The sequence below is a fragment of the Streptomyces ferrugineus genome, from assembly GCF_015160855.1.
Taxonomy (GTDB): domain Bacteria; phylum Actinomycetota; class Actinomycetes; order Streptomycetales; family Streptomycetaceae; genus Streptomyces; species Streptomyces ferrugineus.
On the sequence record NZ_CP063373.1, the window covers coordinates 9,221,881 to 9,277,344 of the forward strand.

At 70.8% G+C, this 55,464-nt stretch carries 54 protein-coding genes, 3 tRNA genes, 1 pseudogene and 1 riboswitch (2 of these 59 cut by a window edge); of the genes and pseudogenes, 22 read left to right on the top strand and 36 right to left on the bottom strand.

From position 1 onward, the window contains the following. From IM697_RS40880 to IM697_RS40920, 9 genes are all read right to left on the bottom strand, one after another. Positions 1 to 529, bottom strand: the 5' portion of a protein-coding gene (locus IM697_RS40880; RefSeq protein WP_194042036.1) for a UDP-N-acetylmuramate dehydrogenase. The gene continues 527 nt to the left of window position 1, outside the view; the window shows 529 of its 1,056 coding nt (coding positions 1-529); its start codon is at positions 527 to 529; its stop codon lies beyond the left edge, outside the window. A gap of 86 nt (positions 530 to 615) precedes the next feature. Beyond that, positions 616 to 996, bottom strand: coding sequence for a DUF3291 domain-containing protein (locus IM697_RS40885; RefSeq protein ID WP_194042038.1), 381 nt, complete (start codon positions 994 to 996; stop codon positions 616 to 618). 130 nt (positions 997 to 1,126) lie between these two features. Further along, positions 1,127 to 2,587, bottom strand: a complete 1,461-nt coding sequence (locus IM697_RS40890) for an MFS transporter (protein ID WP_194042040.1) — start codon at positions 2,585 to 2,587, stop codon at positions 1,127 to 1,129. A gap of 105 nt (positions 2,588 to 2,692) precedes the next feature. Continuing rightward, positions 2,693 to 3,256 carry a TetR/AcrR family transcriptional regulator gene (locus tag IM697_RS40895; RefSeq protein WP_194042042.1) on the bottom strand — a complete coding sequence of 188 codons (564 nt, stop codon included), beginning with the start codon at positions 3,254 to 3,256 and terminating at the stop codon, positions 2,693 to 2,695. A 116-nt stretch (positions 3,257 to 3,372) separates the two neighbouring features. After that, complete coding sequence (locus IM697_RS40900; protein WP_194042044.1) at positions 3,373 to 3,801, bottom strand: MaoC family dehydratase; 429 nt, start codon at positions 3,799 to 3,801, stop codon at positions 3,373 to 3,375. A 5-nt stretch (positions 3,802 to 3,806) separates the two neighbouring features. Next, positions 3,807 to 4,268, bottom strand: a complete 462-nt coding sequence (locus IM697_RS40905; RefSeq protein ID WP_194042046.1) for a MaoC family dehydratase N-terminal domain-containing protein — start codon at positions 4,266 to 4,268, stop codon at positions 3,807 to 3,809. 149 nt (positions 4,269 to 4,417) lie between these two features. Further along, positions 4,418 to 4,582 (bottom strand): 50S ribosomal protein L33, encoded by a 165-nt coding sequence (gene rpmG, locus IM697_RS40910; RefSeq protein WP_003948671.1) that lies wholly within the window; start codon positions 4,580 to 4,582, stop codon positions 4,418 to 4,420. Between the two features lie 89 nt (positions 4,583 to 4,671). Continuing rightward, positions 4,672 to 4,744, bottom strand: a tRNA-Met gene (locus IM697_RS40915). Between the two features lie 46 nt (positions 4,745 to 4,790). Then, positions 4,791 to 4,863, bottom strand: a tRNA-Thr gene (locus tag IM697_RS40920). 231 nt (positions 4,864 to 5,094) lie between these two features. Between IM697_RS40920 and IM697_RS40925 the strand changes: the two genes are divergently transcribed. The 3 genes from IM697_RS40925 (at position 5,095) to IM697_RS40935 (ending at position 7,609) form a co-directional block, all read left to right on the top strand. Next, positions 5,095 to 6,360: an amidohydrolase family protein gene (locus tag IM697_RS40925; protein ID WP_194042048.1), complete on the top strand. Its 1,266-nt coding sequence runs from the start codon at positions 5,095 to 5,097 to the stop codon at positions 6,358 to 6,360. A 209-nt stretch (positions 6,361 to 6,569) separates the two neighbouring features. Beyond that, entirely contained in the window at positions 6,570 to 7,226 is a 657-nt protein-coding gene (locus tag IM697_RS40930; protein WP_194042050.1) for an SDR family oxidoreductase, read from the top strand. Positions 7,227 to 7,228: 2 nt separating this feature from the next. Next, a complete protein-coding gene (locus tag IM697_RS40935) occupies positions 7,229 to 7,609 on the top strand; it encodes a nuclear transport factor 2 family protein (protein WP_194042052.1) in 381 nt (126 codons plus the stop codon). 19 nt (positions 7,610 to 7,628) lie between these two features. On the opposite strand, the gene IM697_RS40940 is transcribed toward IM697_RS40935, so the two are convergent. After that, a complete protein-coding gene (locus IM697_RS40940; RefSeq protein ID WP_194042054.1) occupies positions 7,629 to 7,841 on the bottom strand; it encodes a hypothetical protein in 213 nt (70 codons plus the stop codon). 85 nt (positions 7,842 to 7,926) lie between these two features. Next, positions 7,927 to 8,008, bottom strand: a tRNA-Tyr gene (locus IM697_RS40945). 226 nt (positions 8,009 to 8,234) lie between these two features. On the opposite strand from IM697_RS40945, the gene IM697_RS40950 reads away from it, so the two are divergent. Continuing rightward, positions 8,235 to 8,723 carry a YajQ family cyclic di-GMP-binding protein gene (locus tag IM697_RS40950; protein WP_194042056.1) on the top strand — a complete coding sequence of 163 codons (489 nt, stop codon included), beginning with the start codon at positions 8,235 to 8,237 and terminating at the stop codon, positions 8,721 to 8,723. A 136-nt stretch (positions 8,724 to 8,859) separates the two neighbouring features. Here IM697_RS40950 and IM697_RS40955 read toward each other — a convergent pair whose 3' ends face one another. After that, positions 8,860 to 9,126, bottom strand: coding sequence for a GlsB/YeaQ/YmgE family stress response membrane protein (locus IM697_RS40955; protein WP_194042058.1), 267 nt, complete (start codon positions 9,124 to 9,126; stop codon positions 8,860 to 8,862). Between the two features lie 136 nt (positions 9,127 to 9,262). Between IM697_RS40955 and IM697_RS40960 the strand changes: the two genes are divergently transcribed. After that, a complete protein-coding gene (locus IM697_RS40960) occupies positions 9,263 to 10,522 on the top strand; it encodes an APC family permease (protein ID WP_194042060.1) in 1,260 nt (419 codons plus the stop codon). Between the two features lie 267 nt (positions 10,523 to 10,789). Here the strand turns inward: IM697_RS40960 and IM697_RS40965 are convergent, their stop codons facing one another. The 13 genes from IM697_RS40965 to IM697_RS41025 form a co-directional block, all read right to left on the bottom strand. Continuing rightward, a complete protein-coding gene (locus IM697_RS40965; protein ID WP_194042062.1) occupies positions 10,790 to 11,356 on the bottom strand; it encodes an SMI1/KNR4 family protein in 567 nt (188 codons plus the stop codon). A 96-nt stretch (positions 11,357 to 11,452) separates the two neighbouring features. Continuing rightward, a complete protein-coding gene (locus IM697_RS40970) occupies positions 11,453 to 11,848 on the bottom strand; it encodes a YccF domain-containing protein (RefSeq protein ID WP_194042064.1) in 396 nt (131 codons plus the stop codon). Beyond that, complete coding sequence (gene htpX, locus IM697_RS40975; protein WP_194042066.1) at positions 11,845 to 12,708, bottom strand: zinc metalloprotease HtpX; 864 nt, start codon at positions 12,706 to 12,708, stop codon at positions 11,845 to 11,847. Before htpX ends, IM697_RS40970 begins: the two co-directional genes overlap by 4 nt. Positions 12,709 to 12,932: 224 nt before the next feature. After that, positions 12,933 to 14,456, bottom strand: a complete 1,524-nt coding sequence (locus IM697_RS40980) for an NADH-quinone oxidoreductase subunit N (RefSeq protein WP_194042068.1) — start codon at positions 14,454 to 14,456, stop codon at positions 12,933 to 12,935. Further along, entirely contained in the window at positions 14,453 to 16,027 is a 1,575-nt protein-coding gene (locus tag IM697_RS40985; RefSeq protein ID WP_194042070.1) for a complex I subunit 4 family protein, read from the bottom strand. The genes IM697_RS40980 and IM697_RS40985 overlap by 4 nt, the downstream gene beginning before the upstream one ends. Positions 16,028 to 16,033: 6 nt before the next feature. Further along, on the bottom strand, positions 16,034 to 18,028 hold the full coding sequence (locus IM697_RS40990; RefSeq protein WP_194042072.1) for an NADH-quinone oxidoreductase subunit 5 family protein: 1,995 nt from the start codon (positions 18,026 to 18,028) through the stop codon (positions 16,034 to 16,036). Beyond that, positions 18,025 to 18,414 (bottom strand): NADH-quinone oxidoreductase subunit NuoK, encoded by a 390-nt coding sequence (gene nuoK / locus IM697_RS40995; protein ID WP_194042074.1) that lies wholly within the window; start codon positions 18,412 to 18,414, stop codon positions 18,025 to 18,027. The genes IM697_RS40990 and nuoK overlap by 4 nt, the downstream gene beginning before the upstream one ends. Further along, positions 18,414 to 19,088, bottom strand: a complete 675-nt coding sequence (locus tag IM697_RS41000; protein ID WP_194042076.1) for an NADH-quinone oxidoreductase subunit J family protein — start codon at positions 19,086 to 19,088, stop codon at positions 18,414 to 18,416. The genes nuoK and IM697_RS41000 overlap by 1 nt, the downstream gene beginning before the upstream one ends. Then, positions 19,085 to 19,633: a NuoI/complex I 23 kDa subunit family protein gene (locus tag IM697_RS41005; RefSeq protein WP_194042078.1), complete on the bottom strand. Its 549-nt coding sequence runs from the start codon at positions 19,631 to 19,633 to the stop codon at positions 19,085 to 19,087. Before IM697_RS41005 ends, IM697_RS41000 begins: the two co-directional genes overlap by 4 nt. Positions 19,634 to 19,635: 2 nt before the next feature. Further along, complete coding sequence (locus tag IM697_RS41010) at positions 19,636 to 20,604, bottom strand: complex I subunit 1/NuoH family protein (protein ID WP_194042080.1); 969 nt, start codon at positions 20,602 to 20,604, stop codon at positions 19,636 to 19,638. Then, positions 20,601 to 22,637, bottom strand: coding sequence for an NADH-quinone oxidoreductase subunit C (locus IM697_RS41015; protein ID WP_194042082.1), 2,037 nt, complete (start codon positions 22,635 to 22,637; stop codon positions 20,601 to 20,603). Before IM697_RS41015 ends, IM697_RS41010 begins: the two co-directional genes overlap by 4 nt. Next, positions 22,634 to 23,281, bottom strand: coding sequence for an NADH-quinone oxidoreductase subunit B (locus IM697_RS41020; protein ID WP_194042084.1), 648 nt, complete (start codon positions 23,279 to 23,281; stop codon positions 22,634 to 22,636). Before IM697_RS41020 ends, IM697_RS41015 begins: the two co-directional genes overlap by 4 nt. Continuing rightward, positions 23,272 to 23,694 (bottom strand): NADH-quinone oxidoreductase subunit A, encoded by a 423-nt coding sequence (locus tag IM697_RS41025; protein WP_194042086.1) that lies wholly within the window; start codon positions 23,692 to 23,694, stop codon positions 23,272 to 23,274. Before IM697_RS41025 ends, IM697_RS41020 begins: the two co-directional genes overlap by 10 nt. A gap of 291 nt (positions 23,695 to 23,985) precedes the next feature. Between IM697_RS41025 and IM697_RS41030 the strand changes: the two genes are divergently transcribed. The 5 genes from IM697_RS41030 to IM697_RS41050 all read left to right on the top strand — a co-directional run bounded on the left by IM697_RS41030 (position 23,986) and on the right by IM697_RS41050 (position 31,195). Then, positions 23,986 to 25,215 (top strand): sensor histidine kinase, encoded by a 1,230-nt coding sequence (locus IM697_RS41030; protein WP_194042088.1) that lies wholly within the window; start codon positions 23,986 to 23,988, stop codon positions 25,213 to 25,215. A 174-nt stretch (positions 25,216 to 25,389) separates the two neighbouring features. Next, positions 25,390 to 26,754 (top strand): sensor histidine kinase, encoded by a 1,365-nt coding sequence (locus tag IM697_RS41035; protein ID WP_194042090.1) that lies wholly within the window; start codon positions 25,390 to 25,392, stop codon positions 26,752 to 26,754. Positions 26,755 to 27,221: 467 nt separating this feature from the next. Next, positions 27,222 to 27,920 (top strand): response regulator transcription factor, encoded by a 699-nt coding sequence (locus IM697_RS41040; protein ID WP_322734540.1) that lies wholly within the window; start codon positions 27,222 to 27,224, stop codon positions 27,918 to 27,920. Between the two features lie 274 nt (positions 27,921 to 28,194). Next, positions 28,195 to 30,123: a 2-oxoacid:acceptor oxidoreductase subunit alpha gene (locus tag IM697_RS41045; protein ID WP_194042093.1), complete on the top strand. Its 1,929-nt coding sequence runs from the start codon at positions 28,195 to 28,197 to the stop codon at positions 30,121 to 30,123. Continuing rightward, complete coding sequence (locus tag IM697_RS41050; protein WP_194042095.1) at positions 30,116 to 31,195, top strand: 2-oxoacid:ferredoxin oxidoreductase subunit beta; 1,080 nt, start codon at positions 30,116 to 30,118, stop codon at positions 31,193 to 31,195. Before IM697_RS41045 ends, IM697_RS41050 begins: the two co-directional genes overlap by 8 nt. 198 nt (positions 31,196 to 31,393) lie before the next feature. On the opposite strand, the gene IM697_RS41055 is transcribed toward IM697_RS41050, so the two are convergent. Together IM697_RS41055 and IM697_RS41060 are read right to left on the bottom strand one after the other, a co-directional pair. Continuing rightward, positions 31,394 to 31,906: a DUF6082 family protein gene (locus IM697_RS41055; RefSeq protein ID WP_194042097.1), complete on the bottom strand. Its 513-nt coding sequence runs from the start codon at positions 31,904 to 31,906 to the stop codon at positions 31,394 to 31,396. A gap of 81 nt (positions 31,907 to 31,987) precedes the next feature. After that, complete coding sequence (locus IM697_RS41060; protein ID WP_194042099.1) at positions 31,988 to 32,392, bottom strand: winged helix-turn-helix transcriptional regulator; 405 nt, start codon at positions 32,390 to 32,392, stop codon at positions 31,988 to 31,990. Positions 32,393 to 32,480: 88 nt separating this feature from the next. On the opposite strand from IM697_RS41060, the gene IM697_RS41065 reads away from it, so the two are divergent. The 4 genes from IM697_RS41065 (at position 32,481) to IM697_RS41080 (ending at position 36,222) form a co-directional block, all read left to right on the top strand. Next, entirely contained in the window at positions 32,481 to 33,335 is an 855-nt protein-coding gene (locus tag IM697_RS41065; protein ID WP_194042101.1) for an SDR family oxidoreductase, read from the top strand. A gap of 197 nt (positions 33,336 to 33,532) precedes the next feature. Then, positions 33,533 to 34,486, top strand: coding sequence for an EamA family transporter RarD (gene rarD, locus IM697_RS41070; RefSeq protein WP_194042103.1), 954 nt, complete (start codon positions 33,533 to 33,535; stop codon positions 34,484 to 34,486). A gap of 132 nt (positions 34,487 to 34,618) precedes the next feature. Next, the gene (locus tag IM697_RS41075; protein ID WP_194042105.1) at positions 34,619 to 35,095 is read left to right on the top strand and encodes a VOC family protein; all 477 of its coding nucleotides are present in this window, start codon (positions 34,619 to 34,621) and stop codon (positions 35,093 to 35,095) included. A gap of 176 nt (positions 35,096 to 35,271) precedes the next feature. Beyond that, complete coding sequence (locus IM697_RS41080; RefSeq protein WP_194042107.1) at positions 35,272 to 36,222, top strand: M28 family metallopeptidase; 951 nt, start codon at positions 35,272 to 35,274, stop codon at positions 36,220 to 36,222. 35 nt (positions 36,223 to 36,257) lie between these two features. Here IM697_RS41080 and IM697_RS41085 read toward each other — a convergent pair whose 3' ends face one another. Beyond that, positions 36,258 to 37,787 carry a tetratricopeptide repeat protein gene (locus tag IM697_RS41085; protein ID WP_194042109.1) on the bottom strand — a complete coding sequence of 510 codons (1,530 nt, stop codon included), beginning with the start codon at positions 37,785 to 37,787 and terminating at the stop codon, positions 36,258 to 36,260. A 270-nt stretch (positions 37,788 to 38,057) separates the two neighbouring features. Between IM697_RS41085 and IM697_RS41090 the strand changes: the two genes are divergently transcribed. The 3 genes from IM697_RS41090 (at position 38,058) to IM697_RS41100 (ending at position 40,619) form a co-directional block, all read left to right on the top strand. Continuing rightward, positions 38,058 to 38,579: a DUF6668 family protein gene (locus IM697_RS41090; protein ID WP_194042111.1), complete on the top strand. Its 522-nt coding sequence runs from the start codon at positions 38,058 to 38,060 to the stop codon at positions 38,577 to 38,579. Positions 38,580 to 38,648: 69 nt separating this feature from the next. Next, a complete protein-coding gene (locus tag IM697_RS41095) occupies positions 38,649 to 39,977 on the top strand; it encodes an amidase (RefSeq protein ID WP_194042113.1) in 1,329 nt (442 codons plus the stop codon). Between the two features lie 57 nt (positions 39,978 to 40,034). Beyond that, positions 40,035 to 40,619, top strand: coding sequence for a flavodoxin family protein (locus IM697_RS41100; RefSeq protein ID WP_194042115.1), 585 nt, complete (start codon positions 40,035 to 40,037; stop codon positions 40,617 to 40,619). Here IM697_RS41100 and IM697_RS41105 read toward each other — a convergent pair. The 5 genes from IM697_RS41105 to IM697_RS41125 form a co-directional block, all read right to left on the bottom strand. Next, positions 40,616 to 41,536, bottom strand: a complete 921-nt coding sequence (locus tag IM697_RS41105; protein WP_194042117.1) for an ABC transporter permease — start codon at positions 41,534 to 41,536, stop codon at positions 40,616 to 40,618. The genes IM697_RS41100 and IM697_RS41105 overlap by 4 nt on opposite strands. Then, entirely contained in the window at positions 41,523 to 42,593 is a 1,071-nt protein-coding gene (locus IM697_RS41110; protein ID WP_194042119.1) for an ABC transporter ATP-binding protein, read from the bottom strand. Before IM697_RS41110 ends, IM697_RS41105 begins: the two co-directional genes overlap by 14 nt. A gap of 52 nt (positions 42,594 to 42,645) precedes the next feature. Further along, the gene (locus IM697_RS41115) at positions 42,646 to 43,911 is read right to left on the bottom strand and encodes a LolA family protein (RefSeq protein ID WP_194042121.1); all 1,266 of its coding nucleotides are present in this window, start codon (positions 43,909 to 43,911) and stop codon (positions 42,646 to 42,648) included. Positions 43,912 to 44,194: 283 nt separating this feature from the next. After that, positions 44,195 to 45,241 carry a CHRD domain-containing protein gene (locus IM697_RS41120; RefSeq protein WP_228044372.1) on the bottom strand — a complete coding sequence of 349 codons (1,047 nt, stop codon included), beginning with the start codon at positions 45,239 to 45,241 and terminating at the stop codon, positions 44,195 to 44,197. Positions 45,242 to 45,401: 160 nt separating this feature from the next. Continuing rightward, positions 45,402 to 46,412 carry a polyprenyl synthetase family protein gene (locus tag IM697_RS41125; RefSeq protein WP_194042125.1) on the bottom strand — a complete coding sequence of 337 codons (1,011 nt, stop codon included), beginning with the start codon at positions 46,410 to 46,412 and terminating at the stop codon, positions 45,402 to 45,404. Between the two features lie 285 nt (positions 46,413 to 46,697). Between IM697_RS41125 and IM697_RS46060 the strand changes: the two are divergent. The 3 genes and pseudogenes from IM697_RS46060 to IM697_RS41135 all read left to right on the top strand — a co-directional run. Next, positions 46,698 to 47,138 (top strand): annotated as a pseudogene (locus tag IM697_RS46060) (POT-type proton-dependent oligopeptide transporter); the annotation flags it as partial. A 41-nt stretch (positions 47,139 to 47,179) separates the two neighbouring features. Further along, complete coding sequence (locus tag IM697_RS45275) at positions 47,180 to 47,326, top strand: hypothetical protein (protein ID WP_228045179.1); 147 nt, start codon at positions 47,180 to 47,182, stop codon at positions 47,324 to 47,326. Positions 47,327 to 48,003: 677 nt separating this feature from the next. Then, positions 48,004 to 48,188: riboswitch (cyclic di-AMP (ydaO/yuaA leader) on the top strand. Positions 48,189 to 48,193: 5 nt separating this feature from the next. Further along, complete coding sequence (locus IM697_RS41135; protein WP_194042127.1) at positions 48,194 to 48,910, top strand: transglycosylase SLT domain-containing protein; 717 nt, start codon at positions 48,194 to 48,196, stop codon at positions 48,908 to 48,910. Between the two features lie 32 nt (positions 48,911 to 48,942). Here IM697_RS41135 and IM697_RS41140 read toward each other — a convergent pair whose 3' ends face one another. Next, positions 48,943 to 49,773, bottom strand: a complete 831-nt coding sequence (locus tag IM697_RS41140; protein WP_194042129.1) for an HAD family hydrolase — start codon at positions 49,771 to 49,773, stop codon at positions 48,943 to 48,945. A gap of 325 nt (positions 49,774 to 50,098) precedes the next feature. On the opposite strand from IM697_RS41140, the gene fahA reads away from it, so the two are divergent. Together fahA and IM697_RS41150 are read left to right on the top strand one after the other, a co-directional pair. Continuing rightward, the gene (fahA, locus tag IM697_RS41145; RefSeq protein WP_194042131.1) at positions 50,099 to 51,319 is read left to right on the top strand and encodes a fumarylacetoacetase; all 1,221 of its coding nucleotides are present in this window, start codon (positions 50,099 to 50,101) and stop codon (positions 51,317 to 51,319) included. A gap of 252 nt (positions 51,320 to 51,571) precedes the next feature. Then, complete coding sequence (locus IM697_RS41150) at positions 51,572 to 52,510, top strand: M56 family metallopeptidase (RefSeq protein ID WP_194042134.1); 939 nt, start codon at positions 51,572 to 51,574, stop codon at positions 52,508 to 52,510. A 63-nt stretch (positions 52,511 to 52,573) separates the two neighbouring features. On the opposite strand, the gene recQ is transcribed toward IM697_RS41150, so the two are convergent. Further along, a complete protein-coding gene (recQ, locus tag IM697_RS41155) occupies positions 52,574 to 54,568 on the bottom strand; it encodes a DNA helicase RecQ (RefSeq protein ID WP_194042135.1) in 1,995 nt (664 codons plus the stop codon). 156 nt (positions 54,569 to 54,724) lie between these two features. Beyond that, positions 54,725 to 55,464: the end of an NADH-quinone oxidoreductase subunit NuoN gene (gene nuoN / locus IM697_RS41160; RefSeq protein ID WP_194042137.1), read on the bottom strand. The gene runs 910 nt beyond the window's last position; 740 of the gene's 1,650 nt are visible here — the last part of the coding sequence; its start codon lies beyond the right edge, outside the window — the gene reads right to left on this strand; its stop codon occupies positions 54,725 to 54,727.

A 55,464-nucleotide genomic window follows, 5' to 3' on the forward strand; every position in this document is an offset into this window, starting at 1 on the left:
GGACGCGCAGGACGACATAACGCTCGGGGTCGGCCTTGAAGCGGCTGTGGCGGTAGGAGAAGGCGCAGTCGGAGTTCGCGACGACGACGGTCTCGCCGGCCCGGCGGTCGTAGGCGATCACCTCGGTGATCGTCGAGGAGACCTCCTGGCCGTAGGCGCCCACGTTCTGAATCGGTGTGGCGCCCGCGGAGCCGGGGATTCCGGCGAGGCACTCGATCCCGGCGAGCCCGGCCTCGACGGTGCGGGCGACGGCGTCGGTCCACACCTCGCCGGCGGCCAGTTCGAGCGTGGTGCCGTCCAGCTCGAAGCCCTTGGTGGCGATGACGAGTGCGGTGCCCGCGAAGCCCTTGTCGCCGATGACCAGGTTCGACCCGCCGCCGATGAGCAGCAGCGGGGTCCCGTCGGCATCGGCCTGGCGCACGACGTCGATCACCTCGGCGTCGGTGGTGGCCGTGACCAGGCGGGTGGCGGGGCCGCCCAGCCGGAAGGTGGTGAAGGGGGCGAGGGGGGCGTCGTGGAGTTCCTGCACGCGCCCAAGACTACGAGACGGCACCGACAGCCCCGGCACCCGTGCGGGGCGCCGGGGCCGCGACGCGCACCACGCGCGCGTGCCGTTCAGGTCAGCCGTCGGAACACCTCCGCCCAGTCGAGCGGGAGCTCGTCGCTGGAGACCTGCCAGGTGGCGAACTTCGCGTCGCGCATCTGGGCGGACAGACCCCGCGAGGCCGGGGCGTGGGTGCCGGAGCGGGCGAAGTCCTTCAGCGCCGCGGGTGACTCCCAGGCGGACAGCGTCCAGAAGGTCCGCTTGAACGGCTGCGCCTTCAGAGAGGCCCCATACGCCCCGGGCGCCCGGCTCACCTGCCGCCACACGCCCGGCGTACGGGCGAGGAAGCGGAGCGCTCCCCAAAGGGTGCGGGTCTCGAAGCGGGAGGCGAAGACGTGCACCTCGGTGTGGCGTGGTGCCGGGTTCGGGACGGTCCAGGGAAGTGTGGGCACGGCTGCTCCTCATGGTCCGGGGTGGGTGGTGCGGTGGGGGGAGGGTGAATCGGTTCGGCAGGCTCGGTCGGGGGCTGCGGGCTCGATCGGGCCCGGCCGGAGCGGATCAGGCCCGGTCAGCCCGCCGCGCTCAGCGCGACGCCGCCTCCAGCACACGCTCCGCCGCCGGCTCGGCCGGGCTCACCGCCGCGCCGCCACGCCGCCGACTCGGGACGACCAAGGCCGCGACACCGGCGACGGCCACCACTGCGGCGCCGGTGACCAGGGCGGGCCGCAGGCCGTCGACGAAGGTCTGGCCCGTCTCGTAGCCACCCTGGGCGGCGAAGATCGACCCCATGATCGCGATGCCGAGCGCGCCACCGACCTCGCGCAGGGCGTTGTTGGAGCCCGACGCGATGCCGTGCTCCGAGCTGCGGACGCTGGACATGACCAGGTGGGAGGCCGGGGCGAAGAACAGGGCCATGCCGACGCCGCTGATGATCAGGCCGGGCAACTGCGCGGCGTAGGAGACGTCGACGGTGACCACGGACGCCATGTAGGCGAGCCCTGCGGCCTGGAGGAACAGGCCGGTGGCGACGACCGGGCGGCCGCCGATGCGGTCGGAGAGGATGCCGGCGATCGGCGCGACGAGCATCGGCATGCCGGTCCACGGCAGCATGCGCAGCCCCGCCTCGGTCGGCGAGTAGCCGAGCACTCCCTGCATGTACTGGCTGAGCAGGAAGATCGACCCGAACATGCCGAGGTACATCAGCATGCTCGCGGCGTTGATCCCGGAGAAGGCCCGGGAGCGGAACAGCCGCATCGGCAGCATCGGGTTCTTGGCGCGGGTGCTGTAGAGGACGAACCCGACGAGCAGCGCGCCTCCCGCGAACAGGCCGGTCAGGACCAGGCGCCCGGTCCAGCCGTCGGCCGGGCCGCGCACCAGGCCGTACACGACCCCGAAGAGGCCGCCGCTGGCCAGCAGCGTGCCGGGGATGTCGAGCGGGGCACCGGTGCCGTAGGACTCGGCGAGACGCAGACGGGCGAGCGGCAGCAGGGCGAGGCCCAGCGGAACGTTCAACCAGAAGATCCACTGCCAGGAGATGTGCTCGGTGAGGCTGCCCCCGACGAGTGGCCCGGACGCGACGGCGAGCCCGTTGACGGCACCCCAGATGCCGTACGCCATCCCGCGCCTGTCCGCGGGCACGGCCGCCGTCAGCAAGGTCAGCGTCAGCGGCATCATGATCGCCGCGCCGGCGCCTTGGACCGCGCGGGCGGCGATCAGGGAGTCGATGCCGGGTGCGAGGGCCGCGGCGGCGGACGCGCCGGTGAAGATCGTGATGCCGACGAGGAAGAGCCGACGACGACCGAAGCGGTCACCGAGCGCCGCGCCGAGCATCAACAGGACGGCGAAGGTGAGTGTGTACGCACTCACCGTCCACTCCAGGTCGTGCAGCGCTCCGCCCAGGTCCTCGCGGATCGAGGGCAGTGCGGTGGTGACGACGAGGTTGTCGAGCGCGGCCATGAAGCCGGCGACGCTGGTGACGACGAGGGCCCATACGGCCCCGCCCGGACGCCCCGCCCGCACGGTGTGATCGGTCTGGTGTGACATCGCTCCCCCTGGGGTGATGCGTTCCGCTCTACGGCTTGCTGGATAGTTATTGATCACTAACTTTCACGGTCATGAAAAGGCAGGGTGAACCTCGCCACCCGACCCCTACGACCCCTCCTCGACCCGCCCCTGCGGGTCCATGCCCGCCCAGACCCGGTGCTCGGGCGGAAAACCCATGGCCACCAGGCAGTTGATGAGCATTCCGTACGCCATGAAGGTCGTCGTCTCCTCGACGTCCGCACCCAGCGGCAGATGGACGGTGTCCCACAGCCGGGTCCAGCCAGCGCGCACGACCTCGCCGAACTCGTGGTCGCCCTCCTGCTCGGCGGCCGCCACGGCGAGGTACATCTGCATCTGCATCATCAGCTGCTCGGGCTGCTCCGAGACGACCTTTCGGTAGGCGTCACCCATGGCATGCAGGGCCTCTTCGCCCTCCAGCCCATGGGATGCCTCCTCGAACATCCGTATGGTGTCCGCCACGCAGCGTTCGGCCGCCGCGAGGAAGATCGCCTTCTTGCCCGGGAAGAGCCGGAAGAGATACGGCTGCGAGACGCCGACCCGCTTGGCGATCGCCTCGGTGGACGTGCCGTAGTAGCCGCCGCGCGCGAACTCGGTCGTCGCCGCGCGGATGACGCTCTCGCGCCTCTCCTCTGCGCTCATCCTGGCCATGAAAGCAAGTTAGTACTCAATCACTAACTAGGCAAGAGGTGCGGTTGGAGAATGTGTCATCGGCCGGGATGTGTAAGAGGCGCCCCACCATTGAGGGCGCCTCTTACACATGCCGCTCACGAGAGCTGTACGACCGCCCGCGACATGCCGAGCACCTTGCGGCCCTCACTGACCACGGTCAGGTCCACCCGGACCTTGTTGTCGTCGAGCTTGGCCGCGACCTTGCCGCTGACCTCGATCGTGGTGCCCTGGTCGTCGTTCGGCACGACGACGGGCTTGGTGAAGCGGACGCCGTACTCGACGACCGCCGCCGGGTCGCCGGTCCAGTCGGTGACCACACGGATCGCCTCGGCCATGGTGAACATGCCGTGCGCGATGACGTCCGGCAGCCCGACCTCCTTGGCGAACTTCTCGTTCCAGTGGATCGGATTGAAGTCCCCGGAGGCACCCGCGTACTGGACGAGCGTGGCACGGGTCACGGGGAAGCCCTGGGCGGGCAGTTCGGTGCCGACCTCGACATCGCCGTATGCGATCTTCGCCGTCATCGTCTTCAGGCCTTCCCTTCCGCGTCCGCCCCACGAGCCACGAGCTTCGTCCAGGCGGTCACGACGTGCTCCCCCGCCTCGTCGTGGACCTCGCCGCGGATGTCCAGGATCTCGTTGCCCGCCATCGACTTGATCGCCTCGATGGTCGAGGTGACGGTCAGCCGGTCGCCTGCACGCACCGGGCGGGTGTAGGCGAACTTCTGGTCACCGTGCACGACTCGGCTGTAGTCCAAGCCGAGCTGCGGGTCCTCGATGACCTGTCCGGCGGCCTTGAAAGTGATGGAGAAGACAAAAGTCGGCGGGGCGATCACATCGGAGTGGCCGAGCGCCTTGGCGGCCTCCTGGTCCGTGTACGCCGGGTTGGTGTCCCCCACGGCCTGCGCGAACTCGCGGATCTTCTCCCGGCCCACCTCATAGGGCTCGGTGGGCGGGTAGCTCCGCCCCACGAAGGACTGGTCGAGCGCCATGGCTCGGTACCTCCTGCTGTCTGCTGCGGTTGACCTGCTGGCTCGCCTGGCTGATGCGTCTGGGGTCGGCCGGAACCGACCGGTAACCCGGCCCGAAACGACGCGAGGCCGCCCCCACTGTCGGGGGCGGCCTCGCGTACGAGCCTGATTTATCGCGTCTCGCGGTGCGCGGTGTGCGCGTTGCAACGCGGGCAGTGCTTCTTCATCTCAAGACGGTCCGGGTTGTTACGCCGGTTCTTCTTGGTGATGTAGTTCCGCTCCTTGCACTCCACGCAGGCCAGCGTGATCTTCGGGCGGACGTCGGTGGCAGCCACGTGAGTGCTCCTTGACGAACGGATGGAATGAATTAACGCAAGAAAGAGTAGCCGATCGAAGGACCGACCCCGCAATCGGCTACTGTCAGTAGCGGTGACCGGACTTGAACCGGTGACACAGCGATTATGAGCCGCTTGCTCTACCGACTGAGCTACACCGCTGTGATGTGATCCGTTCCCACCTTGCGGCGGGAACCTCTCACACCAGAGCCCCAAAACGGAATCGAACCGTTGACCTTCTCCTTACCATGGAGACGCTCTGCCGACTGAGCTATTGGGGCGAGCGATGAAGACATTACACGCTCAGCCGCCGTTCACCCAAATCCGTTTCGCGGCCCCTGTCGGCGGCCGTTCGGCCACCCGGCACCCGCCACCTCGCAGGCCATGGCGGTACCGCGGGCACTGCTCGCGCGCGTGGACCACACCGGTACGACTATTGCGCTCCTGCGCGCCAGGGCCCCATCGCCGCCCTAGGCTCGACTCACTCTGCGTGATCTTGCCTCTGGAGCGCGATGCCCGACAGCCACCCCCAGCCGCCCCACTCGTCGTCTTCCTCCGGCTCGTCCGGACCGGCCGACCCGGGTGCTCTGCTGCTGTGCGGGGCACGGCTCACCGACGGCCGGACCGTGGACGTACGACTGGACGGCGGGCGTATCGAGGCGGTCGGCACCGCCGGCAGCCTGACGGCGGCCGGCACGCGCGCGTGCGGCACCCGCGTGGACCTCGGCGGCTATCTGCTGCTGCCGGCCCCTGCCGAACCGCATGCCCACGGCGACACCGCCCTCTCCGCCGACGAGGGCGGACCGGTCTCCTACGACCCCCATGACGTCCAGCGCCGGGCCACCGAGGCCGCTCTGCTGCAGCTCGGGCACGGTGCGACCGTGCTGCGGGCCCACGTGCGCGTGGGCGAGATCCAGGAGCTGAACGCGCTGGCCGCCGTACTCCAGGCACGGCGTTCGCTGCGCGGGCTCACCGAGTTGACGACCGTGGCGATGCCCCGGCTGCTGACCGGCGTGGCCGGGGCCGACGGGCTCGCGATGCTGCGGGACGCGCTGAAGATGGGCGCGTCGGTGGTCGGGGGCTGTCCCGACCTGGACCCGGATCCGACGGGTTATGTGGAGGCGGTCCTGGAGGTCGCCTCCGAGCACGGCTGCCCCGTCGACCTGCACACCGACGCCACCGACCCGGCGCGTCTGTCCCGCCTCGCCGCGATGGCCGGCGGACTGCGCCCCGGCGTGACCCTCGGCCCGTGCGGCGGCCTCGGGCGCCTGCCCGCCCAGGCGGCCTCCCGCACCGCGGACCAGCTCGCCGCGGCCGGGGTGACGGTGGTGTGCCTGCCGCAGGGCGGCTGCGGGGGCGTGGAACGGCGGGCCACGGCGCCCGTACGACTGCTCCGCTCCGCGGGCGTACGCGTCGCCGCCGGGAGCGGCGCCCTGCGGGACGTGTCGAACCCGGTCGGCCGCGGGGACCCGCTGGAGGCCGCCTACCTGCTGTCTTCCCGCCACGGGCTGCGCCCCGAGGACGCGTACGACTGCGTGAGCGGGTCGGCGCGTGCGGCGCTGGGGCTGCCCGAGGTGCGGGTGGAGGCGGGCTTCCCGGCCGAGTTGCTGGCGGTGCGCGGGGACCGGCTGTCGGGGGCGCTGTCACTGGCGTACAGCCGCATTGTGGTGCACCGGGGGCGTGTGGTGGCGCGGACGAGCGCGGTGCGGGAGTACTGCAACTCGGCTGTGGCTGCGGAGTTGGGGTTGCCTCGGCAAGGGCGGGGGGAGCTGTCCTGAGGTGGTGTGTGGGTCTGGGTGTGGGTGGCGCTGGAGCCGCGGCACGGCCGAGTGATCGGCTCTGTGTGCGGTCGGCGCGGATATGGGGTGACGCAGGCGCTGGCGGCTCGCGCGCCCGGCGCTCGCGCCTGAGGTGCACGCCCCCAGAGGTGTGAGGCGTGGCTGAAGTCGTGCGGCGGATGCGGCCGTCCGGGCGTACGGTCGGAAACATGCGCATTGTCATCGCTGGTGGTCATGGTCAGATCGCGCTGCGGCTGGAGCGGCTGCTCGCCGCGCGCGGGGACGAAGTCGCGGGGATCATCCGCAAGGCAGAACAGGCCGACGACCTGCGGGAGGCCGGTGCCGAACCGATCCTGCTGGACCTGGAGTCGGCCCCGGTCGAGGAGGTCGCGGCCCAACTCCAGGGCGCGGACGCGGCGGTCTTCGCGGCCGGCGCGGGCCCGGGCAGCGGGTCGGCCCGCAAGGACACGGTGGACAAGGACGCGGCGGTCCTCTTCGCGGACGCCTCGGTCCGGGCGGGCGTACGGCGCTTCCTGGTCGTGTCGTCGATGGGCGCGAACCCGCGGCACGAGGGCGACGAGATCTTCGACGTCTACCTGCGCGCCAAGGGCGCGGCCGACGAGTACGTCCGCGGTCTGGACGCCCTGGACTGGACGATCCTGCGCCCCGGCATGCTCACGAACGACGCGGGAACCGGACAGGTGCGCCTGGAGGCCCACACCGGCCGCGGCCCGATCCCACGCGACGACGTCGCCGCCGTACTGGCGGAGTTGCTCGACACGCCCGCGACGACCGGACTGACCCTGGAAGTGATCAGCGGCTCCGCCCCGGTGTCGGTGGCGGTGAAGTCGGTGGCGGGGAACTGAGGATGAGGCCGGAGGGGGTTCCCGCCGCGCAGGTGGCGCTGTTGCGGCGCATGTACGAGGTGTTCTCGACAGACGAGCGGGAGCCCTTCATGCAACGGTGCCTCGCCCCCGACGTGGACTGGCCGAACGTCCTGGACGCAGTCCGCCTGCACGGCCGCGAGGCGGTACGCGCCTACTGGGCACGGCAGTTCGCCGCCGGGCATCCCCTCGTACGGCTGGAGGGGCTGCGCCCGGACAGTGACGGCGAGGCCGTGGTGGCGACCGTACGGCCGGGGATGCGCGACGCGTCGGGTGAGCAGTGGGCGCGGGAGACGGTCGAGCATGTGTACCGGTTCGACGCGGACGGGCTGGTGGCGCGGATGGATGTGCGAGCGGGCGGCTAGGGCGCGCTCGGGCGCCTGCTCAGAACAGCGGCAGCTGACCAGGGAACTCGGGCACGACGTACCCGTCCAACGCGGGCTGTGCGGCCCCGAGTTCCGCGTGTCGCCGTGATCCGGGACACGACACGAGTTCCCCGCTCTGCCGCGCGCCCGGCGGGTCGTGCCGTGCGAACCGACCGGCGACGACGGCGATCTCCCGCCGGCACTCGGGGCATCTTCTGCGACGCGTGCTCATGGAGCCAGTGTGCCCCGCACACCACCCTGGAACGCGAAAACCCCTCCGCTCTACGTTTCCGTAGGTCGGAGGGGTTTCCCCAGTGTGGCGGCGCCAGGATTCGAACCTGGGAAGGCTGAGCCGGCAGATTTACAGTCTGCTCCCTTTGGCCGCTCGGGCACACCGCCGGGGTTCGCTGCCGTTCGAACCGCTTTTCGGCGGCCCTCCCCGGCAACGACGTAAACAATACCCGATGCACAGGGGTGCTTCGCCACCCGATTGATCGCCGCCCGGGGGACCACGGGTGGCTAGGCTTGTCCGGATGCGGTCCGGGGCCTGCCCCGGGCTCGGCGGACACCCCCACGCCCGCTGATACGCACCCCACACGCACCCCGATACAAGGAGCCACAGGACATGGCCGACTCCAGTTTCGACATCGTCTCGAAGGTCGAGCGGCAGGAGGTCGACAACGCCCTCAACCAGGCCGCCAAGGAGATCTCGCAGCGCTACGACTTCAAGGGCGTGGGTGCCTCGATCTCGTGGTCCGGGGAGAAGATCCTCATGGAGGCGAACTCCGAGGACCGGGTCAACGCTGTCCTCGACGTCTTCCAGTCCAAGCTGATCAAGCGCGGGATCTCCCTGAAGGCCCTGGACGCGGGCGAGCCCCAGCTCTCGGGCAAGGAGTACAAGATCTTCGCGTCGATCCAGGAGGGCATCACCCAGGAGAACGCCAAGAAGGTGGCGAAGATCATTCGTGACGAGGGCCCGAAGGGCGTGAAGGCCCAGGTCCAGGGCGACGAGCTGCGGGTCAGCTCCAAGAGCCGGGACGACCTCCAGGCCGTGATCACCCTGCTGAAGGGCAAGGACTTCGACTTCGCGCTGCAGTTCGTGAACTACCGGTGAGCCGCTGATCGCCGGCCCACGGTCCGGCTGATTCACGAGGAAGGGTGGGCACCCCCGGTGTGAGTGCCCACCCTTCTCGCCTGCTGGCTGCGGTCAGGAAGTGCGCTTCGGCTGTCGGTCCTCGCCCGGAGGTCGCTCAGTTGCGGGAATGACCGAACAGGAGGCGGTAGGCGATCAGGAGCACGAGGGAGCCGCCGATCGCCGAGGCCCATGTCGCGCCGTCGTAGAAGTCCTTGGTGATCGGGTGGTCCAGCCAGCGGGCCGAGATCCAGCCACCGATGAACGCGCCCGCGACGCCGATGAGCGTCGTGCCGATGAAGCCGCCCGGGTCGCGGCCCGGCAGCAGGAACTTGGCGATGGCCCCGGCCAACAGCCCCAGAATGATCCAGCTGATGATCGTCATGCCCTGAACCTGCCCCTCCGCGCTGTGCCTGCACTGTTTCGGCACTGTGATTTCGGGCGCGCTTGTTCGTGCTCTGTTGATGAACAGGACGTCCCGGTGGCACCCCCCGGTTGCAGCGATCAGTAGGGTTCCGGCCATGACACCGCCCAGCTCTGCCTCTCCCGAGCTGCGACGCACCCTGGGGGTCGGGGACGCCGTGGTGATCGGGCTCGGTTCGATGGTCGGGGCCGGCATCTTCGCCGCGCTCGGGCCCGCGGCGCGCGCGGCCGGGTCGGGACTGCTGCTGGGGCTGGCGGTCGCGGCCGTGGTCGCCTACTGCAACGCCACGTCGTCGGCACGCCTGGCCGCCCTGTATCCGGCCTCGGGCGGCACGTATGTCTACGGGCGGGAGCGGCTCGGGCCGTTCTGGGGTTATCTCGCGGGCTGGTCGTTCGTGGTCGGTAAGACGGCCTCCTGTGCGGCGATGGCGCTCACTGTGGGCGCGTATGTCTGGCCCGGGCAGGCGCATGCGGTGGCGGTCGCGGCCGTGGTCGCGCTGACCGCGGTGAACTACGGCGGTGTCCAGAAGTCCGCCTGGCTGACTCGGGCGATCGTGGCGGTGGTCCTCGCTGTCCTCGCCGCTGTGGTCGTCGTGTGCCTCGGGTCCGGGGAGTCCGATGCCGGGCGCCTGGACATCGGGACCTCGGCGGGCGTGGGCGGCGTGCTTCAGGCGGCCGGCCTGCTGTTCTTCGCGTTCGCCGGGTACGCGCGGATCGCGACCCTCGGTGAGGAGGTCCGGGACCCCACTCGCACCATCCCCCGGGCGATTCCCCTGGCGCTGGGCATCGCGCTGGTGGTGTACGCGTGCGTGGCGGTGGCTGTCCTTTCTGTTCTGGGGTCGGATGGTCTCGGGCAGGCGGGCGCACCCCTGGCCGACGCGGTACAGGCGGCCGGCGTACCGGCGCTGGAGCCGGTGGTACGGGTGGGTGCCGCCGTCGCCGCGCTCGGCTCGCTGCTCGCCCTGATCCTGGGCGTCTCACGGACGACGCTGGCCATGGCCCGCGACCGGCATCTTCCCGGCGCTCTGGCGGCCGTGCATCCACGTTTCCAGGTGCCTCACCGGGCCGAACTCGCGGTGGGCGCGGTCGTCGCGGTCCTCGCCGCCACGGTGGACGTCCGAGGCGCGATCGGGTTCTCCTCCTTCGGTGTGCTGGCGTACTACGCCGTGGCCAACGCATCGGCCTGGACCCTCGACTCGACACCGGCTTCGCGCGTCGTACCGGCGGTGGGGCTTCTCGGGTGCGGGGTCCTGGCGTTCTCGCTGCCTGCGGTCTCGGTCGTTGTCGGTGCGGGTGTGCTGGCGGTGGGTGTGGTCGTGTACGGGGTACGGCGGTGGGTGGCGGCGCGGGGGCGTTAGGGCGTGAGGCTGCTGCTGTCGTGGTTGGCGGGGCGGGCGGCGGGCGGGCGGCGGTCGGGCGCGCCGAGGCGTAGGGCAGGACCGGTCCGCTCAGTGCCGTCGCGCTCGGCGGCGGGCGACTCGACCGGCCTCGGTCCCGTTGTGCGGCGATCCGCTCACGCCATCGAGAAACCGAATGCCTTCGGTCCACTCAGCGCACTCGCCAACCGTCGGCCCACGTCCGCTCAGCCGGCGTCCGTCCACTCGCCGTCCGCCGATCGCGTCCCCTCAGAACGCTCGTGCCGTGGCCGTGCGTATGCGGAAGTCGGGCCAAGGGGCCAGCTCCTGTTCCTCGTTCATCTCCTCGTACCAGCCCGTGCCGTCCATCCAGGCGCACAGCCAGTCAGTGAGGCTCGGAGCGTCCACGTACCAGGCGTGGTCGGCGTCGTCGGCGTTCGGTTCGAAGAGCAGGACGGTGGCCCGAGGGCTGCGGCAGTCCACACAGGCGTACATCGCACAGCCCCAGTGGGATATCGGCAGTACGCCCTCGGGCCAGGGCCAGTCCGGGTCCTTGCGGGCGCTCTCGCGGTTGGCGAGGTACTGCGTGACGGCGGCGGGCTCGTCGGCCGGAGGGCTGTCGAGCAGGGGCAACAGGCCGTACTCCGGACCGAATCCACCGTCCCCTATACGAAGGTAGAGGTCGGCGAGCAGTGACGGCAGGCGGAAGCCGAGGGCGGTCTCGGCGCGGGCCACGGTGTCCGCGTCCACGGGCTCGGGAAGTGAAGTCCAGCCCCACGGTCGGGTGTCGCGGGCCTTGTCCGCCACCCTCGTCAGCAACTGCTCGTTCTCGGTCATGCATTCATGATGCAAGCCGCCACTGACAACCGGTCGGGCCTGTGGACAACCGCCGGGTTGTGGAAAACCTGCGGCTCCCGCTGCCGTCCCGTTCGGCTACCAGCTCGATGCGAACGGCCTGTCCGTCGGCACGATTTCGCGGCCCAGCGGGAACAGCGACACCGGGATCAGCTTGAAGTTGGCGATGCCGAACGGGATCCCGATGATCGTGATGCACAGGGCGAGACCGGTGACGATATGGCCGATGGCGAGCCACCAGCCCGCCAGGACCAGCCACAGCACATTGCCGACGCAGGAGGGGGCTCCGGCGTCCCGGCGCTCGACCGTGGTGTACCCGAAGGGCCACAGGGCGTAGACGCCGATGCGGAAGGCGGCTATGCCGAACGGGATGCCGATGATGGTGATGCACAGCAGCAGGCCCGCGAGCAGATAGCCGAGAAACAGCCAAAAGCCGCTCAGGACGAGCCAGATGACGTTGAGGATGGTCTTCATCGTGGGGGGCCTGCCATCTTCTCGAGCCGGGCAATACGTTCCGCCATCGGCGGGTGGGTGGAGAACATCTTCGAGAATCCCTGCCCCGGACGGAACGGGTTCGCGATCATCATGTGACTTGCGGTCTCGATGCGCGGCTCGGGGGGCAGCGGAAGCTGCTTGGTGCCGGCGTCGAGCTTGCGCAGGGCGCTGGCGAGGGCGCGCGGGTCGCCCGTGAGCTGGGCGCCGGAGGCGTCTGCCTCGTACTCTCTGGAGCGGCTGATGGCCAGCTGGATGAGCGTGGCGGCGAGCGGGCCCAGGATCATGATCAGCAGCATGCCCAGAAGGCCGGGGCCGTCATCGTCGTCGGAGCGGCCGATCGGGATCAGCCAGGCGAAGTTGACCAGGAACATGATCACCGAGGCCAGGGCGCCGGCGACCGACGAGATCAGGATGTCGCGGTTGTAGACGTGGCTCAACTCGTGGCCGATGACACCGCGCAGTTCGCGCTCGTCGAGGATGCGCAGGATTCCTTCGGTGCAGCACACGGCGGCGTTGCGCGGATTGCGGCCCGTCGCGAACGCGTTCGGCGCCTCTGTCGGGGAGATGTACAGGCGCGGCATGGGCTGGCGCGCCTGGGTGGAGAGGTCGCGGACCATGCGGTACAGCGCCGGGGCCTCGAACTCGCTGACCGGGCGGGCGCGCATCGCGCGTAGCGCCAGCTTGTCGCTGTTCCAGTACGCGTACGCGTTCGTGCCCAGCGCGATCACAACTGCGACGACGAGCCCCATGCGGCCGAAGAAACTGCCGATGACGATGATGAGGGCGGACAGTCCCCCGAGGAGTACTGCGGTCCTGAGCCCGTTGTGCCGGCGGTGCACGGTACGCCCTCCAAGTCGTGCGGCAGGGGAACCCTTTGCTGGTCGCTCTCCGATGCCACTGGTGCCGTGGTCTCACGTCCAGTGGACCCTTCTGTACTGGTCAACGCCAGGCGAGGGTCATGGGTTCCCTTGCGCGTACGGCTGCGGGAGTGGGCCGTACGGGTGAACACGCCCGCGCGCGTGAGGGAGGCGTCCCACGCGCGCGTACGGAGTGCTCCCCCGGTTCAGAAGAGCCCGGTGTCGGCGAAGCGCAGGATCAGCTGGGGGGCTCCGGACAGGGCGATGCCGACGACGCCGGTGAGGGCCATGGTGGCCGTGACCGGCGCGGGGACGAGGTGCCTGACGGGCTCGCCCTCGGGGGCGCGGAACAGCAGGGCCGTCCACTGGAGGTAGTAGAACAGCGCGATCACGACATTGACGGCCATGACCACGGCCAGCCAGCCGAGGCCCGCGTCGACTGCGGCGGAGAAGACGGTGACCTTGGCGAAGAGACCGATGATGCCCGGCGGGAGCCCGGCGAGGCAGAGCAGGAAGAAGGCCAGGATCAGGGCGGACAGCGGGTTGCGCGCGTACAGGCCGCGGTAGTCGCTGATGCGGTTGAGGGTCTTCGTGCGGCCGACCAGGGCGGCCACCGCGAAGGCGCCGAGGTTCACGGCGGCGTACATGAGGGCGTAGGCGACGGTCGATCCGATGGACCGCTCGGCGTCGTCCGAGTACGCGGCGGCGGCGATTGGCACCAGGAGGTAGCCGGCCTGCCCGATGGAGGACCAGGCGAGCAGGCGTACCGCGCTGTACGCGCGCGTGGCCTGCTGACGCAGGGCTCCGACGTTGCCGACGGTCATGGTGAGGGCGGCCAGCGCCGCGAGGGCGGGTCCCCAGACGTCGTCGTACGACGGCAGGGCGATGACCGTGACGAGGATCAGGCCGGTGAAGCCGACGGCCTTGCCGACGACCGACAGGTAGGCGGCGACCGGCAGGGGCGCGCCTACGTAGGTGTCCGGCACCCAGAAGTGGAAGGGCACGGCGGCCGTCTTGAAGGCGAAGCCGACGAGAGTGAGGACGACTCCGGTCTGGGCGAGGGTCTGGAGCTGTCCGTCGACGTTCTGGATGCGGTCGGCGATCTGCGTGAGGTAGAGGGTGCCGGTGGAGGCGTACACGAAGCTGATGCCCATGAGGCTGACCGCCGTCGCGGTGACCGAGGACAGGAAGAACTTCAGGGCCGCTTCGGAGGACTTGCGGTCGCCGTAGCGCAGGCCCACCAGCGCGAAGGCGGGGAGCGAGGCGACTTCCAGGGCGACGATGAGGGTCGCCAGGTCCCGGGAGGCGGGCAGCAGGGCGGCCCCGGCGGCCGAGGAGAGCAGCAGGAACCAGAACTCCCCTTCGGGAAGCTGCTTGTCGGCGTCCTTGAGGGCGGTGACCGACAGGAGGGCTGCGAGGAGGGCGCCGCCGAGGACCAGGAACTGGATGACGAGGGTGAAGCGGTCGGCCGTATAGCTGCACAGACCGGCGTCGCCGGCCAGGCAGAACGTCGAGCGGTCACCGTCGAGGAGCGGCAGCAGCATCAGCACGGACGCGGCAAGGCCGGCCACCGAGGTCCAGCCGAGCAGGGCCTTCTTGTTGTCCGCGACGAACAGGTCGGCGACGAGGACCGCGAGTCCGACGGCCGCCGCGATGGTGGGCGGCGCGATGGCGAGCCAGTCCACGGACTGGACGAGGTTCGCGGCCAGCGGCTGGGCCAGGGAGCTCATCGGGTGCCTCCTGCGAGGAGCTGCTGCACGGCCGGGTCGGTCAGGCCGAGGAGGGTCTTGGGCCACAGTCCGGCGACGACGGTGAGGGCGACGAGCGGGGTCCAGGCCGCGAACTCGTAACTCTGGACGTCGGCGAGCTTCGGGGCTTCCCGCGGCGCGGCGCCCATGCAGACGCGGCGGACCACGACGAGCAGGTAGGCGGCCGTGAGGAGGGTGCCGAAGGCGCCGATCGTCATGAAGGTGAGGAAGGCCGGGCGGCTGAGGCCGGCGGCGGGTTCGAACGCGCCGAACAGCGCGAGCATCTCGCCCCAGAACCCGGCGAGACCCGGCAGCCCGAGCGAGGCGACCGCGGCGAAGGCGAGCAGGCCGCCCAGGCGCGGGGCCTTGCCGTACAGCGCGGCTCCGGTCTCCTCGGCGAGGGCGTCGAGGTCGGTGGTGCCCGTACGGTCCTTCAGTGCGCCGACCAGGAAGAACAGCAGGCCGGTGATGAGGCCGTGGGCGATGTTGGCGAACAGGGCGCCGTTCACGCCGGTCGGGGTCATCGTGGCGATGCCGAGCAGGACGAAGCCCATGTGGCCGACGGAGGAGTATGCGATGAGGCGCTTGAGGTCGCCCTTCGCGCCCTGCTTGGCGAGGGCGAGGCAGGCCAGGGATCCGTAGATGATCCCGACGACGGCGAAGGCTGCGAGGTACGGCGCGAAGTCCGCGAACCCGTCGGGTGTGATCGGCAGCAGGATGCGGACGAACCCGTAGGTGCCCATCTTCAGCAGGACACCGGCCAGCAGGACCGAGCCGACGGTCGGCGCGGCGGTGTGGGCGTCGGGCAGCCAGCTGTGCAGCGGCCACATCGGCGTCTTCACCGCGAGCCCGATCCCGATCGCCAGAACGGCGATGACCTGCACGGATGTGGTCAGTGACCGGCCGTTGTCAGTGGCGAGTGCCACCATGTCGAATGTGCCCGCCTTGATTCCGATCAGGAGCAGGCCGAGCAGCATGACCACGGAGCCGAGCAGCGTGTAGAGGATGAACTTCCAGGCGGCCGCGGCCCGGTCCTCGCCGCCCCAGCGGGCGATGAGGAAGTACATCGGGATCAGGACCATCTCGAAGGCGAGGAAGAACAGCAGCAGGTCGAGGACGGCGAAGGTGGCGAGGGTGCCGGACTCCAGGACGAGCAGCAGTGCGACGAAGGCCTTCGGGGTCGGGCCCGAAGGCATCTTGAAGTACGAGTAGAGCGCGCAGAGGAAGGTCAGCAGCGCGGTCAGGACCAGAAGGGGGAGGGAGATGCCGTCGATGCCGAGGTGGATGCGCACGTCGAGTGCGGGGATCCAGCTGATGTCCGTGCTGGCCTGCATCTTCGACGGCTGGTCGTGGTCGAAGCCGAGCGCGAGGATGATCGCCGCGATGAGGACCGCGCCGGTGACGGTGACGCCGTGCCGGAGCACCGCCTGCTCGGGGGACTTCCCCTTCAGTCCGGGCGGGGCGGGCAGAAGGGCGGCGGCCGCGCCGAGGAGCGGGCCGACGACGACGAACGCCAGAAGGAACTGCATCACGGACTCGTTGATATCGATCACGCCTGCTCACGCTCCCGTGGCGACGAGGACGGCGGCGACCGCGAGGACGACGGTGCCGGCGAGCAGCGCGCTCACATAGGTCTGCACATTGCCGGTCTGGGCGCGCCGTACGGCGATGCCGAGCCAGCGGGGTAGGGCGCCCGCGCCTCGTACGTAGGTGTCGACGACCTCGCGGTCGAGGAACCGGACGAGACTCGCGCCGCCCTGGACCGGGCGGACGAACAACGCCCGGTAGACGGCATCGAGGTGGAAGCCGACGGCGGCGTGCCGGTGCAGCGGGCCGAGCAGCAGCCGGCCGGGGTCCGCCGGGTCGGGCGCGTAGGCCACTCCCCCGTACACGGGCGCGTGACTGGCGATGGCCTCGGCCTCGACCTGGGCGGCGTCGCCCTCGGGGTGGGCCGCGACCGCACCCAGCGGCACGCGGGCGGCGAGCGAGGTGGTGTGGCGCCAGGCGGCGTAGGTGACGATGCCGCCGACCAGGGCCACGCCCGTGCCGACGACGGAGGTGGTGAGGGTCGGGGTGAGGTCGTCGCCGTCGAACCAGTCGGGGAGCACGCGGTAGGCGAACGCTCCGACGGCGAGGGACGGGGCGGCGAGCACCCACAGCACCACGGTCATGGTCAGCGGCTGCCTGCCGTGGTCGGGGGCCTCGGCGCCCCGGCCGCGGAAGGCCAGCAGCCACAGGCGCATCGCGTACGCGGCGGTGAGCAGGGCCGTGAGCAGGCCGGCGAGGAGGACGAGCCAGCCCGCGGCGCCGGGGGCGTGCTCGGTGCTGCCGGTGGCGACGTGTTCGGCGGCGCCGAGGACGGACTCCTTGGAGAAGAAGCCGCTGAAGGGCGGGATCGCGGCGAGCGCGAGGAGCGCCACGGTCATCGTCCAGTAGGCGTCGGGGACGCGGTCGCGCAGGTGGCTCATGCGGGACATGGCGGCCAGCGAGTTGGTGCCGGCGGCGTGGATGATCACGCCGGCCGCGAGGAACAGCAGCGCCTTGAAGGCGCCGTGCGACAGGAGGTGGAAGACGGCGGCACCGCGGTCGGCGACGGCGAGGGCGCCGGTCATGTAGCCGAGCTGGCCGATCGTCGAGTAGGCGAGGACGCGCTTGATGTCGTCCTGGGCGAGCGCGGCGAGCGCCGAGCCGGCCATGGTGACGGCGGCCATCACGGCGAGGACGATCATCGCGGCCCGGGATGCCTCGAAGACCGGGAGGAGCCGGGCGATGAAGTAGACACCGGCGGCGACCATCGTCGCGGCGTGGATCAGCGCGGAGACGGGCGTCGGGCCCGCCATCGCGTCCGGGAGCCAGGTGTGCAGCGGGAACTGCGCCGACTTGCCCGCAACGCCCGCGAGAAGCAGCAGGGCGATCAGCGTCGGGTGGTCGAGTCCGCCGCTCGCGACGGTGTCGAGGACCTTCGTGATGCGGAACGACCCGGCGTCGGTGGCCAGCGCGAACAGGCCGATGAGGAAAGGGACGTCGCCGAGCTTGGTCACCAGGAAGGCCTTGATGGAGGCGGCGCGGGCCTCCGGGGTCTCCCAGTAGTGGCCGACCAGGAAGTACGAGCAGATGCCCATGATCTCCCAGCCGACCAGCAGCACCATCAGGTCGCCGGAGTAGACGACGAGCAGCATCGCGGAGGTGAACAGGGAGACCAGCGCGGCGTACGACGGGTAGCGCGGGTCCTCGCGCAGATAGCCCGTGGAGTAGATCTGCACGCAGGTGGCGACGACGCCGACGAGTACGGCGACGAGGGCGGCGAAGCCGTCGACGTACAGGGCGAGTTCGATCGGGACCGAGCCGGTGGGCGTCAGTCCGGTGGCGGCGTTGACCGCCTGGTCGCCGCCCTGGCGCACGGCGACCACCGCGGCGAGTACCAGCGAGGCGAATGTCGGCAGTACGGCGAGCGGGCGGACGAAGCCGGGGGCTGTGCGGCCCAGGAGCAGGCCGGCCGCGGCGCCGAGGAACGGAAGGAGGGGGACGAGTACGGCGAGGGTGGTCGTGGTCACGCGGTGGCCTCAGCCTTCTCGCCCTGCGCGGCCGTGAGGGCGTCGCGGTCGGAGCCGTCGGTGTCGGGGCCTTCGGCGGTGTCGCGGAGCTTGTCGATGTCAGAGGTGCCGCGGTTGCGGTGGACGGCGAGGACGATCGCCAGGCCGATGCCGATCTCGGCGGCGGCGATGGTGATGGTGAACAGGGTCAGGGCCTGGCCGGAGTGCAGGGTCTCCACGGCGGCCTTGCTGAGCCAGACGTCGAAGGCGACCAGGTTGAGGTTGACGGCGTTGAGCATCAGCTCGACCGACATCAGGACCAGGATCGCGTTGCGGCGGGCGAGGACGCCGTACAGGCCGGTGCAGAAGAGGAGGGCGGAGAGTACGGCGGGATAGGCGAGATGCATCAGCGGGCGCCTTCCTGCTCGTCCGGACCGGTTCCCTGGACCGGCTCATTTCGCCCGATCGTGTGATTGCGGGAATCCGGGACGGATGGGGAACTGCCGGTCCCGGCTCGGGAGTTCACAGAGGGAGAACTCGACTCGGCCTTCGCCTTGCGGGACAGGACGATCGCGCCTACCAGGGCCGTGAGGAGGAGGACGGAGAGGGCCTCGAAGGGAAGGACCCAGTTCTGGAAGAGGCTCTCGCCGGTGGCCCTGGTGGAGCCGGCGGCGGGGCCGTCGAGGTCGATCCAGGTCGTGCGGAAGGCGTCGACGACCACCCAGACCAGCGTGGCCGCGGCGGCGACGGCGACGGTGAGGGCGATCCAGCGGTTGCCGGAGTCGGCGTCCGGGGAGCGGCCGATGGGGGCCCTGGTGAGCATCAGACCGAACAGAAGGAGGACGACGACGGAGCCCACATAGATGAGGACCTGCACCCAGGCGATGAACTCGGCGGTGAGCAGGAGGTACTCCACGGCGAGGCCACCGAGCGCGACCACCAGCCACAGGGCGGCGTGCACCAGCTGCCGGGTGGTGACGGTGACCAGGGCGGCGCCGAAGGTGACCAGGCCGACGAGGAGGAAGGCGATCTCGACGCCGGTCGGGGAGAGGAAGCCGTGGGTCTCGGCGGCAAGGCTCACGACTCTCCCTCCTGCGGTTCCTGCGCGGCGGCCAGCTTCTCGGCGGTCTTGCGGGCGGCGGCGATCTCCTTGGGCTCCTCCGCGCCGGGGTCCAGCGCGGGCGGGGCCGGGACGGTCCACATCCACTCGCGGAGTTTGTCGCGCTCGTGGGTGAGGTCGCGGATGTCGGTCTCGGCGTACTCGAACTCCGGAGACCAGAACAGGGCGTCGAAAGGACAGACCTCGATGCAGATACCGCAGTACATGCACAGGGAGAAGTCGATGGCGAAGCGGTCGAGGACGTTGCGGCTGCGCTCGCGGCCGCCGGGGGTCACCGCCGGGACGGTCTCCTTGTGGGAGTCGATGTAGATGCACCAGTCCGGGCACTCGCGGGCGCAGAGCATGCAGACCGTGCAGTTCTCCTCGAACAGGCCGATCACGCCACGGGTGCGGGGCGGGAGGTCGGGCTGGGCGTCCGGGTACTGCGCGGTGACGGACCTCTTCGTCATCGTGCGGAGGGTGACGGCCAGGCCCTTGGCGAGGCCGGAGCCGGGGATGGGGGCCATGGTTAGTTGATCACCACCTTGACGATGCCGGTGAGGGCGATCTGGGCGAGAGAGAGGGGGACAAGGCAGGTCCAGGAGAGCTTCTGGAGCTGGTCCTCGCGCAGGCGGGGGTAGGTGACGCGGAGCCAGATCACGATGAAGGCGAGGACGGCCGTCTTCAGCAGGGTCCAGACCCAGCCGAGGCCGTCGGCGCCCCAGGGGCCGTGCCAGCCGCCCAGGAAGAGGACGGTGGTCAGGCCGCACAGGACGATGATTCCGGCGTACTCGGCGAGGAGGAAGAGGGCGAAGCGAAGACCGGTGTACTCGGTGTAGGCGCCGAAGATGATCTCCGAGTCGGCGACGGGCATGTCGAAGGGCGGGCGCTGGAGTTCGGCGAGGCCGGCGACGAAGAAGACGATCGCGCCGACGATCTGCCAGGGCAGCCACCACCACTCGAAGGCGTCGAGGATGCCGGGGAGGGAGACGGTGCCGGCCGCCATCGCCACGGAGGCGGCGGCCAGCAGCATCGGGAGTTCGTAGGCGAGAAGCTGGGCGGCGGTACGCAGTCCGCCGAGGAGGGAGAACTTGTTGGCGGAGGCCCAGCCGGCCATGAGCGAGCCGAGGACGCCGACGCCCATCACGGCGAGTACGAAGAAGATGCCGGCGTCGATGACCGCGCCGACCGCGCCTTCGCTCGGGCCGATGGGGATGGCGAGCAGGACGAGCAGGTAAGGGAGGAGGGCGACGGCCGGGGCGAGCTGGAAGATACGGCGGTCCGCGCCTGCCGGGACGACATCCTCCTTCTGCGCGAACTTCACGCCGTCGGCGACGAGCTGGGCCCAGCCGTGGAAGCCACCGGCGTACATCGGGCCGACGCGGCCCTGCATGTGCGCCATCACCTTGTGCTCGGTCTGACCGATGATCAGAGGGAAGGTGAGGAAGACGACGAAGACGATCAGGAGTCGCAGGGTGACGTCAAGCGCGTCGTTCACTGCGGGCCTCCTGCGGGGTCAGTGCGGTCGTCGTCGGATTCCGGGGACTGGTCGGGGATGACGCCCGGGCCGGCATTCGGCTCGGGGTCTGTGACGGCCGCGTCGCCGGGGGCGGGTTGCTCGGGTGTCGGGTCGGGGTGCGGGCCGGATTGCTCGGGTGCCGGCTCGGGGTGCGGGTCGGGCTCGGCGCGGCGCTCGGCGTCCGGTTCGGCCGCGGCGTCCGGCGCCGGCTCGGCGTCCGGCCGCGGCTCGGCTCGGTGCTCGGGTGCCGGCTCGGCTCGGCGCTCCGGTTCCGGCTCGGCTCGTGGCTTCGGTTCCGGCTCGTCGAAGGCCGGGCGGGCGTGGTGCCACGGGGCGTCCGGGCTGCGGGGAGCTGTGGAGGGCTTCGGGGTGGCCGACGGGGCGGCGGAGGCCGGGGGCGTTGTGGCTTCGTCGCCCGTGGCGGCCGACGGGGCGTCGTTGCCTGCAGCCGTGCCGGACGCCTCCGCGTCGGAAGCCTCCGTGCCGGACGGGGCTGTCCCAGGCGCCGTTGTGTCGGTCGGGGCTGTCCCAGGCGCCGCTGTGCCGGGCGCGGCCGTGCCGGATGCCACGCTGTCCGATGCCTCCGGCGCCGAGGCAGCTGTATCGCCGGCGGCCGTTTCTGGAGTGGCGGCCCTCTGGCTCGCCGAGCCCTCCGATGTGCTGCGGGATCGGCGGGGGCCGGTCGGGGTGGTGTCCGGTGCCGGGCGTTGCGATGCCGAGCCTTCGCTCGCGCTGCGCGCGCGGCGGGTGGGCGGGGTGCTGGGCGCGGGCGTCTCCTGCCCGTCGCCCTCGCCGTCGTTGGTCGTGTCGGCCGGGGCCTCCGCTCGCTGGCTCGCCGAGCCCTCGCTCGCGCTGCGCGCGCGGCGTGGCCCCGTCGGCCTGCCGGATACGGCCGGCGATGTGCCGGTGCCTGCCGGCGCGGTGCCCGTTTCCGGCGAGGTCTCGGCGGCAGCGGCGGTCTCGTCGGCCGCTGCCGAGGCCTCCGCCCCGGAAGCCGCCTGCTGCTGACTGACCGACCCCTCCGCCGCCGTACGGGCACGCCGTACCGCATCCGCCGCAGGAGCCCCACCGGCCGAAGCCTCCGTCTGACTGGCCGAACCCTCGGCGGCCGAACGAGCACGGCCCGGGGCACCGCCCGCCGCCGCTGCACCGCCCGTCGAAGCCTCCGCCTGGCTCGCCGAACCCTCGGCAGCAGTACGCGCGCGACGCGGCGCACCACCCGCTGCCGGAGTCCCGCCCGCCGCAGCCCCGGTCTGGCTCGCCGAACCCTCGGCGGCCGAACGAGCGCGGCCCGGGGCACCGCCCGTCGAAGCCTCCGTCTGGCTGGCCGAACCCTCGGCAGCCGTGCGCGCACGCCGCACCGGGCGTTCTCCCGCTGCGCGTGCCGGGCGCTCCCCGGCTGTGCGTCCCGTGCCTCGGGCCGGGCGGGCCGGGGCAGGGGGGAGTTGGCCCTTCAGGGGGCCCCATTCGTTCGGGTCGGGTACGCCGGGTGGGAGCATCTGGCGGCGCTTGGGGCCGCCGTGTTCGGATTCGCCGGGTTCCTTGGCACCGGGCCAGGCCTTGGCCACGCGGGCGGCGAGGACGAAGTCCTTGCGCAGGGGGTGGCCCTCGAAGTTGTCCGGGAGGAGCAGGTGGTCCAGGGCCGGGTGGTCGGCGAACATCACGCCGAACATCTCGTGCGTCTCGCGCTCGTGCCAGGCCGCGCCCGCGTAGACGCCGACGGCCGAGGGCAGCGTCGGTGCCTCGTGCGGGACCGTCGTACGGACCAGCAGGCGCCGTACCGGTGACAGGGCGGCGACGTGGGCCGCGATGCGGAAGCCCGTGCCCGGTTCGTCGACCGCGCTCAGCCAGTCGAAGTAGGTGCAGCCCAGCTCGTCACGGGCGGCCTGCAGCGCCGCGATCCAGGAGGTCGGGGGTACGTCGACGGTGAGGACGTCGTAGGACTCCTCGGCCGTGGCCTCCGGGCCGAAGAGGTCCTCGACGGGGGCGGGCAGCCAGCCGGTCGTCGTCATCGGTCGGCCTCCCCGGTATCGGTACCGGTACCGGTACCCCGAGCACCGCCGGCCTCCGGCGCCCGGACCAGGCCGCTCTGCAGTGCCGCCGTGGACGGCCGTGTCGTGGCCGTGCCGTAGCGCTCGCCCAGGGACTCCCGCGCGATCTTCTCCTGGAGCTTCAGGATTCCCTGGAGCAGGGCCTCGGGGCGCGGCGGGCAGCCGGGGACGTAGACGTCGACCGGGATGATCTGGTCGACGCCCTTGGTGACGGAGTAGGAGTCCCAGTAGGGGCCGCCGCAGTTGGAGCACGCGCCGAAGGAGATGACGTACTTCGGCTCGGGCATCTGCTCGTACAGGCGCTTCACGGCGGGGGCCATCTTGTCCGTCACTGTGCCCGAGACCACCATCAGGTCGGCCTGGCGGGGGCCCGGCGCGAAGGGGATCACGCCGAGGCGGATGAAGTCGTGGCGGGCCATCGACGCGGCGATGAACTCGATCGCGCAGCAGGCGAGGCCGAAGTTGAAGACCCAGAGGGAGTAGCGCCGGCCCCAGTTGAGGATCACCTTCATGGGCTCGGGCGCGAGGCGGGCCAGCGCGCCCAGCCGCTTCGGCTCCGGCAGCAGAACCGGCTGCTGCCCCTCGGTGTCTGGCGTCACGTCCATGCCAGAACGCCCTTCTTGTATGCGTAGAGCAGGCCGACGGCCAGGAAGCCGAGGAAGACGAACATCTCGACGAGTGTGGTCGCGCCGTAGCCGGGGGCGGCGAAGATCGTCGCCCAGGGGAACAGGAAGATCGAGTCGATGGCGAAGATCACGTACAGGAAGGCGTAGACGTAGTAGCGGACCTGGGTGTGGGCCCAGCCCTCACCGACGGGGTCGACTCCGCACTCGTACGTCATGAGCTTCTCGGGCGTGGGAACGACGGGGCGCAGCAGTCGGCCCGCCCCGAAGGCGACGGCGACGAACAGCATGCCGATAACGGCGAGCAGCCCGACGACCGAGTAGGACTGGAAGTAGTCCGCCGAGACGACGACGTTGTGCACATCCGCCGCGACGACGACGGTCTGTTCCGACACGTCCGTCCCTCGCTCCCTGACCTCGTGACCGATGCCCCAGGAACAGGCCCTGGGACCAGTGTCCTGCGATATGTGAACTCGTGAACACCGCTGTTCGACGATCTGTACGCACGGGAGTCTAGGCCCTGCTAAAGACACCGTAAGCAGCCCGTCACGCGTTGAGATCTCGTCGAGATGCTCAAGGGACACACCGAGGCGTCGCCCGGTCGGGCGCGGGGTGGGGTTTTCCCCCGGAGAGCGCGGCGGTCCGCTCCATGGCGCGGCGGCGCACCGCGCGGCACGCTAGCCCATATGACCGAACGCCCCAGCCCTTCGCGGGACGCCTCCCGGCGGCCCGACGGCGAGAAAGCGCCGCTCGACGGCCGGCAAGCGCCGCTGCCGCCCGCCCGATTCGCCTACGACCGGCACACCTGGAAGGAGATCGCGCACCTCCTGGCGAACCTTCCGCTGTGCCTGCTCGGCTTCACCTACGTCGCGGTGGTGCTGTTCACCGGCGCGATGCTGACGCTGACGGTGATCGGGTTCCCGCTGCTCGCGGCCGGCCTGATGGGCGCGCGGCAGCTGGGCAAGCTGGAGCGGGCACGCGCGCGTGCGCTGCTGGGCGTGGAGGTGGCCGAGCCGAGTCCGCTGCCGTTGCGCGGCGGCAGGGACGGCTTCTTCCCGCAGCTGTGGCAGGCGCTGAAGGACCCGGTCGGCTGGCGCACGATCCTGTACGACTTCATCCGGCTGCCCTGGGGCATCCTCACCTTCGTCATCGCGCTGACCTCGTTGTTCGTGCTGTGGCCGGTGCTGCCGTTCATCGCGCGGGGCCTGGCGAACGCGGACCGGGCGATGGTGCGCGGCCTGCTGTCGCCCTCCGACGAGCTGGAGCGCCGGATCGCCGAGCTGGAGACGGACCGGGGGGTCGTCGTGGACACGGCGGCCGCCGATCTGCGGCGCATCGAACGCGATCTGCACGACGGCGCGCAGGCCCGGCTGGTCAACCTCGCCATGGGGCTGGGCCTGGCCAAGGAGAAGCTCCTGGAGGACCCCGACTCGGCCGCCTCGATGGTCGAGGAGGCGCACGGCGAGGTGAAGCTGGCGCTTCAGGAGCTGCGCGATCTGGCGCGCGGCATCCATCCGGCCGTACTGACGGACCGAGGCCTGGACGCCGCCCTGTCGGCGGTGGCCTCGCGCTGCACGGTGCCGGTGAAGGTGACGGTCGACCTGGTGTCCAGGCCGGTCCAGGCCATCGAGGGCATCGCCTACTTCACCGTCTCCGAGCTGCTGCAGAACGTCAGCAAGCACAGCGGGGCGAAGTCGGCGTCAGTGGACGTGTGGCGGGCGGACGACCGGCTGCTCATCCAGGTGTGGGACGACGGCCGCGGGGGTGCGCGCCTGGACGGCGGTACGGGCATGCGTGGGCTCGCCGACCGGCTGGAGGCCGTGGACGGGCTGTTCGTCATCGAGTCACCGCACGGCGGCCCCACGACCGTGACGGCCGAGCTGCCCTGGCGGGACCGCACGCTCGAGCGGGGGTAGCGCCCGGCCAGGGGTGGGCCCGGGCAGAGGTAGGGCCCGGGCAGGGGTAGGGAAAACCCCCCGTTCAAGACGCCGACGGCCTCCATGTTCCCCGGACCTGCGCTGCAGCAGGGTGGAGATACGACGGCACAGCCCCCGGCGGGGCTGACGGGACGAGGAGAACGGACGACGCCGATGGCCACGGATTACGGACAGGGCTACGGGCAGGGGCTCGACTTCCCAGAGCGCGGCCTTCCCGAGCAGCGCGGCGAGCGACGGCACCGGCTGCCGGCCGGGCTGCGGGCGCCGTTCGAGGCACGTAGCTGGCGCGAGTTCGGGTACGTGCTCCTGAGCTTCCCGATCAGCCTCGTGCTGTTCGTGTACGCCATCACGATGGTGTCGCTGGGCGCCGGCCTGCTGGTGACGTTCCTCGGCATCCCGGTGCTGGCGGCGGCCCTGGCCGGCTGCCGGGGCTTCGGGGCGCTGGAGCGGGCACGCGCGCGTGCGCTGCTGAAGCTGGAGGTGGCCGAGCCGGAGCCGCTGCGGATACGCCGGGGCGGCTTCATGGGGTGGATGGGCGCCGTACTGAAGAGCGGCACCTCGTGGCGGGCCCTGCTGTACGCGGTGCTGCACTTCCCGTGGGCGGTGTTCTCCTTCGTCGTCGCCCTGAACGTGTGGGCCTACGGCTGGGCGCTGCTGACGTACCCGCTGTGGTTCTGGGTCTTCCCGATGTGGGCCGGTCAGGACGGCCTCCAGGTCTTCGGCGACGAGACCCACAGCATCTACCTCGACAACCCCTTCGAGATCACGGTGACCGCCCTGGTGGGCCTGCTGTTCACGCTGGCCACGCCGTGGATCGTGCGGGCGCTGACCATGGTGGACCGGCTGCTGGTGCACGGCCTGCTCGGGCCGACGCGGCTGGCCACGCGCGTGGTGGAGCTGGAGTCCGACCGCGGTGTCGTGGTCGATACGGCCGCTGCCGATCTGCGGCGCATCGAGCGCGACCTGCACGACGGTGCCCAGGCCCGGCTGGTGGCCCTGGCCATGGATCTGGGCCTGGCCAAGGAGAAGCTGGCGGAGGATCCGCAGGCCGCCGCGCGCATGGTGGACGAGGCGCACGGCGAGGTGAAGACGGCGCTTCAGGAGCTGCGCGATCTGGCGCGCGGCATCCATCCGGCGGTCCTGACCGACCGCGGTCTGGACGCGGCGCTGTCGGCCGTGGCCTCGCGGTGCACGGTGCCGGTGGAGGTCCAGGTCGACCTGGAGGAGCGGCCGGTGCCGGCGATCGAGGGGATCGCGTACTTCACGGTGTCGGAGCTGCTGCAGAACATCAGCAAGCACTCGCGGGCCACCTGGGCGGCCGTGGACGTGTGGCGGGTGGAGAACCGGCTGATGCTGCAGGTCGTGGACAACGGGATCGGCGGTGCGGACACCTCCGCCGGTTCGGGGCTCGCGGGGCTGGCCGGGCGACTGGACGCGGTGGACGGGATTCTGGTGGTGGACTCGCCGGTCGGAGGGCCGACGCGGGTGACGGCGGAGCTGCCCTGGCGGACCGTGTAGTTCGGGTAGTTCGGGCGGGCCGTTCGGCCCACCGAGGGTGGGATCCGGCTCCGGTTGGTCCGGAGCCGGATTGCCGTCTGCCGGTTTCCACCCGCCGGTTTGCCGTCTGCCGGTTTCCGCCCGCGGGTTTCCGCCCATCGGTTTCCATGTGCCGACTCCCACCTGCCGGATCCTGCATACCGAACCATGCCGGGGCCGTGCCGGGGCCGTGCCGGATCCCGGGTGCCGAACTGTTTGTCGAATCCGTCTGTCGAATCCGTCTCGAATTGCTGATTGCTGAATTGCCGAATCCGCTTGTGCGCAAGCACTCCCTGAGCGCTTCACGACCATGCGCCCCTAAAGTCGCCCCTTCGTCCCCACACGATCCGAACCGGATCCGGCAGGTTATCCACAGGCCCGGTGCGGAAGAGCCGATCGCGAGATACTGAGATCGCGAGGGACGACAGGGCCGGGGGACGCTCGGCCGAATGCCAAGGCTCGGGGGGCCGAGGATCGTGGAGGACAGGGTGCGGGTGGTCATCGCCGAGGACTCGGTGCTGCTCAGGGAGGGGCTGACCCGGCTGTTGACCGACCGTGGACATGAGGTCGTCGCGGGGGTCGGGGACGGCGACGCGCTGGTCAAGACCATCGCGGAGCTGGACGGACAGGGCGAGCTGCCGGACGTGGTGGTCGCGGACGTGAGGATGCCGCCGACGCATACCGACGAGGGAGTGCGGGCGGCCGTGCTGCTGCGCAAGTCACACCCCGGCCTCGGGGTACTCGTGCTGTCGCAGTACGTGGAGGAGCGGTACGCCACGGAGCTGCTGGCCGGTTCCAGCCACGGGGTCGGCTATCTGCTGAAGGACCGCGTGGCGGAGGTCCGGGAATTCGTGGACGCGGTGGTGCGCGTCGCCCAGGGGGGTACGGCCCTCGACCCGGAGGTCGTCGCCCAGCTGCTGGGCCGCAGCCGTAAGCAGGACGTGCTCGCGGGGCTCACCCCACGGGAGCGGGAGGTCCTGGGGCTGATGGCCGAAGGGCGGACCAACTCGGCCATCGCCCGGCAGCTCGTGGTGAGCGACGGCGCCGTGGAGAAGCACGTCAGCAACATCTTCCTCAAGCTCGGGCTGTCCCAGAGCGACGGGGATCACCGGCGTGTGCTCGCGGTTCTCACCTACCTGAACTCCTGATGGAGCGACACCGTGTCAGTGAAGTGGGTGACCGGTCCCGCGGCATCCACCGGGCGGGCGCGAGCACGGCAACCGAAGAAAGAACAGGGAGCGTCTTTCAAAGCAGCGCCGGGGGGCGTGTATTCATGACAACTCAGGGTGGCGAAGCGTCTCAAATCCATGTCCGTCATGCGAATGGCCCGGGGAGGGCGACCTTTGCGGACGTAGGGTTGATCCTGGGAAGGCTTGCGGGAAGGCCATGCCCAGACAGCCGCCTCGAAGGAGGTCCAGTTCAGTGACCAGCCAGGTCAGTAGCCCAGCGGAGCAGGCCGACGAAGCCGTCGTGGGAGAGCAGCGCAAACCGGCAGGGACAAAGGATGTCCGCCGGCTGGACCGAGTGATCATTCGTTTCGCGGGGGACTCGGGCGACGGTATGCAGCTCACCGGCGACCGTTTCACGTCGGAGACGGCGTCCTTCGGCAATGACCTGTCGACGCTGCCGAACTTCCCCGCGGAGATCCGTGCTCCCGCCGGGACCCTGCCGGGTGTGTCCTCCTTCCAGCTGCACTTCGCCGACCACGACATCCTCACGCCGGGCGATGCGCCGAACGTGCTGGTGGCGATGAACCCGGCGGCGCTGAAGGCGAACATCGGGGATCTGCCGCGGGGTGCGGAGATCATCGTCAACACGGACGAGTTCACCAAGCGGGCGATGCAGAAGGTGGGCTATGCCACCTCGCCGCTGGAGGACGGCTCGCTGGACGGCTACAGCCTGCATCCGGTGCCGCTGACGACGCTGACGGTGCAGGCGCTGAAGGGGTTCGACCTGACGCGCAAGGAGGCCGAGCGCAGTAAGAACATGTTCGCGCTGGGTCTGCTGTCGTGGATGTACCACCGGCCGACGGAGGGCACGGAGAAGTTCCTGACGTCGAAGTTCGCCAGGAAGCCCGATATCGCGGCGGCGAACATCGCGGCGTTCCGGGCGGGCTGGAACTTCGGGGAGACGACCGAGGACTTCGCGGTCTCCTATGAGATCGCACCGGCGACGACGGCGTTCCCGGTGGGCACCTACCGGAACATCTCCGGGAATCTGGCCCTGTCCTACGGTCTGATCGCCGCGTCCCGGCAGGCGGACCTGCCGTTGTATCTGGGCTCGTATCCGATCACTCCGGCCTCGGACATCCTGCACGAGCTGAGCCGGCACAAGAACTTCGGGGTGCGCACCTTCCAGGCCGAGGACGAGATCGCCGGAATCGGTGCGGCGCTGGGGGCGGCCTTCGGCGGGTCGCTGGCGGTGACCACGACGTCCGGCCCGGGTGTGGCGTTGAAGTCGGAGACCGTCGGGCTGGCGGTCTCGCTCGAGCTGCCGCTGCTGGTGATCGACATCCAGCGCGGCGGGCCGTCGACGGGGCTGCCGACCAAGACCGAGCAGGCGGACCTGCTGCAGGCGATGTTCGGCCGCAACGGGGAGGCGCCGGTACCGGTGGTGGCCCCGTGCACGCCGGCGGACTGTTTCGACGCGGCGCTGGAGGCGGCGCGGATCGCGCTGACCTACCGCACGCCGGTGATGCTGCTCTCCGACGGCTATCTGGCCAACGGCTCCGAGCCGTGGCGGATCCCCGAGCTGGATGAGCTGCCGGACCTGACCGTGCAGTTCGCCCAGGGGCCGAACCACACCCTGGAGGACGGCAGCGAGGTGTTCTGGCCGTACAAGCGGGATGCGCACACCCTGGCCCGGCCGTGGGCGGTTCCGGGCACGCCGGGGCTGGAGCACCGCATCGGCGGGATCGAGAAGGAGGACGGCACGGGCAACATCTCCTACGCGCCGGCCAACCACGACTTCATGGTGCGGACCCGGCAGGCCAAGATCGACGGTATCGAGGTGCCGGATCTCGAGGTGGACGATCCGCACGGGGCGACGACGCTGGTGCTGGGGTGGGGGTCGACGTACGGGCCGATCACGGCCGCGGTCCGTCGGCTGCACACCGCCGGTGAGTCGATCGCGCAGGCTCATCTGCGGCATCTGAATCCGTTCCCGCGCAACCTGGGCGTGGTACTCGGCGGCTACGACAAGGTGGTGATCCCCGAGATGAACCTCGGCCAGCTCGCCACCCTCATCCGGGCGAAGTACCTGGTGGACGCACACTCGTACAACCAGGTCAACGGCATGCCGTTCAAAGCGGAACAGCTTGCCAAGGCTCTCAAGGAGGCCATCGATGCCTGAGACGTCCGCGGAAGGCACGGGCACGATCGAGGCACTCTCGCTCGTCCCCAAGGCCGAGGCCCGCCAGTCCATGAAGGACTTCAAGTCCGATCAGGAAGTGCGCTGGTGCCCCGGCTGCGGTGACTACGCGATCCTGGCCGCGGTGCAGGGCTTCATGCCGGAGCTGGGACTGGCCAAGGAGAACATCGTCTTCGTCTCGGGCATCGGCTGCTCCTCCCGCTTCCCGTACTACATGAACACCTACGGCATGCACTCCATCCACGGCCGCGCCCCCGCCATCGCGACCGGCCTGGCCACCTCACGCCGCGATCTGAGCGTCTGGGTGGTCACCGGTGACGGAGACGCCCTGTCGATCGGCGGCAACCACCTCATCCACGCCCTGCGCCGCAACGTGAACCTGAAGATCCTGCTGTTCAACAACCGGATCTACGGCCTGACCAAGGGCCAGTACTCCCCGACCTCCGAGGTCGGCAAGATCACCAAGTCGACGCCGATGGGCTCGCTGGACGCACCCTTCAACCCGGTCTCCCTCGCCATCGGCGCGGAGGCGTCCTTCGTGGCCCGCACCGTCGACTCCGACCGCAAGCACCTCACCCAGGTGCTGCGCGAGGCGGCCGCCCACCAGGGCACCGCACTGATCGAGATCTACCAGAACTGCAACATCTTCAACGACGGCGCCTTCGAGGTCCTCAAGGACAAGCAGCAGGCCGAGGAGGCGGTGATCCGCCTGGAACACGGACAGCCCATCCGCTTCGGCGCCGACGGCAACCGCGGCGTCGTACGCGACACCCGGACCGGCGACCTGAAGGTGGTGACGGTCACCCCGGACAACGAGGCGCAGATCCTGGTCCACGACGCCCACTCCGCGTCCCCGACCACCGCCTTCGCCCTGTCCCGGCTGGCCGACCCGGACACCCTGCACCACACCCCGATCGGCGTGTTCCGCTCGGTGGACCGGCCGGTGTACGACACCCAGATGGCCGACCAGCTGGACACCGCGATCGAGCAGAACGGCAAGGGAGACCTGGCGGCACTGCTGGCGGGTGGAGACACCTGGACGGTCGTGGGCTGACCGGCGTTCGAGCGGCGGGAACGGAATTGAGGGCCTGGGTGCCGCGCGGCACCCAGGCCCCCGACGTCAGGCGTCAGGTGTCAGGCGTCGAAGATATCGGGGCAGGTCGCACCGGAATTGCTCCCCGGTAGGCGCGGGGAGTCTCCCGGACGGCGGACGATGCGGACCGACAACGGGTCCATGAGATCCGGGCTCCCCTCAGTGACGTGGTGACTCGGAATCGGAGTCAGGGCCTACGACCCACCATTCCTCCAGATCGTCCAGCCGTTCGTCCATGACGGCATCGACGGCCCTGCCGACTCTCGCCTCGAAGGACTCCGGCGGCAGGTGTTCCCGGGCCCAGGCCGTCCGTTGCCAGTACTCCGCGAAGATGGCGTTGCCCCGCAGTACCTTCAGGTGCCCGAGGAGTTCGCTCCGGTCGATGATCCCGACGCGGTGGGTCAGCAGAATGAGCCCGTACTGCGCATTGGCGTTCAGCAGCTGGCGGCGCTTGTCCTCGGTCAGGTCGGGCCAGCCGCTCAGGGTCTCGGCCAGCACCGGATCGTCCATCGCACGGGTCAGCTGCGCCAGGAAGAGGCTCTGCAGCCGGATCGCGTTCGCCCGGTGCAGTTCGTCGGCGATCCGTTGGTACCCGTCCGCCATGCGGCCGAACTGCTGGACAGCCTGTTGAAGCAGTTCCAGCATCGGCTCCGACTGGTTCGGCACCGTCATGCCCCTCTCCCCCGATCCGCCAGCCACCGTCGCATCACGCATCCAGAGTGCAAGCCGGCGCGGGAAGCGGAAAGGGGGCGGTCAAGCCCGGCGCTTCGCCGCGTCATACGCCTCCCGCGCCTTCTGCACCTCCCCCATCCGCTCCTCGGTCCACAGCGCCAGCCCCCGCACCTGCTGCGCCGCCTCGCGGCCCAGGTCGGTCAGGGAGTAGTCGACCCTCGGGGGGATCACCGGCTTGGCGTCGCGGTGGACCAGGCCGTCGCGCTCCAGGGTCTGGAGGGTCTGGGTCAGCATCTTCTCGCTGACCCGGCCGATCGCACGGCGCAGTTCGCTGAAGCGGTAGGGGCGCTCCAGCAACTCGATCAGGACCAGGACGCCCCAGCGGCTGGTGACGTGCTCAAGGACCAGTCGGTACGGGCACATCTGCTCGCCGACGCCGATGTCGTACCTGCTCGTCGTCGCGCTCACCGCGTCACTTACTGCCATATCAGTACCTTACTTCAAAGTGGGTACTTTCGTTCAGTAAGCGCATCCCCTAGGGTTAGTGCCAACGCACCCACAAGGAGTTCTGATCATGAGCATCGTCGTCACCGGAGCCACCGGACACCTGGGCCGCCACGTCGTGGAGCAGCTACTGGAGAAGGTCCCGGCGGGCCAGGTGACCGCCGTCGTCCGCACCCCCGAGAAGGCCGCCGACCTCGCCGAGCGCGGCGTGAAGATCGCCGTCGCCGACTACAACGCCCCCGAGACCTTCGACGGGCTCCTCGCGGCCGGCGACAAGGTGCTGCTCATATCCGGCAACGAGTTCGACAAGGGCCGCGTCGGCCAGCACCAGGTCGTCATCGACGCCGCCAAGGCAGCCGGCGTCGCCCTGCTCGCGTACACCAGCGCGCCCGGCGCCCTGACCGCCGCCCTCGCCGACGACCACCGCGGCACCGAGAAGGCGCTCCTGGAGTCCGGCCTGCCCTACACGCTGCTGCGCAACGGCTGGTACCACGAGAACTACACCGAGAACCTCGCCCCGGTCCTGCAGTACAACGCGGTCACCCACGCCGCCGGCGAGGGCCGCGTCTCCTCCGCCTCCCGCGCCGACTACGCCGCCGCCGCGGTCGCCGTACTGACCGGCGAGGGCCACGAGAACAAGACGTACGAGCTGGGCGGCGACGTCGCCTGGAGCTTCGCCGAGTACGCGGCCGAGCTGAGCCGGCAGACCGGCAAGGAGATCGCCGAGAACCCGGTCACCGTCGAGGCGTACACCGGAATCCTGGTCGGCGCCGGGCTGCCGGAGCCGGTCGCCGCGATCCTCGCCGGTGTGGACGCCTCCGTGGCGCAGGGCGAGCTGGTCGTGGACAGCGGGGACCTGTCCCGCTTGGTCGGACGGCCGACCACGCCGCTGGCCGACGCGGTCGCGGCCGCACTCAAGGGCTGAGGTTCCCCGGCCCCGCCCCCGACCTCCCGACCCCCGCCCTCCCGGCCCTCACCCCCGCCCTCCCGGCCCGGGCTCCCGTCGACCCCCGCCTGTCATGACCGTATGCCGATACGGGCATGACAGGCGGGGGCGTTCGGCGTTACCTTCGTGCGAGCCGACGTAAGGACGCGGCCGCATGAGGGTGCTGAGGAGGGGCCGTGACCGGGAAGTCCAGGGGTGAGCGGCGGATAGGTCTGCTGAACGGCTTCGCGGCGTACGGCATGTGGGGGCTGGTCCCCCTCTTCTGGCCGCTGCTGAAGCCCGCCGGGGCGGTCGAGATCCTGGCCCACCGGATGGCCTGGTCCCTCGTCTTCGTGGCGGTCGCGCTGGTCGTCGTGCGCCGCTGGGCCTGGGCGGGTGAGCTGATACGGCAGCCCCGGCGGCTGGCGCTGGTCGCCGTGGCCGCCGGCGTGATCACCGTCAACTGGGGCGTCTACATCTGGTCCGTGAACACGGGCCATGTGGTGGAGGCCTCGCTCGGGTACTTCATCAACCCCCTCGTCACGATCGCGATGGGCGTGCTGCTCCTCAAGGAGCGGCTGCGGCCCGTGCAGTGGGCGGCGGTCGCGATCGGCTTCGCGGCCGTGGTCGTACTGACCGTGGGGTACGGCCAGCCGCCGTGGATCTCTCTCGTCCTCGCGTTCTCCTTCGCCACGTACGGGCTGGTCAAGAAGAAGGTCAACCTCGGCGGCGTCGAGTCGCTGGCCGTGGAGACCGCGATCCAGTTCCTGCCCGCCGTGGCGTATCTGGTCTGGTTGACGGCACAGGGGGAGTCGACGTTCACGTCGGAGGGGCCCGGGCACGTGGCGCTGCTCGCGGCCGCCGGAGTCGTCACCGCCCTGCCACTGGTCTGCTTCGGCGCGGCCGCGATACGGGTGCCGCTGTCGACGCTGGGGCTGCTCCAGTACCTGACGCCGGTCTTCCAGTTCCTGCTCGGGGTCCTGTACTTCCACGAGGCGATGCCGGCCGAGCGGTGGGCCGGGTTCGCGCTGGTGTGGCTGGCGTTGTCGCTGCTGACGGCGGATGCGTGGCGCTCCGCTCGGCGGAGCAGGGTGGCCGAGCTCAACGTGGAGCGGGTCGAGAAGCCGGCCTCCGCCGCAGTGGATGCCTGATCTGGGGGCTGCCGCTCCCAGGCCCCGCTCCGGCCCCGAAAGGGCCTCGTCCTCAGACGCCGGACGGGCTGATGCATGCCGACCGGCGATTCCCGTTGCGGCCCACTCCCCCACCCCCATATGAGTGGTCGCATGACACAGGAACCCGGCACCACCCCAACACCCCTTCACTGGAAGGTCGTCATCGACTGCGCCGACCCCCAGTCCCAGGCCGACTTCTGGGCCGCCGCGCTGCACTACGAGGTCGAGGACAACAACGCCCTCATCGAGCGGCTCCTGGAACTCGGCGCACTGCCGCGGGAGGCCACCGTCGAGTTCCACGCCCGGCTCGCCTTCCGGGACCTGGTGGCCGTACGGCATCCGGACGACCCGTACGACAAGGACACCGGCACAGGGCTCGGGCGGCGGCTGCTGTTCCAGCGGGTGCCGGAGGAGAAGACCGTCAAGAACCGGCTGCATCTCGATCTGCACGCGGCGGTCGGCGAGCGCGAGGCCGAGGTCGAGCGACTGGAGGGGCTGGGGGCGAGTGTGCTGCGGCGAGTCAGGGAGCCGTCCGGGGAGTGGGCGCTGATGGCCGACCCGGAAGGGAACGAGTTCTGCGTGCAGTGACGGCCGGACAGGGTTTCACACGGGTTTCCACACAGGGTTTTCACTATTCGAACTCCGCGTCCGAATAGGACTCTTGACGGAGAGTCAGGCTCACCCTCACCATCCAGGCACCCCATTCACCGTGGAACTCCTGTGGCCACCCCACAGAGTTCCGCCTGGAAGTCGGAGCCCCCCACATGAAGCTCCCCGTCTCCTGGCGTGCGTCGGCGGCCGCCACAGTCGCGGCCGCCACACTGCTGACCGGCGGTTCCATAGCCGACGCGGCGACCGCGACCGATGTCGAGGCCGCCGCCGCACCCGACATACCCGTGGCGAACGTCAAGGCCCACCTCACCCAGCTCCAGTCGATCGCCACCGCCAACGGCGGCAACCGCGCCCACGGCCGCCCCGGCTACAAGGCCTCCCTCGACTATGTGAAGGCCAAGCTGGACGCCGCCGGATACACCACTAGCGTCCGGCAGTTCACGTCCTCGGGCCGCACCGGCTACAACCTGATCGCCGACTGGCCCGGCGGCGACGCCAACCAGGTCGTCATGGCCGGCTCGCACCTCGACAGCGTCTCCTCCGGCCCCGGCATCAACGACAACGGCTCCGGCTCGGCCGCGGTCCTGGAGACCGCGCTCGCCGTGGCGCGGGCCGGCTATCAGCCCACCAAGCATCTGCGGTTCGCCTGGTGGGGCGCGGAGGAGCTGGGGCTCGTCGGCTCCCGCCACTACGTCAACAACCTCTCCGCCACCGACCGCGCGAAGATCAGCGGCTATCTGAACTTCGACATGATCGGCTCGCCCAACCCCGGCTACTTCGTCTACGACGACGACCCCGCCATCGAGAAGACCTTCAAGGACTACTACGCCGCACTGGGCGTCCCGACCGAGATCGAGACCGAGGGCGACGGCCGCTCCGACCACGCGCCGTTCAAGAGCGCGGGCGTGCCGGTGGGCGGGCTGTTCACGGGGGCGAGCCGCACGAAGACGGCGGCGCAGGCGGCCAAGTGGGGCGGCACGTCCGGGCGGTCCTTCGACCGCTGCTACCACTCGTCCTGCGACACCACGTCCAACATCAACGACACCGCCCTCGACCGCAACAGCGACGCCGTCGCGCACGCGGTGTGGGAGCTGTCGGAGTAGTCACCCCGACTCAGCTCCTGGGCGGTTCGGCCGGCTCAGCTCCTGGGCGGTTCGGCCGGCTTGGCGGCTCGGGCGGAGAGGCGGTCCATGCGGGCACGGGCCGACTCCAGTTCCTCGACGTCGTCGGCGGCCGGACCGCCCTCGGCCGCGAGCTGGTCCCACAGGCCGAGCAGATCCCGGCCCAGGTACAGCCCGAGCGAAGGGTCGCGCACGGCGCGCCAGGCCGTGGCCGCGCCGTGCAGGCTGCCGTACGCCGCCTCCGCGTCGTGGGCGCGGTGGTGCCGGCGCGCCACGTCCAGGGAGAGGGCGAAGGCCCGCTCCGGGTCGCCCGCCAAGTAGGCGATGTAGGCGGAGAGTTCACGGATCCGGAGCACCTCGGGGTGCTCCGGCCCCAGCACCGCCGACGCCTCCGCCACGGTCCGCTCCGCGAGCAGAGCCGCCTCCTGCGTCCGTCCCGCCCGCACGGCGTCGTTGATCCGCGCGCTCGCCTCCGCGAAGGGGGAGGCGTCGGTGGTGGCGGGCGGCGGGTCACCGAGGACCGCTTCGGCCACCGCGTCGAAGCCGCGGGGTGGGGTGGGTTTGGGGTCGGGGTCGACCACGGGGTCGGGGGCAGGCACGGGGTCCGGCCGGGAGCCGGGTACCGCGTCCGCGGCACGGACGGGGATCGGGGCGGGGGCGGAGAGCGGGATGGGGTCGGTGGGCGTGTACGCGGTGGGTTCGCGCGGCGCGTCCGACGGCTGATCGGCCTCCGGTACGGCGGGGTCCGGGAGACCGGCTCGCGGTACGTCGTCCAGCGGGACAGCGTCCTGCGGCAGATCGGCCTCGGGTACGGCGTCCTGCCGTACGGCGTCCTGCCCTACGGCGTCCTGCCCTACGGCCTTCTGCGGTACGGCATGCGGCGGTACGGCATTCGGCGGTACGGCATTCGGCGGCGCGGCATTCGGCGGTGCGTCGGACGGCTCCGGGCCCGCGTCCATGCGTGGCGGTGGGCCGAACTCCCCCAGCGGCGGCGCGACCGTGCCGGGCGCGGCGTCCCGCACCGGCTCGGGCAGGGGGCGCAGCCGGAAGGTGGGCGAGGCCTCCTGTGCCGGGTCCGGGTCCAGGTCCAGGTTCGGGTCCGTCAGCGGGCGAAGGATCTGGGTGGGGCTGTCCCGATACGGCGTCGCGTCCGGTGCGGGGTCGCCCGCTGCGGGAGCGGGCGCCGCAGGGGCGGGCTGCTCCGTCGACGGCACCGTCTCCCCCGCCGGAGCCGTCCGCACCGGCTCGGCGGTGAAGTGGCTGGAACCGTCCTGCTCGACCAGCAGCGGGACGACGTACCCGATGCGCTCGTCGTGGACGGTGGCGTGCACGGCGTGGCCGCCGGCGAGGGCGATGCGCTGGAGGTGGGTCAGCACGACCTGCTGGATCTCCTCGCCGGGCGCCGCGGTGACGGGCACCCCGCCGATCGACGCGCCGCCCGCGCCCGGACCGGCGACGGGGACGTGCACGTCGATCGGCGCGGCCACGGGGGCCGCCGCGGCGGCGCGTTTCTGTTCCCGCTTCTTCGCGCGGCTCAGTCGAGGCATCGCTTCCCTCACTCGCATGCGTCGGGGAGTGCGCGGACGGCACGTTCGGGTTCCATGGTGCTCCCTCGCGTCGTCGGGTTCCGCTTCCCCGGCGTCCAGGTCCGGTCGTACAGGTCGGACACGTCGTACACGTACTCTCGAGTCTCTCCGGCCACGCGCAGTGCGGACGTCACCGTGGCGTCACAGACTCGTTCCAGGACCTTGTGCCACGTCACAGCGTTCTCATGCCTGGCACCAAGATCGATGGCGTGACGAGGGAGGAGTGCGGGCATGCGGACTGACATGCACGTACAGCAGGGCCGGCCGCAGCCGGGGCCGGAGATCTGGATCCGCGGGCCGGTGGCCCTCCCGGAGGAACCGCCGCCCTCCCCCGCCGCCGCCACGCCCCGGCGCTTCTCCTGGGTCGGTGTGCACGGCGGCGCGGGAGTCACCACTCTCGCCTCGGTCTACGGCGGCCACGACTGCGGACGCGCCTGGCCCGGCCCCGCCGATCCGCCGTCGGTGCTGCTCGTGGCCCGCACCCATGCGACCGGGCTGGCCGCGGCGCTGGGCGCCCTCGAGGTCTTCCGGCGCGGGGAGGCTCCGCACGGCCTCGATCTCGACGCGGTCGTCCTGGTCGCGGACGCGCCGGGCCGCCTGCCGCGGCCGCTCGCCGAGCAGGCCAGGGTCATCGAGTCGGTGGTCGATGTGTACCGGGTGCCGTGGGTGCCGGCTTGGCGACTCGGTGATCTGAGCGGCCGGCCGCCGAAGGAGGCGGCGGCGTTGGCACGGCTGACCGGGCGCGCTCGCTGAGGTCGGCGGTGGTGCGGGTGCCGCGTCTGCAACGCCGCGAGGAAACCCGCCTTCCCGGACAATCACCCCATGACGACGACACCCGACGCCACCGCCCCCTCGGCCGAGGAAATCGCCACAGCCGTACGCTCGCAGTCCCTCCGCGCGGTCGACGTCATCGCTGAGGCCCTCGACCGGATCGAGCGAACGGACCCGACCCTCTGCGCGTTCATCGAGGTGTGGGCCGACGAGGCACTTCGCCGGGCCGCCGACGTGGACGCTCGGGTCGGCGCCGGTGAGCGGCTGCCGCTGGCGGGCGTGCCGATCGGCGTCAAGGGACGGCGGGGGCTGCGGACGGCGGGACCGCTGATCGCGGCGGGATGTGTGCCGGTGGGGGCGACGTCCGTCCCGGGGCCGGGAACCGTCTGGCAGACGTGGGGACTTGGCCGGCACGGCCGTACCGTCAACCCCTGGCGCCACGACCGTACGCCGGGCGGCTCCTCGGCCGGTTCCGCGGCGGCCGTGGCGGCGGGGCTGGTGCCGCTGGCGACCGGGTACGACGGGGCCGGGTCGGTCCGCATTCCCGCGGCGTGGTGCGGGGTCGTCGGGCTGAAGGTCAGCAATGGGCTCTGGCCGTCGACCGACCGCAGCGGGCTCATGGCGCCGGGCGTGCTCGCGCGGTGCGTGGGGGATGCGGCGGCGTACTGGCGGGTGATGTCGGGGGATGGGACCCGACCCGGGACGGCGGCCTCCGGCACGGGCGCGAACGGCGAACCCGCCAAGCCCACCGAGCCCGCCAGACCTGCCGGACCCACCGGACCCACCGGACCCACCGGACCCACCGGACCCACCGGACCCACCGGACCCACCGGACCCACCGAGCCCACCGAGCCCACCGGACGGTACGACACCCCGAGCGCCGTATGGTCCCCCGACCTCGGCTTCGACTCCCCCGACCCGGACGTCGTGGCCGTCGCCCACGCCGCCGCCGTGCGGCTCGCCGAGGCCGGCGCGATCAGGGCCGTGCGTCCGCGCACCCCGTTCCGCCTCGACGACCCGGCCCCGGCCTGGCTCGCCCTGCGGGCGGCTCCGGGCGCGGAGCCCACCCCAGACGTCCAGCACATCCGCGCCGCGAACGACGGCCGCCTGGCCGCCCTCTTCGCCGATGCCCAACTGCTCCTGACGCCGACCGCCCCCACCCCACCGCACGGCCACGACGGGCCCGGCGAGCGCTACTCCACCGCGCTGACCTGGGCGTTCAACCTGAGTGGGCATCCGGCGATCAGCATCCCGGCGGGGTTCGGGCCGGACGGCTGCCCGGTGGGGCTCCAGTTGGTGGCGGCCCACGGCGCGGAGTCGCTGCTGCTCAGGGCAGCCGGTGTGGCGGAGCGGAATATCGGGTCCTGTACTCGCGGTTAGGTGCCGTACACCGACCGATACGGCCCGCGACGTGACGGCCGACCTTCTGGGGGACCCATGACCCGCCGCTTCCTGTTCGTCCTCGGCAGCAGCCGCCCCGACGGCAACACCGAACTGCTCGCGCGCAGGGCCGCCGAGCAGCTGCCCTCAGACGTCGAACAGCAGTGGATCGACCTGGCCGCGCATCCGCTGCCCGACTTCGAGGACCTGCGGCACGACAGTGACCACACCCGCCCGACGCGGGGGAACGTGGCGCTGCTGCTCGACGCCACCCTCGCGGCCACGGACGTCGTGATCGTCTCGCCGCTGTACTGGTACTCGGTGTCCGCCCACGTCAAGCGCTACCTCGACTACTGGTCGGGCTGGCTGCGCACCCCCGGCGTCGACTTCAAGGCGACCATGGCCGGGCGCACCCTGTGGGGCGTGACCGCGCTCGCGCACGAGGAGCGGGAGGTCGCCGACCCGCTGGTCGGGACGCTCAGCAACTCCGCCGCGTACCTGCGCATGCGCTTCGGCGGGGTGCTGCTGGGCAACGGCAGCAAGCCCGGCGATGTGCTCGGCGACGCCGCGGCGCTGGCCCGGGCGAAGACGTTCTTCGCGCAGGAGGCGCCGCTCGCACGCTTCCCGTACGAGACCGACTAGGCGGTGATGTCCTTCGCCGTGAACCTCGCCCAGGCCGCCGAGCCGAACACCGCCGCGTACAGGCCCTGGATGCCGAGGTTCTTGATCAGGTCGTCCCAGTAGACGGGGTCGCGCATCAGGTCGGCGAAGGACAGCCAGTAGTGGGAGAAGAAGTACGGCTGCAGCGCGTGGAGCTGGGGGATCTGGTCGAGGATCTGGACGGTGATCAGCAGGCCCACCGTCGTCGCCATCGCCGCGATGCCGCTGTTGGTCAGCGTCGAGACGAACAGGCCCAGCGCCGCCACGCCTATCAGTGACAAGGCGACGACCAGGGCGATCAGCAGGGCTCTGCCCAGCCCCTCCGCGAAGCTGATCCGGGTGCCGGAGATCGTCGTCAGGTCACCGAGCGGGAAGAGCAGCGCCCCGACCGTGAACGCCGAGACCGCGACCACGAGGGTCGCCACCACGCAGAAGGCCATCGTGGTCGCGTACTTGGTGAGCAGCAGACGGGTGCGTCCGGCGGGCGCGACGAGGAGATAGCGCAGGGTGCCCGCGTTCGCCTCGCCGGCTATCGCGTCGCCGGCGATGACGCCGATCGCCATCGGCAGGAAGAACGGGAGCGTCGCGGCCAGCGCGGTGAAGACCAGGAACAGACCGTTGTTGGTGATCTGCGAGATGAACGCCGGGCCGCCGCCCTGCGGGCCACCGCCCCCGGAGCCGTCACCGGTCTCGATCTTCACGGCGATCCCGACCAGGATCGGCACGGCGGCGAGGACGGCGAGCAGCGCGAGGGTGCGCCAGCGCCGGAATGTGGTGAGCAGTTCGCTGCGGAAGAGCCCGAGGGTCCACAAGGGGCTGGCCTTCCGAGGCCCTTCGAGCGCACCGCCCTGCTGGATGTCGAGCGCGCCGCCCTGCTGGACGACTTCAGCCTGCGACATCGAATCCCTCCCCGGTGAGTGCCACGAACGCGTCCTCCAGGGAGGCCCGTTCGACCCCGAAGCCCCGGACCCGGACCCCGGCCCTCACCAACGCCGCGTTGACGTCGGCGAGATCACGCTCCGGAGGTTCGGCGGTCACCCGGTCGTCGATGATGACGACGTCACCGGCACCCTGCTCCTTCAGCACCCGGGCCGCGTCCGCGGTGTCGGGCGTGGTCACGAAGAGCCGGCCGCGGACCCCGGCGGCCAGCTCCGCCACCGCGCCCTGGGTGATCAGCCGCCCCTGGGCCATCACCGCCGCGTGCGTGCAGACCTGCTCGATCTCGTCGAGGAGGTGGGAGGAGAGGAAAACGGTGGTGCCGTCGGAGGCCAGTTCCCGGATCAGCGAACGGATCTCGCGCATGCCCTGCGGGTCGAGGCCGTTGGTCGGCTCGTCGAGGACGAGGAGCCTGCGCGGCTGGAGCAGGGCGGCCGCGAGCCCCAGCCGCTGCTTCATGCCGAGCGAGTACGCCTTGGCCTTCTTGCCCGCGGCGGCCGTCAGGCCCACCCGGTCCAGCGCGGCCGCGACGCGGGTGCGCCGGGTGCGTGGATCGGCGGTCGGGTCGGCGGCGTCGTAGCGCAGGAGGTTGTCGCGGCCGGAGAGGAAGCCGTACAGGGCGGGCCCCTCGATGAGCGCGCCCACGTGCGGCAGCACGGTGCGCACGGCCCGCGGCATGGGCCGGCCGAGCACATGCGCGGTACCCGAGGTGGGCTCGATCAGCCCCATCAGCATGCGGATGGTGGTGGTCTTGCCCGAGCCGTTGGGCCCGAGGAACCCGAAGACGCTGCCCGCCGGGACGGCCAGATCGAGACCGTCCACAGCGAGCTGCCCGCCGCGGTAGCGCTTGGTCAGCCCGTGGGTGGCGATGACCGTGTCACCCTCGCCCGTCGGGCCCGACGGGCCGTGCGGGTGGGTGTGCGGGGCCGCGCCGGCCCGGCTGGACCGGGCCTGACCGGATCCGGCATCCGAATCGGCGTGCGCGGCCTCGGCGGTCTCCCCGGCGGGCGGTTCCTCCATCGGCGCCTCGGGCTCCTCGGTTCGTGGTGCGGGTACGGCGGTTGGCTGCGGGTTACTTCCCGGAGCCGGCCGCCTTCACGAGCGCGTCCTTGTCGACCGCGCCCACATAGACCTTGCCGTCGTCCGTGACCAGGGCGTTGATCAGTCGGGTCTTGAAGACCGTGCCCGAACCGAACTTACCGGTGACCTTGTCGCCCAGGGAGTCCAGGAAGCCGCCCATGTCACCGCCGACCTCGGAGCCGGACGGGATGCCCTCGCCGCCGGTGTCGAAGACGGCCACGGAGTTCCAGCCCTCGCCTATGACCTCGGGACCACCCTGGCCAGCCTTGCCCTCGGACTTCGGGCCGCCGAACTCCTTCTCGAGTTCCTTGCGGAACTCGTCCTCGGACTTCGCGGAGCCGTGCTTCTGGGCCTCAGCCTCCAGCTCGCCCTCCTCGGTGACCTTCGCGCCCTTGGGCGGGGTGAAGTCGAAGGTGGAGGCGTCCGGCTTGGCGAAGCTCACCTGGGTGAAGCCGGCGTCGATCACGGCCGCGCCACCGCTGGACGGGGTCAGCGTGAACTTCAGCGGCATACCGGTCTTGGCGTCCACGGCCACGGTGATCGCACCGACCGTGGTCCCGGACTGCTTCGGCTTGATCAGCAGCCGGTAGGCGTCGCGGCCCGCGACCTGCGCGGTGCCGTCGACGGTGACGGACGTGGTGTCGTCGACCGCCTTGAGGGCCTCCTCGGTGAACTCCTTGGGAGTGGCGGGAACCTCGTCGGTCTTCCCCTTCTCCTTCTGCCCCTGTGCCTCGTCGGCGGTGCCGTGGAAGACCTCGTTCGACTTGCTGTCGTAGCCCCAGACGTCCTTGCCGTTGTGGATGAGGCTGTACTCGGAGGCGTTCTCCAGCAGGGAGAGCTTCTGCTTGTCCTCGCCGTCGACGGCCACGCGCAGCGTGTGCGTGCCGGACGCCAGCTCGGTCAGCTTGGCCGAGGGGTCGGCCGACGAACCGTCACCCGATCCCGACGGCAGGGCGCCGGAGGTGAGGCTGGACTCCAGCCCGCCGAGGTCGGGCAGGCCCAGATCGGTGGTGACCTTGAAGGTGCCGGAGAGCTGCTGCACATCCGACTTGGCGATCTTCTCGATGAGTTGCTGCGCGGTGATGTCCGGCAGGTCCGGGTCGCCGGAGTCGGCGATCGCCGGGACGAGCCCGATCGTCGCCGCCGCGACTCCCACGACCGCGACCGGAACGACGTACCGCGCGGCCTTGCGCCGCCCCGCGCGCAGGTCGTCGACCTCCGCGGCGGTCGTACTGTCGTCGGATTCGTACGGTGCCATGTGTGCCTTACCTCCGTCGTCGGCGGCGGCCGTCCGTCTCGTTCCTCGCCCGCGAGTCCTATCGACCCCGCACCAGCCCACCCCTGAGCCGCCATTCTCACCCGAATCGGTGAGGAGTGGTGTTTTCCGTGGTTTCCATCTGACCAAATCGGCCGGAGAGATGCGTCAACCTTCGGAGCCAACTCCGCGTACACCTGCGGTATGACACAAGGAGGCGGCGCCTCCCCCGACCCGTAGGGGTTGGTGGGGAAGACGCCGCTGTGCGTGCGTGCCGGCGACCGGATCAGCCGTTGAGGAACACGTAGTCGGCCTGGTACGGCACGCCGACGATCGCGCCCGGCGTGCAGGAGCCGCTCGGGGCCACGCCGCCGACGGTGTTCAGCCGCAGGATCTCGGCGGTGTCGGCCAGCAGGCCGTGGTGCCTGCCGGACTGAGTGGCCTTCAGGTCCAGCTCGGGGATGTTCTTGTCGCCGTTCGGGGTCCTGGAGACGACGGCCCCGGTCACCGCGCTGCCGTCCCGCGCGATCCACTGCGGCGTACCCGAGTTGGGCGCGACGAAGGAGTGCGCGATACGGCCGCCCAGTACGGCGCTGACGTCGCGCTGGGCGAAGGCGTACCCGCCGCCCTCGGCCGGCTTGCACTCGTAGATCTGCTTGCCCTTGATGACGGACGCCTGGAAGTTGTCGAGCGCGTCCCGGAAGTCGAACCCGGCGACGGTGACCTTGTGGAGCTGACCGCGGACGGCGCCGCCCGGGAACTCGGCCGTGTGCAGGTTGGCGTAGAACGAATTCGGTTCGGTCTTCAGGGCGTTGAGGAGGGCGGGGTCCTTCACCTTGACGGTGCCGGTGAGGCTGTGGCCGTTGCCTTTGCTCTTGTTCTTGCTCTTGCTCTTGCTCTTGCTCTTGTCGAGGAGGCCGCCGAAGTCGACCTTGATGCCGCCGTTGGTGCCCTTGGCGCCCTGGTGGATGTGGAGGGCGGTCGGCTTGCCGGTGCCGCGCCAGGTGACGGCGACGGACACCTTGTCGCCCTTGACCTTCACGAACTGCAGAGCGGCTCCGTCCTCGTCCCCGACGGCAGGCCCGCCCTCGACGGGAACCTCGTTGGCCCCGCGCAGGCCGGCGGCCAGGATCGTGCCCCCGGTGCCGCCCTCGGCGGTAGCGCTCTGGCTCACGATCCCCTGCGTGTCGCCTCCGGCGTGGCCCGCGTGGTCGGCGCGGCTGCCTCCGGCGGCGAAGGCGGGAATCACCGTGGCGGCGACACCGCCGGCGGCGGCCACCGCGACGGCGGTGACGATCAGGCTCTTATGGCGCTTCGAGAACGTCGTCTTCATACCCATGATTCTGTTTTCTCCCCGTAATGCGGCTGACGCCCCCTGCGTCAGCTTCTGGGCATGGGTACGGAGACGATCTCAGTTTGGACTCAGTCCAACTTTGTGACGTGCGCCACTATGCCGACCGCGTTCGCGGCCGGGCCGACGGGGGCGAAAAGCCCTAGCCGGCCCGATGCACCACCGCGTCGCACAGCTCCATCAACGCGGCCTTGGCATCGACATCCGGCAACGGCGCCAGCGCGGCCCGCGCGTCCTCGGCATACCGCACCGTGTCCCGCCGAGCCTGCTCCAACGCGGGGTGCGCCCGCAGCGCGGCCAGTGCCTCCGCGTGTCGCGCGTCGTCGTTCAGATCGGAGTCCAGCAGCTCGCACAGCGCGATGTCCTCCGCCAGCCCCAGCCGCTCGGCCCGCTCCCGCAGCCGCAGCACGGGCAGCGTCGGAATGCCCTCACGAAGATCCGTCCCCGGCGTCTTCCCGGACTCGTGGGAGTCGCTCGCGATGTCCAGTACGTCGTCCGCGAGCTGGAAGGCGACCCCCAGCCGCTCCCCGTACTGGGTCAGCACATCGACCACCGTCTCGTCGGCGCCCGACATCATCGCCCCGAAGCGGCACGACACCGCCACCAGCGACCCGGTCTTCCCGCTCAGCACATCCAGGTAGTGCTCGACCGGGTCCCGGCCGTCCTGCGGCCCCGCGGTCTCCAGGATCTGCCCGGTGACCAGCCGCTCGAACGCCTCGGCCTGCACCCGCACCGCCTCGGGCCCGAGGTCGGCCAGGGTGTGCGAGGCCCGGGCGAACAGGAAGTCGCCGGTCAGTACGGCGACCGAGTTGCCCCAGCGGGTGTTCGCGCTGTCGACCCCGCGCCGTACGGCCGCCTCGTCCATCACGTCGTCGTGGTACAGCGTCGCCAGATGGGTGAGCTCGACCACCACCGCCGAGGGCACGACACCCGGCGCATACGGGTCGCCGAACTGCGCGGTGAGCATCACGAGCAACGGCCTGAAGCGCTTTCCACCCGCCCGCACCAGATGCTGGGCGGCCTCGGTGATGAAGGGGACCTCACTCTTGGTGGCTTCGAGCAATCCCTCCTCGACAGCCGCCAATCCGGCCTGGACATCGGCTTCCAGAGCCTGGTCCCGCACGCTCAGCCCGAACGGCCCGACGACGGTCACGAGGGGTCTCCTGTCTGCTGGTGTCTACTGGCGGTTACACGGTTTGTCGATAGGTCGCTGCCATCACTCAAGTCAGCGTATCCGGTCACGTTTCGATCACCGATGCCGCCCACCCGTCCACCACAGGCGGTATCGGATCACGGCCGGTATTTTTTTGATCACCTGATAAGGCCGGATAAGCATCGACTTATAGGGAAGTAGCGGTCCGTATCCCGAACCGAAGTCGATGGTGAAGCCGGGAGCGGGCCCACTCCTGGCGACGACTGGGGGCGCTCCTCGTCCCCCTTCTCGTCCCTCGGCATGCAGCCATCCTGGTGCTCTGTTTCGCCGACACGGTGGCCCACGGCGGTATGGGCATGTCGGTCGGACCTGATCGCCTGCGGCCACTACGCCATGGCGGTGCCGGCCGCCGCCATGACCCGGGCAGGCCTCGGCCTGATCAGCGCCGGCACCGGCCTCCTCAAGCCCAACGTCGCCACCTTGGTCGGCAAGCTCTACCGCACGGACGACGACCGCCGCGACACCGGCTTCGCGCTCTACTGCATGGCGATCAACATCGGCGTCTTCGCCGGGCGCCGTCATCCGGCCGGACGGAAGCATGCCGCCCCCTTCGCGCCGGCCCCGGACTCCCGCACCCTCGAAGGACCCCCGTCGCGCCGGACGACCCGCCTGATCGTCACGGGCCTCGCCGCCACCGCCGCCGTCGTCGCACTGTGGGCCCACATGGGGCACCGCCGACCTCGGGGCACTCCTCCGACGCCCCCCTCATGCCCGTCTGGTGGATCGTGGGTTCCCACCCGCTGCTCGGCCTCGGCGACGCCCTCCTGGAGGCCTCCGGCATATCGGCCACGCCCGGGCTCGCCGTGATGGCCGCGGCGCCCTGGCCGCGCCGCACGACGCACCAGGTGCACTGACCGGACGGGGATCCCGCTCATGCGCATCCGTACGTCCTTCCCCTACGAGACGACTCACCACGACCTGCGGCGCGTCCCGCCCCGTACGGGACCCGCCTCGTCGAGGCGATCGTCACCCTCTGCTCCACGGACGATCACCATGACAACGACGTGCACTACAGGGGAGGTTCCGTCCTCGTAGTCGACACTCAGGGGCGCGAACACCGGCGGGAGGAGGACGCACACTCGGTGCGCCTGGAGTGCGAAGTGGGTGAGGAGACCTCGGTGTTGACCCTGGCCGCCTTCGAGGAAGCGGAGCAGCCGGCGCCGCTCGGCGTGAACTCCCCCATCACTCATCTACATGGAGGGCGAAGAGGTCGTTTTCCTCCGGACACGGGAAAAACGGACTCCACGGACAGCCGATTAAAGGCGAGTTGGAGGCATTGCCCGATTTGCCATTCTTGTGATCGCCAGTGAATTGGGTCACTCACGCCTGCCCGAGGGGTCAGCCGGACGCACCCCCTTCCACCCTTGCGTCGAACGCGAGTTGAGACTTGGCAACCGCAAAGGATCAAGCGCTCCATTCCCCTCAGACCATGGTCAATCCGCACGTCAGGCAGCCATGGCACTTGTTCCGGGCATATGCTCTCGCATACGTTCCCGCTCGTCGGGCGGACGCCGAATCCTGCCGCCGCCCGAGTCATCCATCGACGCAACTCACACACGCACGGCAGGAGCGGGGGACCCAGGTAAGTCGCCGGACCGGACGCCTTGATGGCGCACCGAACCGGCTAGGGGTGAAGTCGCACCGTCGCACGGCGGCGCGGCCGGGCATCTCCCGCCCGAACCCGACAGCTCACCTCGCAGGCGACGGAGAGGAACAGCGCCATGCCCCGAGGCAAGCACCGCCGCCCCCGCACCAACCCGCTCACCCGCCGCGTCGCCATCGCCGGAACCGGCACCGCCGCCCTCGCCCTCCCGCTCCTGAGCGCGACCGGCGCGGGCGCCGCAGAGCCCACCGCGGCCAAGCCCGGCTCCGTCACGTACACCACGAAGAAGGGCGACACGCTCTACGGCATCGCGGACCGCTACGACGCCCGGGGCGGCTGGAAGCAGCTCTACAAGGACAACCGCAAGGTCATCGGCGACGACCCGCGGCTGATCCACCCGGGCATGGACCTGAAGGTCCGCGCGACGAAGAAGGCGTCCGCACCGAGCAAGGCGTCCGCGCCCGCCAAGCAGTCCGGCGTCGCCAAGGCCACTCAGTCCTCCGTGAAGTCGTACCCGAACAACCTCGACGGCTGGATCCGCAACGCGCTGGACATCATGCAGCAGAACGGAATTCCCGGGTCGTACGAGGGCATTCACCGCAACATCCTCCGCGAGTCCTCCGGCAACCCGCTGGCCATCAACAACTGGGACTCCAACGCCGTGGCGGGCACCCCGTCCAAGGGCCTCCTCCAGGTCATCGACCCCACCTTCGCCAGCTACCACGTGCCGGGAACGGTGTACGACCCCTTCGACCCGGTCGCGAACATCGTGGCCGCGTGCAACTACGCGGCCGCGCGTTACGGCTCGATCGACAACGTGAACGGCCCGTACTAGGCCCTCACCGGACCTATCGCCCCAGGTCGCCCCTATGGGGCGAAATCGACCAATCTGCCCGCGAAGAGCCTCTCGAGGACGACGGCGATGCCGTCGTCCTCGTTCGAGAGGGTGATCTCGTCGGCGATCGCCTTGAGTTCGGGATGCGCGTTGGCCATCGCGACACCGCGGGCCGCCCAGTCGAACATGGGGATGTCGTTGGGCATGTCACCGAAGGCGACGGTGTCGCGCGGACCGAGACCGAGATGCTCGGCGGCGAGCGCGAGACCGGTGGCCTTGGTGATGCCGCATGGCTGGAGTTCGACGGTGCCGGGCCCCGACATGGTGACCGTCGCCAGGGAGCCGACCACCGAACGCGCCGTCGCCGCCAACTCGTCGTCGGACAGGCTGGGATGGCGCAGCAGCACCTTGCTGATCGGCTCGCACCACAGGTCGTCCCGGTGCATCACGCGCACGGCGGGCAGGGTGGGGTGCGGCATCAGATACCCGGGTTCGATGAGCGTCAGCCCGTCGACGCCGTCCTGGTCGACGGCCGCGTACACCTGCCCCACCTCGGCCTCGATCTTGCCGAGCGCGGTCTCCGCCAGCTCCCGGTCCAGCGTCACGGACCACAGCAGACGGTCCGCGCCGGCGTCGTACAACTGCGCGCCCTGTCCGCACACCGCGAGCCCCCTGCTGCCCAGGACGTCGAGCAACGGCCGCACTCTGGGCGCCGGCCTGCCGGTCACGACGAGGTGCTGGGCACCGGCCACCGCCACCCTTGCGAGCGCTTCGAGGGTCCGATCGGAGAGCGTGTCGTCACCGCGGAGCAACGTCCCGTCCAGGTCAGTGGCGATGAGTGAATATGCGATGGGTGCTGCCATGATCAGAGAATACGGACAGGACGCCCCAACGACTCGACCTGAACCGGACGGCTGCTGTGTTCACATCTGTTGACACCTGTTCCGGTTCCGCTTCTGTCTCCACGCGTACAACTTCCTTTCGTTTGTTGCGATTTCACCTCAGCGAAGGCGTGGCGGGCTCCCCGAGGGCGATGTCACGGCCACCGATGCGCCCAAAGCCACGCCGACCTGCTGATTCACCGGGCTCGGCGACGCGGGCGCCGCACTGCCCAAGACCGGCGGCTCACCCGTAACGTGTGGCCCGACCACATGGCATACGGAGCGGATGAGAGTGAGGCAGTACCCCATGCCCCCCTTCGATCTCCCCGAGGGCGACCCCTTCGGCACGCACAACCTTCCGTACGGCGTCTTCTCCCTGCCCGGCTCGGACTCCGCGCGACGGGTCGGCGTCCGGCTCGGCGACCACGTCCTCGACGCGGGCAAAGCGGCCTACGCGCTCGGCTCGCCGTACGCCCCGCTGCTCGCCCAGGGCTCCCTGAACCCCCTGCTCGCGGCCGGCCGCACCACCTGGTCGGACGTACGGCGCGCGCTGACGGCCTGGGTGACGGTCCCGGCACACCAGGAGGCCGTCCAGGACCTCCTCCATCCCCTCTCCTCCGTGACCCTGCACCTCCCCTTCGAGGTCGCGGACTACGTCGACTTCTACGCCTCCGAGAACCACGCCCGGAACGTCGGCCAGATCTTCCGCCCCGACGCCGCGGACTCCCTGACCCCCAACTGGAAACACCTGCCCATCGGTTACCACGGCCGCTCCGGCACGGTCGTGGTGTCCGGCACCGACGTCGTGCGGCCCTCGGGCCAGCGCAAGGCCCCCACCGATCCGGCGCCGGTCTTCGGCCCGTCGGTCCGCCTGGACATCGAGGCCGAGGTCGGCTTCGTGGTCGGCACTCCGTCGCGGATGGGCAGGCCGGTGGCGCTCGGCGACTACCGGGAGCACGTCTTCGGCCTGTGCCTGCTCAACGACTGGTCGGCACGCGACATCCAGGCCTGGGAGTACGTCCCCCTCGGCCCCTTCCTGGGCAAGTCCTTCACCACGTCGGTGTCGGCGTGGATCACCCCGCTGGACGCGCTGGAGGAGGCGCGGGTGGCACCGCCGGAGCGCACCCACCCCCTGCTGCCCTACCTGGACGACTCCGGCTCCGAGACCGAGCCCGGCGGCTACGACCTGCGTATCTCGGTGGCCGTCAACGGCCATGTGATCGCCGAGCCGCCCTTCTCCACCATGTACTGGACCGCCGCCCAGCAGCTCGCCCATATGACCGTGAACGGCGCCTCCCTGCGCACCGGCGACCTGTACGGCTCCGGCACGGTCAGCGGCCCCACGGAACGCGAGCGCGGCTCGCTGCTGGAGCTGACCTGGAACGGTCGGGACCCTCTCGAACTCCCCGACGGCAAGCGGACGTTCCTGGAGGACGGCGACGTGGTGACGCTGTCCGCCTGGGCACCGGGGCCCGGTGGGGTCCGGGTGGGGCTGGGGGACGTCACGGGGCGGATCGTGTCGGGGTGAGACCGGGGCCGCCGGGGCCAACGCGCCGCTGCTGCCCGGTGGTTCGCGGTGTGGTGCGCGTGCAGGGCGCTTCGGCTGTCGTCTGGGAAGACGGCCGTGACGGGGTATTCGGCGAGTCCTTCCCCCTGACTCCTGAGGCGGTCACCGTCATACTGGCTGGCGGTGGGAGGCGAGCCGGGATCGGCGTTCGCGGCCCGCTGCCCCGCACCGCCACTCCCGCACCTCCCCCGTCCAGGATCCGGAGACCTCGGCATGACCGTCTGCATGCTCCTGCTGAGCATCGTCGCCCTGACGGCCGCCCTGCCCGTCCCCCGGGCGCTGACCCGGGCCGCCTGGCCGGAACGGGAACCCGTGGTGGCGCTCTGGGTGTGGCAGTGCCTGGTCGCCACCGTCCTGCTGTGCTGCCTGACGGCCCTGGCCCTGGGCACCGCCGCCGCCTTCGGCACGGTCCGCGCCCAGCTGTTCGCCCCGGCGCCGCCGCCGGTGACGGAGGCGTACGACCTCTCGGCCACACCGGCCTGGGCGGCCGCCCTCACCCTGCTGCTGGCCTGCGGTGCCGCCTGGACGACCGCGATGCTGGCCCGCGAGCTGGTCGAGGCCCGTCGGCGACGCGGCCAGGCCAGGGCCCACCTGCGCGAACGCGCCCCCGACCTGCCCGCCGGGCTGGGCTCGGCGCGCGGGCCGCTGCTGGTGCTGGAGGACGAGTACCCGGACGCCTGGTGGATGCCCGGCAACCCGCCCCAGCTGATCGTCACCACGGGCGCCCTGCACCGTCTGACCGACCACCAGCTCGACGCCGTCCTCACCCACGAGCGCGGCCACGCCCGCGCCCGCCACGACTGGCTGCTGCACCTGTCCACCGCGCTCGCCACCGGCTTCCCCCGCATCCCGTTGTTCGCCCACTTCTGCGACCAGACCCACCGCCTGGTCGAACTCGCCGCCGACGACACGGCGTCCCGCCGCTGCGGTCATCTGACGACGGCCCTGGCCCTGATCGAGCTCAACCAGCACCGTGGCGTGCTGTCCTGCGCCTCCACCCACCGCCTCCTGGGCGAACGCGTCAACCGCCTGCTCCAGCCGCCCCCGCGCCTGGGCCGCCGCCATCGGGCGTTGACGACGACGCTGGCCGCACTGGTGCCGCTGCTGCCGCTGCTGATCACGTTCGCGCCCGGGCTGACGGCGCTGGCGTGACCGTCGCCCGCGAGCGCCGGACGGGCTGAGACGAGCCCACCGGCGCTCGGCTGCTCCCTGTGCCTAGGCCCAGTCCTCCGGCTCCGGCTCGATGTCGGGCCAGTCGTCGTCCCCGTGATCGGCCGCGGGTGCCGTGCCGTCCGCAGCGCCGGTGTCCGCGCGCATCGAGGCCAGCACTTCGAGCACGCCCTCGCCATATGTGGCCAGCTTCTTCTCGCCGACCCCGCTGACGCCCCCGAGCTCCCGCACGGAGGTGGGCCACACCGTCACGATCTCCCGCAAGGTCGCGTCGTGGAAGATCACATATGCCGGAACGCCCTGCTCCCGGGCCTGCTCGGCACGCCAGGCCCGCAGTGCCTCGAAGGCCGGCGCCAGCTCCTCCGGCAGTTCGGCCACCGCGGCCTTCGCCTTGCGCTCCCCGCGTCCGGACCCCGTCGACCCCGACCGCGAGGTCGCCGGCTTCTTCGGCTCCTTGCGCAGCGGCACCTCCCGCTCCCGCCGCAGCACCGTCCCGCTGGCCTCGGTCAGCACGAGCGTCCCGTACTCCCCCTCGACCGCGAGCAGGCCCTGCGCCAGCAGCTGCCGGACGACGCCGCGCCATTCGCCTTCGTTCAGCTCCTCGCCGATGCCGAACACGGACAGCTGGTCGTGGTCGAACTGGATCACCTTGCCGGTGCGCTTGCCCAGCAGGATGTCGACGATCTGCAGCGCGCCGAACTTCTGCCCCCGCTCGCGCTGCAGCCGCACCACGGTCGACAGCACCTTCTGCGCCGCGATCGTGCCGTCCCAGGTCTCCGGCGGCGTCAGGCAGGTGTCGCAGTTGCCGCAGCCCACCGGATCGGGGTCCTGGCCGAAGTAGGCGAGCAGCTGGCCGCGTCGGCACTGGGCCGTCTCGCACAGCGCCAGCATCGCGTCCAGGTGTGAGGCGGCCCGGCGCCGGAACGCCTCGTCGCCCTCGCCCGACTGGATCAGCTTGCGCTGCTGTATGACGTCGTTGAGGCCGTAGGCCATCCAGGCCGTGGAGGGCAGGCCGTCACGTCCCGCACGCCCCGTCTCCTGGTAGTAGCCCTCGACGGACTTGGGCAGGTCGAGGTGGGCGACGAACCGCACGTCCGGCTTGTCGATGCCCATCCCGAATGCGATGGTCGCCACCACGACCAGGCCCTCCTCCCGCAGGAACCGGGACTGGTGCGCAGCGCGCGTGCCCGCGTCCAGCCCGGCGTGGTAGGGCACCGCCTCGATGCCGTTGCGGGTCAGGAACTCGGCCGTGGCCTCCACCGACTTGCGGGACAGGCAGTACACGATGCCCGCGTCGCCGGTGTGCTCCTCCCGCAGGAAGCTCAGGAGCTGCTTCTTCGGGTCCGCCTTCGGCACGATCCGGTACTGGATGTTGGGGCGGTCGAAGCTCGCCACGAAGTGCCGGGCCGTCGGCATGTTCAGCCGCTGGGTGATCTCCTGGTGCGTCGCCCGCGTGGCCGTCGCCGTGAGCGCGATCCGCGGGACGTCCGGCCAGCGCTCACCGAGCAGCGACAGGGCCAGATAGTCGGGGCGGAAGTCGTGGCCCCACTGGGACACGCAGTGCGCCTCGTCGATCGCGAACACCGCGATCTTGCCGCGCGACAGCAGATCCAGCGTGGAGTCGAGCCGCAGTCGCTCGGGGGCGAGGTAGAGCAGGTCGAGCTCGCCCGCGAGGAACTCCGCCTCCACCACCCGGCGCTCGTCGAAGTCCTGCGTGGAGTTGACGAACCCGGCGCGCACGCCCAGCGCCCGCAGCGCGTCCACCTGGTCCTGCATCAGCGCGATGAGCGGGGAGACGACCACTCCCGTACCGGGTCTGACCAGGGACGGAATCTGATAGCAGAGGGACTTGCCACCGCCGGTCGGCATGAGCACGACGGCGTCGCCGCCCGCCACCACATGCTCGATGACGGCTTCCTGCTCCCCGCGGAAGGCCTCGTACCCGAAGACCCGATGCAGCGCGGCCAGCGCCTCGCCACCGCCCGCCGGCGCCACCTCGGTCACCCTTGGCATCTCCCTGATCCCACCCGTCGCACCCATCGCATGTCCCCCGTACGTCGTCCCTCGACCACTGCCTCCACGATAGGGGCCGGGACCGACAGCGCCGGAGTTATCCACAGGCTCACCTCCCGCGCAGGGCAGCGGCCTGGCTTCTCTCGGAGAGAAGCCAGGCCGCTGCCAGCCGGGAGTGCCGCGTCAGCGTACGAACACTCCCGCCTGGTTCGCCAGATCCAGGAAGTACTGCGGCGCCACACCCAGCACCAGCGTGACCGCCACACCGGCCCCGATCGCCGTCATCGTCAGCGGCGACGGCACCGCGACCGTCGGCCCCTCCGGCTTCGGCTCGCTGAAGAACATCAGGACGATGACGCGGATGTAGAAGAACGCCGCGATCGCGGACGAGATCACACCGACCACGACCAGCGGTCCCGCCCCGCCCTCCGCAGCCGCCTTGAACACGGCGAACTTCCCGGCGAAGCCGGAGGTCAGCGGGATGCCGGCGAAGGCCAGCAGGAACACCGCGAACACCGCCGCGACCAGCGGCGAGCGGCGGCCCAGGCCGGCCCACTTCGACAGGTGGGTCGCCTCGCCGCCGGCGTCTCGCACCAGCGTCACCACCGCGAACGCCCCGATCGTCACGAACGAGTACGCGGCCAGGTAGAAGAGGACGGACGACACCCCGTCCGGCGTGGTCGCGATGACACCCGCGAGGATGAAGCCGGCGTGCGCGATCGACGAGTACGCCAGCAGCCGCTTGATGTCGGTCTGTGTGATCGCGACGATGGCGCCGCCCAGCATGGTCACGATCGCCACGCCCCACATGACCGGCCGCCAGTCCCAGCGCAGGCCGGGCAGCACCACGTACAGAACGCGCAGCAGCGCACCGAACGCGGCCACCTTCGTCGCCGCCGCCATGAACCCGGTCAGCGGCGTCG

Bases quoted from the DNA above. Each gene is read 5' to 3' on its own strand.
- IM697_RS41065 (WP_194042101.1), top strand. From the start codon at position 32,481: ATGAGCATCGTCGTCACCGGAGCCACCGGACACCTGGGCCGCCACGTC.
- IM697_RS41140 (WP_194042129.1), bottom strand. From the start codon at position 49,773: ATGGCAGCACCCATCGCATATTCACTCATCGCCACTGACCTGGACGGG.
- IM697_RS41105 (WP_194042117.1), bottom strand. From the start codon at position 41,536: ATGTCGCAGGCTGAAGTCGTCCAGCAGGGCGGCGCGCTCGACATCCAG.
- IM697_RS40940 (WP_194042054.1), bottom strand. From the start codon at position 7,841: ATGAGCACGCGTCGCAGAAGATGCCCCGAGTGCCGGCGGGAGATCGCC.
- IM697_RS41085 (WP_194042109.1), bottom strand. From the start codon at position 37,787: ATGCCTCGACTGAGCCGCGCGAAGAAGCGGGAACAGAAACGCGCCGCC.
- IM697_RS41100 (WP_194042115.1), top strand. From the start codon at position 40,035: ATGACCCGCCGCTTCCTGTTCGTCCTCGGCAGCAGCCGCCCCGACGGC.
- IM697_RS41080 (WP_194042107.1), top strand. From the start codon at position 35,272: ATGAAGCTCCCCGTCTCCTGGCGTGCGTCGGCGGCCGCCACAGTCGCG.
- IM697_RS41135 (WP_194042127.1), top strand. From the start codon at position 48,194: ATGCCCCGAGGCAAGCACCGCCGCCCCCGCACCAACCCGCTCACCCGC.
- IM697_RS41075 (WP_194042105.1), top strand. From the start codon at position 34,619: ATGACACAGGAACCCGGCACCACCCCAACACCCCTTCACTGGAAGGTC.
- IM697_RS41115 (WP_194042121.1), bottom strand. From the start codon at position 43,911: ATGGCACCGTACGAATCCGACGACAGTACGACCGCCGCGGAGGTCGAC.
- IM697_RS40905 (WP_194042046.1), bottom strand. From the start codon at position 4,268: ATGGCGCTCGACCAGTCCTTCGTGGGGCGGAGCTACCCGCCCACCGAG.
- IM697_RS40890 (WP_194042040.1), bottom strand. From the start codon at position 2,587: ATGTCACACCAGACCGATCACACCGTGCGGGCGGGGCGTCCGGGCGGG.
- IM697_RS41120 (WP_228044372.1), bottom strand. From the start codon at position 45,241: ATGAAGACGACGTTCTCGAAGCGCCATAAGAGCCTGATCGTCACCGCC.
- IM697_RS41150 (WP_194042134.1), top strand. From the start codon at position 51,572: ATGACCGTCTGCATGCTCCTGCTGAGCATCGTCGCCCTGACGGCCGCC.
- IM697_RS41095 (WP_194042113.1), top strand. From the start codon at position 38,649: ATGACGACGACACCCGACGCCACCGCCCCCTCGGCCGAGGAAATCGCC.
- IM697_RS41015 (WP_194042082.1), bottom strand. From the start codon at position 22,637: ATGACGACGACCGGCTGGCTGCCCGCCCCCGTCGAGGACCTCTTCGGC.
- IM697_RS40970 (WP_194042064.1), bottom strand. From the start codon at position 11,848: ATGAAGACCATCCTCAACGTCATCTGGCTCGTCCTGAGCGGCTTTTGG.
- fahA (WP_194042131.1), top strand. From the start codon at position 50,099: ATGCCCCCCTTCGATCTCCCCGAGGGCGACCCCTTCGGCACGCACAAC.
- IM697_RS40950 (WP_194042056.1), top strand. From the start codon at position 8,235: ATGGCCGACTCCAGTTTCGACATCGTCTCGAAGGTCGAGCGGCAGGAG.
- IM697_RS41050 (WP_194042095.1), top strand. From the start codon at position 30,116: ATGCCTGAGACGTCCGCGGAAGGCACGGGCACGATCGAGGCACTCTCG.
- IM697_RS40895 (WP_194042042.1), bottom strand. From the start codon at position 3,256: ATGGCCAGGATGAGCGCAGAGGAGAGGCGCGAGAGCGTCATCCGCGCG.
- IM697_RS41030 (WP_194042088.1), top strand. From the start codon at position 23,986: ATGACCGAACGCCCCAGCCCTTCGCGGGACGCCTCCCGGCGGCCCGAC.
- IM697_RS40925 (WP_194042048.1), top strand. From the start codon at position 5,095: ATGCCCGACAGCCACCCCCAGCCGCCCCACTCGTCGTCTTCCTCCGGC.
- IM697_RS41110 (WP_194042119.1), bottom strand. From the start codon at position 42,593: ATGGAGGAACCGCCCGCCGGGGAGACCGCCGAGGCCGCGCACGCCGAT.
- IM697_RS41090 (WP_194042111.1), top strand. From the start codon at position 38,058: ATGCGGACTGACATGCACGTACAGCAGGGCCGGCCGCAGCCGGGGCCG.
- IM697_RS40965 (WP_194042062.1), bottom strand. From the start codon at position 11,356: ATGACCGAGAACGAGCAGTTGCTGACGAGGGTGGCGGACAAGGCCCGC.
- recQ (WP_194042135.1), bottom strand. From the start codon at position 54,568: ATGGGTGCGACGGGTGGGATCAGGGAGATGCCAAGGGTGACCGAGGTG.
- IM697_RS41040 (WP_322734540.1), top strand. From the start codon at position 27,222: ATGCCAAGGCTCGGGGGGCCGAGGATCGTGGAGGACAGGGTGCGGGTG.
- IM697_RS40960 (WP_194042060.1), top strand. From the start codon at position 9,263: ATGACACCGCCCAGCTCTGCCTCTCCCGAGCTGCGACGCACCCTGGGG.
- IM697_RS40900 (WP_194042044.1), bottom strand. From the start codon at position 3,801: ATGACGGCGAAGATCGCATACGGCGATGTCGAGGTCGGCACCGAACTG.
- IM697_RS40935 (WP_194042052.1), top strand. From the start codon at position 7,229: ATGAGGCCGGAGGGGGTTCCCGCCGCGCAGGTGGCGCTGTTGCGGCGC.
- IM697_RS41035 (WP_194042090.1), top strand. From the start codon at position 25,390: ATGGCCACGGATTACGGACAGGGCTACGGGCAGGGGCTCGACTTCCCA.
- IM697_RS45275 (WP_228045179.1), top strand. From the start codon at position 47,180: ATGCCCGTCTGGTGGATCGTGGGTTCCCACCCGCTGCTCGGCCTCGGC.
- IM697_RS41060 (WP_194042099.1), bottom strand. From the start codon at position 32,392: ATGGCAGTAAGTGACGCGGTGAGCGCGACGACGAGCAGGTACGACATC.
- IM697_RS40955 (WP_194042058.1), bottom strand. From the start codon at position 9,126: ATGACGATCATCAGCTGGATCATTCTGGGGCTGTTGGCCGGGGCCATC.
- IM697_RS40930 (WP_194042050.1), top strand. From the start codon at position 6,570: ATGCGCATTGTCATCGCTGGTGGTCATGGTCAGATCGCGCTGCGGCTG.
- nuoK (WP_194042074.1), bottom strand. From the start codon at position 18,414: ATGCATCTCGCCTATCCCGCCGTACTCTCCGCCCTCCTCTTCTGCACC.
- IM697_RS41055 (WP_194042097.1), bottom strand. From the start codon at position 31,906: ATGACGGTGCCGAACCAGTCGGAGCCGATGCTGGAACTGCTTCAACAG.
- IM697_RS40980 (WP_194042068.1), bottom strand. From the start codon at position 14,456: ATGAGCTCCCTGGCCCAGCCGCTGGCCGCGAACCTCGTCCAGTCCGTG.
- IM697_RS41005 (WP_194042078.1), bottom strand. From the start codon at position 19,633: ATGGCCCCCATCCCCGGCTCCGGCCTCGCCAAGGGCCTGGCCGTCACC.
- IM697_RS41020 (WP_194042084.1), bottom strand. From the start codon at position 23,281: ATGGACGTGACGCCAGACACCGAGGGGCAGCAGCCGGTTCTGCTGCCG.